This window comes from Bacillus sp. LLTC93 (assembly GCF_002993125.1).
Lineage (GTDB): Bacteria > Bacillota > Bacilli > Bacillales > Bacillaceae > Bacillus > Bacillus zhangzhouensis.
Map to the genome: position 1 here is coordinate 1 of NZ_PVME01000004.1, position 57,671 is coordinate 57,671.

Below are 57,671 nucleotides of genomic sequence, written 5' to 3' on the forward strand. Positions count from 1 at the left end.
ATCAGGTTGATAGGTCTGAGGTGGAAGCGTGGTGACACGTGGAGCTGACAGATACTAATAGATCGAGGACTTAACCTATATTCTAATGTGAAGCATGAACATTGTTATCTAGTTTTGAGAGAACATTCTCTCCATCAGGTTTGGTGGCGATAGCGAAGAGGTCACACCCGTTCCCATACCGAACACGGAAGTTAAGCTCTTCAGCGCCGATGGTAGTTGGGGGTTTCCCCCTGTGAGAGTAGGACGCCGCCAAGCTTTTTGTTTATATCCTTCCAATGGAAGAAGTTACTTTATCATTCCGCAGTAGCTCAGTGGTAGAGCTATCGGCTGTTAACCGATCGGTCGTAGGTTCGAGTCCTACCTGCGGAGCCATGCTTCCATAGCTCAGTAGGTAGAGCACTTCCATGGTAAGGAAGAGGTCAGCGGTTCGAGCCCGCTTGGAAGCTTTCCTCTATATATAATATAATAATGATAAACGTTAAGGTTTCTCAATGATGAGAAGGCTTTTTTTGTTTAGCTTTTTAAAGTTAGGGACGATTTGAGGTCGGAATGATATAACTATTTCTGTGAGAGCATCAGCTTCTGCGGCTGTTTCAATCATGCTGTTAGGGTTAAATGCTGTTGAATCCTCCTCTCTATGAGAAAATGCTAAACTTAGAAGAGGCATTTAGTTGAACTTCCGTAGACTCCGTTATTAATTTTTGAAAAGTAAAGAAAGCGTTTACTTGGGAGGCTGGTTTATGGTATGATCATTTTATAACTTGTATGACATGTTACAAGAGAGGGAATAATTTTGGAATTTGACTCTATAGACAAACAAAACATTGTGAATATGGTATATGAACAGCTTAAAGACAATATCGCAAATGGTAACTGGACTCCTGGAAGTAAACTGCCATCTGAACCGCAGTTACAGAAAATGTTTAATGTGAGCCGGGTAAGTGTTCGAAGTGCTATTCAACGACTAAGGGATCAGGGAATCGTTGTTACTCATCATGGCAAAGGATCCTTTGTGTCAGAGAAGGTTGGTCAATTTGATATTCATGATATTCAAATGATATTGCATTTAAGTGAGAAAGAATTTTTGGATATGATGGATTTTCGGCAGACAATTGAATACAAATGCATTGATTTGGCTGTAAAGCATGCAACAGCTGAGGATTTTGAAAATATGGAGAATGCACTCAATGCGATGTTTCGATATCGTGATGATTATAAGAAATATTCAGAGGCTGATTTTAACTTCCATTTAGCGATTGCTAAGGCTTCGAACAATAAGGTGTTTTATAGTGTCATTCATTCTATACGAGATCTGTACTATCGTTATTTAGAAGAGCTTAATCGGGTGATCGGTGTTACGCTGGAGAGTATTGAAGTTCATTTGCAATTATTTAGGGCCATTCAGAGCAGGGATGCTGAGAAAGCCAAGGAGATATTAAATCAGGCGATGGAAGATAATATAGAAAAAATCAATATGATCAAGGATTAAATCTTACCTCTTCATTAAGAGGTAGTATTTTTTCATAAACTTGTAGGACAACTGACAACATTAACCATATGTTTTCAAAGGGAAGGAGAATTACCGTGATGAATTTAGAAATTCGTGATGTCAAAGTGATTTTAACAGCACCTGGAAATATTGACTTAGTCGTTGTAAAAGTTGAAACAAATGAACCAGGCTTATATGGTTTAGGATGTGCTACTTTTACACAGCGGATATTTGCTGTGAAATCGGCAATTGAGGATTATTTGAAGCCATTTCTTATTGGGAAAGATCCTAGAAGAATTGAAGACATTTGGCAGTCTTCAAATGTAAGCGGTTACTGGAGGAACGGGCCCATCATGAATAATGCCTTATCTGGCATTGATATGGCACTCTGGGATATTAAAGGTAAATTAGCTAACTTGCCTGTGTATGAATTATTAGGAGGAAAATGTCGGGATGGTATTCCTCTTTACCGCCATGCTGATGGTGCAGATGAAAAGGCTGTTGAGGAAAATGTTTTGGCATTAATGGAAGAGGGCTATCAATATGCAAGGTGTCAAATGGGAATGTATGGTGGTAGTGGGACGACGGATACACGTCTAATTGCAACGGTTTATGAGAAATCGAATCGAATTATACCTAAACGTTCCCCTAAAGGTGCTTTACCTGGCTGCTATTTTGATCCTGAAGCTTATGTAAAGAGCGTTGATAAGCTATTTGATTATCTTCGATCTAAGATAGGTTTTAATATGGAGTTCATTCATGATGTTCATGAACGGATTCCACCAATCGAAGCTGTAAGACTAGCCAAAAATTTAGAGCCATATCACTTGTTTTTCTTAGAAGATCCTGTTGCTCCAGAAAATATCGAATGGCTTCAAACGATTAGACAGCAAAGTTCAACACCGATTGGGATAGGAGAGTTATTTACGAACGTAAATGAGTGGAAAAGCTTGATTATCAATCAACAAATAGATTTTATTAGGTGTCATGTCAGTACAATCGGAGGAATTACGCCAGCGAAGAAATTGGCTGTATTCAGTGAATTATTTGGAGTAAGAACAGCTTGGCATGGGCCAGGAGATATTTCTCCAGTCGGTGTGGCTGCTAATCTTCATTTAGACCTATCTTCTCCGAATTTTGGAATTCAAGAATGGACAGTGTTTAATGAGGCTTTACAGGAAGTTTTCCCGGGCTGCCCAAGCGTTGATCAAGGATTCGCTTATGTGAATGACAAACCTGGTTTAGGTGTTGACATTGATGAAGAGAAAGCGAAACAATATCCACCTTTAGGCGGAATTCCTTCATGGACACTTGCTCGTACACCAGACGGGACTGCCGTTCGACCTTAAGAATGAAAAGATGATAAAGTTTATTGCTAAAAAACAAAAATATTCTTGTAGAAGGAGCGGGTTGTATGAAGGCAGGGGTATATCTGTCACCAAAATGTGTAGCAATGACGGAAAAAGAAATTCCAGTACCAAAAATGGATGAAGCTTTAATTAAAGTTTCTTATGCAGGGATATGTGGCACAGATATGATGATTTATCATGGGGTACACCCGAGGGCAGAAGCACCCCTTATTCTTGGACATGAATTTAGTGGAATTGTGATAGAAGCTGATGAAAATCATCATGTTAAAAAGGGAGATAAGGTTGTGATAGAACCGCTTTTACACTGTGGGGTTTGTTCAGCCTGTCAACAAGGACAAGCGCAAGTTTGCAAGGATTTGAGATACATAGGCATTGACCAGCATGGTGGTTTTGCTGAGTATGTTGTCATCCCTGTTCATAGGCTTAGGGTCTTGCCAGAATCCGTTACGGAAAAAGAGGGGGCAATGATTGAACCTCTGGCTGTAGCTGTTCATACCGTTCGACGATCGAAGCTAAAGATTGGTGATACAGTTGTGATTCTTGGGGCAGGTCCTATTGGGCTTTTAATAGGTTTAATAGCAAGACAGGCAGGTGCTGGAAGGATTGTTATTTCTGATGTAAGTTCAATGCGTTTAGAAACGGCTAACGAGATGGGATTTGAAGCAATTGATGCCCGTCATACGGATATTTCACATGTCATTAAAAAATATACAGACGGTGTAGGGGCTGATGTCGTTTTTGAAGTAGCAGGCAATCAGGCGACAGCTAATCAAATGATTGAATGTGTGAAATATCAAGGTGAAGTTGTGGTGGTTAGTGTCTATAAAAAATCTCCAACGATACAACTTGCAGCGATGCATTTTCGAGAAATTTCATTAACAACGACACGTTGTTATCATTCGAGTGATTTTTCAAAAGCGATTGAATTACTTGAACAACAAAAGATTCAACTTGATGTATTGGTGTCTCACACCCTTCCATTAGAAGAAATACAGACTGGCTTTGATTTGATGGAAAATCCCGATCAGGCATTGAAAATTTTATTTGAACTATAGGAGTGGTGTTTATGAATCAGGCATTTAATTTACAAGGTAAAACTGCTGTGATAACTGGGGGAACGCGTGGGATTGGTAAAGCAATTGCTCTAGGTCTAGCTGAATCGGGAGCAGATATTGTTTTACTACAACGATCGGATGATACTTCGGCACAAGAACAGATGAGAGCTTTAGGTGTCCGTTGTGAAATCGTTCGCTGTGATATGGAGAATTTAGATGAAGTAAAACAGGCGATTCCAAAGGCAATCGAGATTATGGGCTCAGTTGAGATTCTAGTGAATAATGCAGGTATTCAAAGAAGGGCGCCAGCTGTTGAGTTTACTGAACAGGATTGGGACGATGTAATCAAAGTGAATTTAAAAGCTGTATGGGTTCTATGTCAGCAAGCGGGAAGACATATGCTTGAAAAAAAGAGTGGAAAGATCATCAATATCGCTTCGATTGCTACATTCCAAGGAGGGTTATATGTTCCTGCATATGCATCTGCAAAGGGGGCAGTCGGTCAGCTGACCAAAGCACTTGCAAATGAATGGTCTTCCGCTGGAATTAATGTAAATGCGATAGTGCCAGGTTATATCGCGACGGAAATGAACACTGCGCTGATTGAAGATCCTGTTCGTAGTAGGCAAATCTTAGAACGAATTCCTGCAGGTCGTTGGGGAAATCCAGAAGACTTTAAAGGTGCGGCAATTTTCTTAGCATCAGATGCTGCCAACTATGTGAATGGTCATTTACTAGCTGTTGATGGTGGCTGGCTTGGACGATGATGAACAGCGATTTAAGGTGTGCCTCCGTGAATGATAAAAAGAGGGGGCACTGAAAATACATCATGATGAGTGGATTCCCTTCATTTTTTGAAAGCGTTTTCGTTATGTGCATCTGACTTACATGTGTAAGAGAAATACAAACAAAGGGGCGAATATGATGAGGGTAGACAGCAATCCAATTCCTGAAAACAAGGCAGTTCCGTTGCAAGTAAAGAAAACGAAAGTTCGTTGGTTCATTGTCAGTTTTTTATTCATTGTGACGACAATTAACTATGCAGATCGTGCCACTATTTCAGTTGCGGCAACGCCTTTACAAAGTGATTTAGGGATCAGTGCGATAACGATGGGGTTTATTTTTTCAGCTTTTAGCTGGTCCTATGCACTTGGTCAAATTCCTGGTGGTTGGTTATTAGATCGATTTGGAACGAAGAGAGTATTGTTTTGGAGTCTTTTTCTTTGGTCATTCTTTACGTTATTACAAGGATTTGTTGGTTTCTTTAATGCTTCTACAGCTATTATTTTGCTTTTTGTTCTTAGATTTATTGTAGGTCTTGCAGAAGCCCCATCGTTCCCAGGGAATAGTCAGGTCGCAGCTTCGTGGTTTCCTGATCATGAGCGTGGAACTGCATCCGCTATTTTTAGTGCGTCCGCCTTTTTAGCGATTATTGTATTTACACCATTTATGTCATGGATTACAGCTTACTTGGGATGGGAACATGTCTTTACTATCATGGGTGCATTGGGGATCGTTATCTCTTTTATCTGGTTAAAGATAATTCATAATCCAAAAGATCATCCTCGTGTGAATCAAGCAGAGTTAGATTATATTGAAGATGGTGGCGGTCTTTTAGATATGATGGATTCAAATGCCAATAAAGGGTCTGCACATAAAAACGGAATGAAATGGTCTTATATTAAGCAAATTTTGAAAAGTCGTATGTTAGTTGGTGTTTATATTGGACAATACTGCATTTCAACACTCACTTATTTTTTTATGACATGGTTTCCTGTCTACTTGATACAAGAACGAGGAATGTCAATACTAGAAGCGGGATTTGTAGCTGTTTTGCCTGGACTTAGTGGTTTTATAGGTGGTGTATTAGGAGGAATCTATTCAGATTATTTGCTGAAAAAGGGGAAATCGCTCACGTTTGCTCGAAAGACACCAATTATTATTGGGATGATTTTGTCAAGCAGTATGATTGCATGTAATTATACAAATGCAGAATGGCTTGTAGTTGGAATTATGGCATTAGCTTTCTTTGGAAAAGGATTTGGGCAATTAGGCTGGGCGGTAATGGCTGATAGTTCTCCAAAAGAAATTGGAGGGTTAAGTGGTGGCTTATTTAATACATTTGGCAATATTTCAGGCATTACAACACCTATCATTATTGGTTTTATCATTAATGCAACTGGTTCATTTCATGGGGCCCTAGTTTTCGTAGGCGTCAATGCGATTGTTGCTATGTTAAGCTACTTGCTGATTGTAGGAGATATTAAACGATTGGAATTGCAGGGGTAAGAGATGAAGAAGAAAAAAAGAGCAGTTCATTCAAGTAGAGTGGGCGGCTTTTTTGTTGTAAAAATTTCCAAGCTGCATATTACATCAAATCATTCTGTCACTAATTTTGTGAATACTTCCCAATAGGTCACGATTGGTTAGTTGCGATTTATTAAAAACGCGCATTAATGAATGACAGAAAAACATCGAGCAACTGGTATACATATTGATGCAGTCCGAAATGAATTTGAAGCTCACACTGCTATGACTATATGAAAAATCCTCTCATTTCATTTTATGAACATTATGTTTTTTTTCTTTAGATTTGATACACTGAGTGAAGTGATTTGTAAGAGAAGAATGGAGGTGGCCGGCATGCTTGTCCGTTTGAATCAAGTGCTCGGCCGGATGATGCCGCTCATTACGCCTATGAGTGTGTTAATTGGTGTATTATTGGCGGCCTATTTAAAGGATTTTACGTTTTTGGTGCCGTGGGTGTTTGCCGTTATGACATTTGCAGGGAGCTTGTCTGCTAGTTTTTCAGCCTTAAAGCATACGGTGATGCATCCATTGCCTTTGATTTTAACGTTTATGATTTTGCATGTGTTGATGCCCCTTTATGCTTGGTCAGCGGGGCATCTGTTATTTACGGGTGATTCCATGACGATTACCGGCTTGACACTTGCGATGGTGATTCCGACAGGTGTTTCTAGTTTAATTTGGGCGGCGATGTATAAAGGGAATGTTGGGTTAACTTTATCCATCATTTTAATTGATACACTGCTTTCGCCATTTATTGTGCCAGCCAGCCTGTCACTCTTCGTCGGTACACAGGTCCATATGGACATTGTGGCCATCATGAAAGGGCTGTTTGGTATGGTGGTGCTTCCATCTATTTTAGGAATGCTCGTTCATCAGTATGCAAAGCCAGCGATGACGAAAACGATCAGTCAGACGCTCTCACCTTTTTCAAAAATAGGCTTGTTTGTTGTGGTCTCGATTAACAGCTCTGTTGTCGCTCCATACTTGCGTAAACTGGATGCCGCTATTTTTAGTAAAGCAGCGATTGTGTTTCTTATTGCGATGAGTGGATATGCCTTTGCGTGGTTGATTGGAAAGGCGATGAAATGTACTCAAGGGGAGATTGTGGCTATTGTGTATACAGGTGGCATGCGAAATATTAGTGCGGGAGCTGTGCTTGCCACTAGTTTTTTCCCGCCTGCTGTCGCTGTCCCTGTTGTGATTGGCATGCTGTTTCAGCAAGTACTTGCTGCCTTGTTCGGCTTTTTACTCAATCGTTTTGAGCTGAAAACACCTGCTATGACTAAATCTTTATCATGAAAAAACCTCCATCTCAAAGGGTGGAGGTTTTTTGCGAGTTAATAGATAAGATATTTTTTCCGTTTCTTTTCGAATGTTTTGAGATCATGATGATAGCGTTTCATGATGTGTTTGACTGAAGTGCCTTTATTGATTTCCTCTTTGATCCAACCATTCCCGATCAGTTTATCAAAGCTGCCTGTTTGAAGGAACTGAAAGTCATTAGGATACAAATCATGTATTGCTTTGATGATGGATAACCCCGTTTTCACAGCTTCAAATGAAGAGCGGTCTGTGACGTATAGCTGCACACCGTGAGATAGAGTCCCGGCATGTTTTGAAAAGGTAGGGGTGAATGAAACGGGTCTAAATTGAACGCCTTTTAGTTTTAGCTTATTTAAGTGATCCGCTAGCTCGTTGCTATTGATATATGGAGCGCCCATGAGCTCGAAAGGTTTTGTCGTTCCTCTGCCTTCAGAGACGTTTGTGCCTTCAATTAATCCTGTGGCTGGATATACAAAGGTACTATCAACTGTCGGCATGTTAGGTGAAGGAAGGACGAACGGCAGCTTTGTGTCATCGAACGTCATGGATCGCTTCCAATTTTTCATTTTGATGACTGTTACATCAGCATTGATATGAAACTCTTTGTTAAACATGTTTGCGAGTTCCCCAGTGGTCATTCCATGTCTCAAAGGTATTGGATAGAGACCCACAAATGAGGCGTGTTCGGGTTCTAATACAGGTCCTTCTACTTTTAGCCCGCCTATGGGATTTGGACGGTCTAGGACAACAAATGGGATATTGTTTTCCTTAGCGGCTTCCATCGCGTAGGCCATCGTGTAAATATAGGTGTAATATCGAGCGCCAACGTCTTGAATATCAAATAGTAGCACATCTACATTTTTGAGCATATCAGGAGTTGGTTTTCTTGTTTTTCCATAGAGAGAGTAAACAGGCAGGCCTGTTTTTTCATCGGTATAGGATTCGACGCCTTCTCCTGCTTGTGCATCGCCGCGCACGCCATGTTCAGGTCCATATAGAGCAGTGAGCTTAATATTTGGATGTTCAAATAGGAGATCGACACTGCTTTTCATGTTTGCATCAATGCCAGTCGGGTTGGTAATGAGTCCTACATTTTTCCCTTTTAGCCATGAGAGATTGCTCGAGAGTAATGTTTCGATACCTGTTTTGACTGCGGCTTTTTTTCCTTTTGTGTCTGTTCGTCCTTGATCTGCGGGGGAGGCGGCGGTCAATGTGCTTATCATGAGAATGCTAGCGAGTATCAAGCTTGCTGTCTTTTTCAAGAGAATCCCTCCTATTTGATCTGTTTCCCCTTCAAATTGAGCCCATAGCCAAAGGGGTAAAGGGTTTGATTCGGATGAGTGACTGATGGGATAGCGACTGGCAATTTCCCTTTAGGTGATGCCGCTCCAAAAATCACTTCTAGACCAGCAGGAATATTTGGTTGGTTGAATTGTCCATTTGAGTAGCCTTTAAAACCGTAAACAGCCAGTAAGGCATCGGCTTCCTCGAAATTGGCAGCATCATAAGGGTTTCTAAGACTCATGATGACCATTTTTTTGTTTTGTGATTTTGCTTCTTTCATGACAGCACGAGGGAAGGCAGTAGCCCATTTCTTCGGGTCCTGTACATTATCATCAATTACGCCATCATTCACAGCTGGGTCATTTTGGACAACGTAAGAGCCGGTAATGACATAGTCAGCATCTTGAATCAGTTTGGCTGTTTCTTTCGAGAAGGTCTTATCTGCAAAAGCGTAAGATTGGATACGCACAGATTTGATCTTTTTTTGTTTGATCAGAGATTCTATGGTGACAGACATTGCTTTTGTTTGATCTTCGTAGGGTGCCATGAGCACGATTTGGTCATTCTTTTTAGGCTGAAAAGGTAAGGTCTTGTCGTTGTTTTTAAGTAGAGTGATTCCTTCACGAGCCATTTTTTGTTCTGCTTTCCGGTGCGACTTTTTACCAACGAGTTGAGTAGCCTTTTTGATTTTTTTCTCAAGGCTTACTGGTTTTTTGGTTGAAATGATGCCGCGTTTGATCTTCAATTGAAGGATTTTTTCGACAGATTGGTTGATCTGAGACATCTGAATTTCGTTTGATAGAACGGCTCGTTTTAAAGCATTAAACACATTTTCTAGGTTTCTCTCTGTTTTTAAGGACGTAACAGGTGCTGGCATGAGAGCAATGTCGACTCCTGCTTTAATGGCCATCACCACGGCTTCTTCCTGTCCGAAATTATCTGCAATCGCTTTCATATTTAGAGCGTCAGTCACAACAACTCCTTGAAAGCCCATCTCTTCTTTTAATAAGTGTGTGATCACTTTTTTAGATAAAGTAGCTGGAACCATGATGTCCTCGCCATCTTTTTTACTTTGGTAGGTCGTATTATCAATAGCAGGAAATTGAACATGAGCGGTCATGACCATATCCGCACCTGCGTTGATTGCTTGTTGAAATGGATACAGCTCAACCTTTTTTAAGCGATCTAGGTCATGTTCTACGAGCGGCAAGCCGTAGTGACTATCGACGGCTGTATCACCATGTCCCGGGAAATGCTTTAGTGTGGAAATGGTCTTTTCCTTTTGAAGGCCTTTCATTGTTTGAAGGCCGAGTCTAGTGACAAGTGCAGGGTCAGAGCTAAAGGAACGTACACCAATGACGGGGTTGTTTGGGTTATTATTCACATCAAGAACAGGAGAGAAGTTTGTATTGATACCTAAGGCGTTTAATTCCTTTCCGATGATTTTTCCTGTGTCGTATGCATTTTTCTTGCTTCTAGAGGCACCAATCGACATATTTCCTGGGAAATGTGTTCCCTTTTGTAGTCTTGTGACGATTCCGCCTTCTTGATCAATTGAAATGAGTAAAGGAATATTTGGCGATGCTTTTTGAAATTCATGAGTGAGTTTGACGGTTTGTTTCGTATCAACAACATTCTCTGCGAATAAGATGACACCGCCTAGATGATATTTCTTTACAAGATGAGAAACTTCTTTATTCATCTTTGTTAAGCCTGTAGGCGTGGATTCATCTTTAGTTTGCCAATTGCGAAAGTCTGGCATGAGCATTTGGCCAATCTTTTCATCCAGGGACATGTTTTGCACCATTTTTTTTGCGGTTGGAAGAGAGGCAGAGCTAACCTTTTCCGTTGGAATGGAAGAGGTTAGCAGGGCCAAAACCAGAGCAACGGGGAAGAGAGATTTTAACATCGAATTCCTCCTTTTACTTAAAAGATTCGTAGATTGCGGTCATGATGCTTCCATAAGTGCCAGTTGGGAAAAGGTCACCTTCAAATTGATTAGGGTTGGTTTCAGGTGAAACGACAGGTGAATGTTTCTTATTCGTCAGCAAAGCGATACCTAGATTGTGTTTTGGATCAATCAACGTCATCGTTCCGGTCCAGCCTGTATGTCCATACGCTTCGTTACTTGCATATTTTCCAAACATCCATTCCATGTCAGTATTGCCGTTTTTCCGCCAGCCTAGCCCGTATGTTGGGTTCGTGTCAGAGGATGTTGTAAAGAGATCAATAGAAGCTTGGTCAAAGATGGTTGTTTTCCCATAGCCTCCTTTGTTGAGCATCAGCTGGAGTAGCACCGCCATATCTGAGGTGTTAGAGAAAAGCCCAGCATGGCCTGAGACACCTGCCATTGAGTAATATGCTTTCTCATCGTGTACTTCACCTAGCAGGGTGTATTGTCGAATGTTTTCAAAGTCGATTACACCATCTCGCGTATTGCCTAAACGTTCGGTTGCTGCAAAATGCTTTGGCCTTAATCCTTTTTGTAGCGGATTGAACATTGTATGCTTGAGACCTAGCGGCCGATAGATTGTAGACTCTACATATTGATCAAGAGGCATCCCTGTTTTTTTCTCGATGATCATGCCTAAAAGCATGTAATCAATATCACTATAAATATGCTGGGTACCTGGCTCGTATTGTAGAGGCACCTTAGGCAGCCATTTCATGGTTGTTTGTCTATCTTGAGAGAAAAAAGAGCCCGCTGATTCTTTGCTATAAAATAAGACACTGGATGGGAGTCCGGCAGAATGGGTGAGAAGATCCTTTATTCGAAGCTGATCTTTGCCGGTTACCTTTGCATCTGGTTCATCCTGAAAGTCTGGCAGGATGGATTGTATTTTTTCATTCACATCTAGTTTTTGTTCATAAACAAGTTTTTGCAGGGCATAGTTGGTGGCATACATTTTTGTATTGGATGCGAGATCGAACAGTGTGTTCTTTTTCATTTTTTTATACGATTTGAGTTCAGTCGTACCGTCGTATTTTTGCCTGTAGCCATAGGCTTTTTGATGGACGATCCTACCATCCTTGATGATGATGAGCGCGGCTCCTGGAAATCCTGCTTTGATATCGTTTTGAATCATTTGATCAACCTTCCTAAGCTGCCTGGAAGAAAAACCTACTTGTTCCGGTCGTTTTGCTTTTTTTAAGACGGGATATTCTTCAGGTGCTGTTTTAGACAAAGACGATACAGGATGGGAGCTAGTTGCAAATGTTTGTACTGGTAGCCCAAGGAGTATGAACAGACATGTCATCAAAAGAAAACATTTCTTCAAGAGCTAGACCTCCTTATTGATTGGTTTCCTCGAATTCAACAGCCATATCATCATGAAAGCCAAATAAGTATGTGAAGATAAATCCAGCGACATATGCAATGAATAGTCCAATTAAGTAAAGAAGCATTTGATGCGTGTGAACGATAAAGGTTAATGGGAGACCTGATACCCCAATGGCTTTAGTGGCGATTTGGAAGTAGGCTTGAAATGCTCCGCCGATTCCAGCACCGAGACAAGCAGTGAGAAATGGTCTTCCTAGTGGTAGTGTGACACCGAAAATGAGTGGTTCACCAATACCAAGCATTCCTGAAGGAAGTCCACCTGCAATGGCTCTTTTGAGTTTTTTCTTTTTTGTTTTCATATAAATGGCAAAGGCAGCGCCTACCTGTCCTGCGCCTCCCATAGCGAGAATTGGCAGAAGCGGGTCATCTCCAATTGAATTGATGAGTTCCATATGAATAGGTGTCAGTCCTTGGTGAAGACCTGTTACAACAAGAGGAAGGAAGGTCGCACCAAGAACAAATCCAGCGAAAATACCGCCAATGTTTAATAGATAAGTGAGTCCTGAGGTGATGGCATCAGATATAAATCCGCCGACTGGCATGAAGACGACGTACGTAAAAATTCCAGTAATGAGTAATGTGATAGTTGGTGTGACGATGATATCGAGTGACTGCGGGACAAAGCGTCTAATTCGGGTTTCAACAAAGGCCATAAAGATGGCGGCAAGAAGAACACCGATGAGTCCGCCTCTGCCTGGTAGAATATTTGTGCCAAATAACATAATATCTGCGGAGGCTGGGTTAATAATGAGGATACCAGCCAATGCGCCTAATGCAGGAGAGCCTCCAAATTCCTTTGCGGCATTTGTTCCGACCAATATCCCAAGATAAGCGAACAAGCCTGAACCAATAACAGTTAAAATGATCGCAGCTTGAGATTTTTCATCGAGCCATCCCGCTTGCACGATCGCTTTTGTAATACCTGTAATGAGACCTGACGCAACCAGTGCCGGAATGATAGGGATAAAAATGCTGGCAATTCGCCGTAAGAACAGCTTGAACGGTGTGCGGTTCTTTTGTGAAATGGCTTGCTTGTTTTTTTGTGCTTCGTTGTTCAAGTCATATGAACCAGAGGCTTTTAGCAGCTGGTCAAACGCACTTGATACTTGGTTGACAACGCCAGTGCCTAAAATGATTTGAAGCGTTTCTGCCTCGACGACGCCAATGACGCCATCAAGTTCTTTGATCGCTGTGATTTGAACTTTTTCATCATCGATCGGTGTAATTCGGAGACGTGTCATACAATGTGTATGGGAAGAGATGTTTTCAGAACCACCACAGAGCGAAAGAATATCTTTCGCTAACTGCTGATATTTCTTTTGATGACTCATGTTGAATCCCCCTTTGGTTTTCGTTTCATGGAGCGGATGGCATGTCTTGTCTTGTCAATATATTGCGCTGTCTCTTCATATTGACGGGAAGCTAAGCTGAGGAACAAGACATCAATTAAGTAGAGCTGTGCCATTCTAGAGGAAGTGGCAGCACTGCGAAAAGGTGCTTCATTGGAACCGGACGTCGATAGGTGAACGTCACATAAAGCAGAAACGCTTGTATGGCCTGGATGCGTTAAGGCAATGGTTTTCACTTGATTTTCTTTTGCGAGCTGAAGGGCTTGAATGATGTCTAACGTTTCTCCAGAAAAGGATATTCCGAAAACAATATCGTTCTTTCCTGCATTTGCGATGACTGTGGATGCGATATGCATGTCAGTGAAGGCTGTGGCTGCATAATTGATTCTGAGAAATTTCTGCTGTGCATCAGCTGCGACGATGCCAGATGCACCAACACCGATAAAATGGATTTGATTTGCATGTAGCAGCAATTGAACGGCCTTTTCTAAAGCCTCTGCATTTAAAATAGAGGCCGTATCCTTAATCGATTGAATTGAGTTTCCTGCTGTTTTTTGAATAATGGATTGAAGTGGTTCATCTTGTTCGATATCTCGGTAGCCTTGTTTATCGTCATGCATTAAGTCTCCAGCGATCCGCATTTTCAAATCGTGATAGCCATCTAGCCCGAGAGATTTACAAAGGCGAATCACTGCAGAGCTGCTTGCACCGGCAGCCTGACTGATTTCATGCACTGTGCTTTTAATGACTTTGTCAGGATGGGCAAGGATATAGTCTGCAATGATTTTTTCAGATTGGGGAAGCTTTGATTTCATCGTGTGTAGTAGGGTGAGTCCACCTGCTGACATGAGCTCTGCCTCCTTTAGGCTTGATGATGTAAGATGGCTTTGTCGATATGGCCATTCGTTTTGTTGAGTAAATCCTGTGCTGTCTTCTTGTCTGTGTTTGTTTGGAGCATGACGATGGCGGTTTTGACTTCTAAATCTGCCGCTTCAAGTGTTTTCACGGCTTGTTCGTAGGAAGCGTTTGTCACATGTTGAATGATGGTGATAGCGCGCTCTTTTAGTTTATGATTGCTTACTTTTACATCAACCATCAGGTTTTCATATACTTTGCCTTGTCTGATCATGGCTGAGGTGGAAAGCATATTTAAAATCATTTTATGAGCGGATGCGGCTTTCATTCGTGTTGACCCGGTGATGGCTTCAGGTCCAACGATGACTTCAATGGCGCAGTCTGCCAGCTCGCTAATTTCTGCTTGTTCGTTACAGCTGAGGGCTACAGTTTTTGCTCCAATGGATCTTGCGTAATTTAAAGCGCCGATGATATAGGGTGTTCGACCGCTAGCGGCAATGCCGACGACAGTATCTTTTGACGTGAGGTGGATGTGTTTTAAATCCTGTTTGCCGGCTTCTTCACTGTCTTCCACATCTTCGGCAGCATGTGAAAAAGCGGAGTCACCACCTGCCATGATACCTACAATGACATCAGGGGAGACGCTATAGGTTGGTGGACATTCAACAGCGTCCATCACGCCAATTCTGCCGCTAGTTCCAGCGCCTAAATAAATGAGTCTGCCTCCATTCGAGATGGATTCATAAGCAAAGTCACTTGCTGTTTTGACATGTGGGAGTACACGATTGACCGCTTGAGCGACTTTCATATCTTCTTCATTGATCATCTGGAGCATTTCGAGCGGATCTGCTTGTGAAATTTCCATTGTGTTAGGGTTTCTTGATTCTGTTGTCAAAGAACGCAGTTGAGATGGCTGCATGTGACATACCTCCTTATTTCTTCATTTTCAGTATATTGAGTATGATATGAAATTTCAATATTATATTTAAATACTGAAATTATATTTCAATCAAAATGTCGTGCTGAAAGGTGATTAATTGTTAGAAAATAAAAAAAATAAAATTCCCCTTTACAAAAGGGGGACAACCTGTATATAATAATTTTTGTCAGCTTCACGGAAACAGCAAACTTGACAAACTGGCCCGTTGGTCAAGCGGTTAAGACACCGCCCTTTCACGGCGGTAACACGGGTTCGAATCCCGTACGGGTCACCATGATGTGGAGGATTAGCTCAGCTGGGAGAGCATCTGCCTTACAAGCAGAGGGTCGGCGGTTCGAGCCCGTCATCCTCCACCATATGCCGGTGTAGCTCAACTGGTAGAGCAACTGACTTGTAATCAGTAGGTTGGGGGTTCAAGTCCTCTTGCCGGCACTGTTTTTTCTTTATCAATTCCATATGTGGAGGGGTAGCGAAGTGGCTAAACGCGGCGGACTGTAAATCCGCTCCCTCCGGGTTCGGCGGTTCGAATCCGCCCCCCTCCACCATTTTTGGGCTATAGCCAAGCGGTAAGGCAACGGACTTTGACTCCGTCATGCGTTGGTTCGAATCCAGCTAGCCCAGTTAAGACACCTTTTTCAAAAAGGTGTCTTTTTTTATGTTGGCAGAGGGAATGTATAACTATTCAAAATGTTGTCGAGTTGAGTCAGAAGGCATCGAGAAAGTAAAATATAAGCATGAACGGAAAGGGGATGTACATATGGGAGATCAAAAGAAGGTCACGATTGTCGGGGTCCCGATGGACTTGGGTCAAACGAGAAGGGGCGTCGATATGGGGCCGAGTGCGATTCGATGTGCTGGCGTAAAAGAAAAAATGGAATCGCTTTCATTTGATGTGGAGGATCTCGGGGATATTCCAGTCGAGCAAAGGGACGATGAGAAAGGTTTATATACAAGTGAAAAGTTAAAAAATCTAACGGAGAATGCTGGTGCCAATCAGCTGCTTGCTGAAAAGGTTGACAGTATTGTGCAGTCAGGTTCGTTTCCGCTGATTTTAGGTGGTGATCACAGCATTGCGATTGGCACACTTGCTGGTGTAGCGAAGCATTATGAAAACTTGGGTGTCATTTGGTATGATGCGCACGGTGATTTAAATACGGAGGAAACCTCTCCTTCTGGAAATATTCATGGCATGCCGCTTGCTGTCAGTCTCGGCCTTGGGCATGCTGATTTAACGAACATAGGTGGTTATTCTCCTAAATTGAAACCTGAAAATGTCATATTAATTGGTGCTCGTTCTTTAGATGAAGGAGAGCGAGCGTTGATTAGAGAAAAAGGCATTAAGGTGTATACGATGCATGAAATTGATCGTTTAGGGATGACAAGGGTGATGGAGGAAGCTATTACGTATTTAAAGGAAAGAACAGATGGAGTCCACCTGTCGCTTGATTTAGATGGGCTAGATCCAGCGGAATGCCCTGGTGTAGGAACTCCAGTGGCAGGCGGCATTAGTTATCGTGAGAGTCACCTTGCAATGGAGCTTTTAGAGGAAGCAGGTATCTTGACTTCAGCCGAATTTGTGGAGGTAAATCCAGTACTAGATGAGAAAAATAAAACAGCAGAAGCGGCTGTTGCTTTAATTGGTTCTTTAATGGGTGAAAAGTTATTGTAGAGCGGGACTTGTTCCCGTTTTTTTTATTTTGGGAAAATTTAAGGATATATTAAGGTTTTTACCGGCTGATAAGCGTAACACGCTGTCAAAAATTTGTTACACTATTTTTTAGAGGAGAATGAAACCTTTTGGAAAGAGGTTCGTATACATAAAGACCGGTGAAGGCAGAGGTTGAATATACTATGGACACAATGATTAAAAAGAGAATTAAGCAAGTGAAAAAAGGCGACCAGAACGCATTTACAGACATCGTAGACCTGTATAAAGACAAAATTTATCAGCTGTGCTACCGTATGCTTGGGAATGCACACGAAGCGGAGGATATCGCACAGGAGGCGTTTATTCGTGCCTATGTGAATATTGAGAGCTTTGATGTGAATCGTAAGTTTTCCACGTGGCTGTACCGCATTGCAACCAACCTGACCATCGACCGTATTCGCAAAAAAAAGCCGGATTATTATTTAGATGCAGAGGTGGCAGGAACAGAAGGACTGAATATGTATTCTCAAATTGCTGCTGATGGCATTTTGCCAGAGGATGAGGTGGTGTCTCTTGAGTTATCGAGTACCATTCAGCAAAAAATTCTAAGATTACCCGATAAATATCGTTCAGTCATCGTATTAAAGTATATTGATGAACTCTCATTAAAAGAAATTAGTGAGATTCTGAATATACCAGTTGGTACAGTGAAAACGAGAATACACAGGGGTAGAGAGGCTCTCCGGAAACAGTTGAGAGACCTTTGAGTGAGGTGATTTTGATGAGCTGTCAGGATAGAATCGTCCAGCTTATGCATCAGTATTTAGACCGGGATATCATGCCCGAAGACGAAAAAGAATTAAAGAGCCATCTGCAATCGTGTGAGGAATGCCGTACTCATTTTCAACAAATTGAGAAATCCATCGCGCTCGTGCAGAGTACATCTCATATAGAAGCACCATCTGATTTCACTGCAAAGGTGATGGCAGGTCTTCCAAAGGAGAAAAAGCGTGTGTCGATTCAAAGATGGATCAAAGCTCACCCGCTGATGGTAGCCGCTGCCCTCTTTCTCATTTTGATGGGAGGCAGTCTGTTTACAAGCTGGAATACCGATCATAATTTCAGTGTGTCAAAGCAGCCGAATCTCGTGGTTGAAAATGATACAGTGACCGTACCTAAAGGGGAAACCGTCAAAGGTGATGTCACTGTCAAAAATGGCAAGCTGATTGTAGAAGGCAAGGTTGATGGAAATGTCACAGTCGTCAATGGGGAACAGCTGACTGCTTCTGCCGGACAAGTCACTGGTCAAATCAATGAAATTAATGAAGTGTTTGATTGGATCTGGTACAAAATGAAATCCACAGCACAAAACGTGATGCGGGTCATTGGACCAGAGGAGCAAAAGTAAATCGAACAGCATGGGAGCAGCCTCTTAGGGGCTGCTCTTTTTCTATATCATTGCTCAGATTCACACATACTAGAACGCCAGCCATATATGGCAACTATTTTCCTTGCTGAAATAAAATGTGGTATAATAGCCACGCTATGTATTTACACATAGGCTTTTTTTATAAAAAAATGCATCACACGAAGAAACTTGAAAATTCTGGAGGACGAGGAAATGGCTTTAGGGGATATTCCTTTTTTGCAGTACCTCGGTAATGCTGTTGATATACTCGTTGTTTGGTATGTGATATATAAATTAATGATGGTCATCCGCGGAACAAAAGCGGTTCAGCTTTTAAAGGGAATTGTGGTCATTGTTCTCGTCAGGATGGGAAGTGCGTATCTCGGTCTTAACACACTTCAATGGCTGATGGATCAAGCGATTACGTGGGGTTTCCTTGCGATCATTATTATTTTTCAGCCAGAGCTAAGGAGAGCGCTTGAACAACTCGGGCGCGGCCGTTTCTTCTCAAGAAGCGGGACACCTGTAGAGGAACAGCAGCAGAAAACGATCGAGGCAATTACAAAAGCAATTAACTATATGGCTAAACGTAGAATAGGAGCGCTGCTGACAATTGAGCGCGATACTGGGATGAATGATTACATAGAGACAGGAATTCCTTTGAATGCAAAAGTGAGTTCTGAGTTGCTGATTAATATTTTCATTCCGAATACACCGCTTCATGACGGTGCTGTGATTATGAAGCGTGATGAGATTGCAGCTGCGGCTTGTTATTTACCGCTGTCAGAAAGTCCTTTTATCTCTAAGGAACTCGGAACCCGTCACCGGGCGGCAGTTGGTATTAGTGAAGTGACGGACAGCTTAACCGTCATCGTTTCTGAGGAGACAGGCGGCATTTCTGTCGCAAGAAATGGTGATCTCCATCGAGAATTGACAGAAGAAGCGCTTGAAGAAATGCTGATTGCTGAATTTAGTAAAAACAGCAAAGATGCTTCCTCGACCAAATGGTATTGGAGGGGCAAGAAAAATGGATAAGATTTTGAATAATCGCTGGGCAGTTAAGTTTCTTGCATTGGTCTTCGCTTTATTGCTGTATGGTACAGTCAATTCAGCGCAAGCGCCCACGCCGAAAAAAATCGGTGAATCCTTTTTCCCAACATCGACGACAGATGAAGCAACCTTAACCGACATTCCTGTTAAAGCGTATTATGATGACGAGAAGTACGTCGTCACTGGTGTACCGCAGACAGTCAATGTCACGATTAAAGGATCAACAAGTGCAGTGAAAACAGCAAGACAAACAAAGAATTTTGAAATTTATGCAGATATGCAAAACTTATCTACAGGTACACATAAAGTGGAGCTGAAGGCAAGAGATGTATCAAAGGGAATCACATTATCGATTAATCCGTCTGTGACGACTGTGACGATACAAGAAAAAACGACAGCTGAATTTCCTGTTGAAACAGAATTTTATAATCAAAATAAAATCAAAGACGGCTATTCACCCGAACAGCCCATTGTGAATCCGAAAAAGGTGACTGTCACTGGCTCAAAGGACGTGATCGACAAAATTTCTGTCATTAAAGCCTTTGTGAACTTAGAGGATGTCGATCAGCAAATCCAGAAGGAAGCGAAGCTCACTGTGTATGATAGCAGCGGGAATGAGTTGCCAGTCGAAGTGAGTCCGTCAGTGGTGGATATTACGGTCCCAATCACGAGTCCGAGCAAGAAGGTCCCGTTTAAAATTGAGCGGACGGGCAGCTTACCGGATGGGATCAGTATCTCAAGCATTGAGACAAGCCCGAGTGAGGTCACAGTTTACGGCTCTCAAAAGGTGCTTGATGCACTTGATTTTATTGATGGCGTTAAGCTGGACCTAAGCAAAATCCAAGATGATACGGAGATCGATGCCGACATTCCTCTGCCAGATGGTGTGAAAAAGGTATCGCCCGAAACTGTTAAGATCAAAGTGAAGGTTGCAACAGCTGAAGAAAAAAAGATCGATAATGTCCCGATTTCTGTCGTGGGTCTGAGCAAGGACCTGAGTTCTGAATTTGTGAGTCCGTCTTCTGGGCGTCTCACGCTAACAGCAAAAGGGTCAAAGAGTGCAATTGATAAACTAAAGGCTTCAGATATTGAAGCCTATATCAATGTGGGGGACTTAAACGAAGGAACACATGAGGTCAAAGTACAAGTGAACGGTCCTCAAAACGTGACGTGGACATTATCGAGATCAAAGGTCAAGGTGAAACTTACCTCTACTGACACAGAAGATCAGCCGGCTTCTACGAATGATCGAAAGGATCAATCGTCTAATGAAGATGATCAGGAAGAGAAGAGTCAAAAGGAATCGACACAAGATAAAGCAAAAAAAGAATCAATTCAAAGACAGCGGGTTAAAGAAGATAAAAAAGAGGACACAGAGTCCTCTTGAATGGTAAAAAAGGAGCGATTGAAACATGGGCAAGTACTTTGGAACTGATGGTGTAAGGGGTGTGGCTAATAGCGAATTAACGCCAGAGCTCGCATTTAAAATTGGGAGATTTGGCGGCTATGTGCTCACAAAGGATAAAGAACGTCCAAAGGTACTCGTTGGGCGAGACACACGTGTATCCGGTCATATGTTAGAAGGAGCCCTCGTGGCAGGCCTACTTTCAATTGGGGCTGAAGTGATGCGTTTAGGTGTCATCTCAACACCTGGCGTGTCCTACTTAACGAAGGCAATGGATGCAGAAGCAGGTGTCATGATTTCTGCTTCTCACAACCCTGTTCAAGACAACGGAATTAAATTCTTCGGCGGTGACGGCTTTAAGCTGTCAGATGAACAGGAGAATGAAATTGAGCAGCTAATGGATCAGCCAGTCGATCAATTACCACGCCCGGTTGGAGCCGATCTTGGAACGGTGAATGACTACTTTGAAGGCGGTCAGAAATACTTACAATTCTTGAAGCAGACAGCGGATGAGGATTTCACAGGCATTCATGTGGCGCTTGACTGCGCTAACGGTGCGACTTCTTCTCTAGCGACACATTTATTTGCTGATTTAGATGCAGATGTGTCCACAATGGGAACATCACCAAACGGATTGAATATCAACGATGGCGTAGGGTCAACTCATCCAGAGGCTCTTTCTGCTTTTGTGAAGGATAAGGGCGCAGATATTGGTCTTGCGTTTGATGGTGACGGCGACCGTTTAATTGCAGTCGATGAAAAAGGTGATATCGTAGACGGCGATCAAATTATGTACATATGTGCACGTTATTTGAAGGGCGAAGGCCGATTAAAGGATGACACCGTCGTGTCAACGGTCATGAGTAACCTAGGTTTCTATAAAGCGCTGGAGAAACAAGGCATTCAGAGTATCCAAACCGCAGTTGGTGATCGCTATGTGGTCGAAGCGATGAAAAAGGACGGCTATAACGTCGGCGGTGAGCAATCAGGCCACTTGATTTTCCTTGATTACAATACGACAGGTGACGGCATGCTTTCTGCCATCATGCTTGTGAATACATTAAAAGCGACAGGGAAAACATTATCAGAGCTTGCGGCTGAAATGGAAAAGTTCCCACAGCTTCTAGTAAATGTGAAAGTGTCTGATAAATATAAAGTCGAAGAAAATGAAAAAGTAAAAGCGGTGATCCAAGAGGTAGAAAAAGAGATGAACGGCGACGGGCGTATCCTTGTTCGTCCATCTGGAACAGAACCGCTTGTACGTGTGATGGCAGAAGCGAAAACAAAAGAGCTGTGTGATGAATATGTGGCTCGAATTACCGCTGTTGTCAAAGAAGAAATGGGTATTGAGTAATCAATCAAAGCAAATCGCAGAGCTGCGGTTTGCTTTTTTTTCGAATAAACGTCATAAGAGGAGGGTTCTTGACGAATCATATAGGCGAGGGCCATTTGCTGATGCCTTCATACATAAGGAGAGCACATCAAAGGTAGAACGTGACAAGCCTCATCGCATATAGTGTATGGAGGTCTCACTTTCTAAAATGAAGGGGATCACCCGCTACATTGTGATTGACGGAGGTCAGACCTTATAGTACAATCATCCTTGTGTTACTGGATTTTTATTCTATCAGGAAAGGCAGGGTAGATGTTCAGGAACTCTCTTATAATTATAGCGCCCGAACTAAGCGATCGGACGACAGATGCTTAGTTGACGAGGATGGAGGTTATCGAATTTTCGGCGGATGCCTCCCGGCTGATCAAATATAGAGATCACAGCCGTAAGTGTTTCTTTAAAGCAAAGAGGTGACTCTTTGTACAAAGGGAATACACATGATCTCCCAAATTAAACATGTAGAGAGGGACGAAGAAATGTCCCTTCTATTTTAGTAGGCTTTCTTTGTCCCTTTCACATGATCGGGAGGAAGAATATTTATGTGTGGAATCGTAGGTTATATTGGTCAGAATGATGCGAAGGAAATCTTATTAAAAGGTTTAGAAAAGCTTGAGTACCGTGGGTATGACTCAGCAGGTATCGCTGTGGCAAACGAAGAAGGCGTGCATGTGTTCAAAGAAAAAGGACGTATCGCTGAGCTTCGTGAGGTCGTTGATGCAAACGTGGCATCTACAGCGGGAATTGGACATACACGCTGGGCAACACACGGTGTACCAAGTCATCTAAATGCGCATCCGCATCAAAGTGCTTCTGGCCGTTTTACGCTTGTTCATAACGGTGTCATCGAGAACTATGTACAATTGACACGCGAATATTTACAAGACATCACACTTAAAAGCGACACAGATACAGAGGTTGTTGTTCAAGTCATCGAACAATTTGTGAACAGAGGTCTTGATACAGAGGAAGCTTTCCGTCAAACGCTTCTTCAATTAAAAGGCTCTTACGCAATTGCCCTTTTCGATAACGAAAACAAAGAAACAATCTATGTGGCGAAAAACAAAAGCCCATTATTGGTTGGTTTCGGCGAAGACTTCAACGTTGTGGCTTCTGACGCAATGGCGATGCTTCAAGTAACAAACGAATATGCGGAATTAATGGATAAAGAAATGGTCATTGTCACAAAAGACGAGGTTATCATCAAAAACCTTGACGGTGATATCATGACACGTCCTTCTTATATCGCTGAGCTAGATGCAAGCGACATCGAGAAAGGCACATATCCTCACTACATGTTAAAAGAAACGGATGAACAGCCGCTTGTGATGCGCAAAATCATCCAAGAATATCAAGACGAAAACGGCAAGCTGTCAGTCGCTGGCGATATCGCAAGCGCAGTAGCAGAAGCAGACCGCATTTACATTGTGGCTTGCGGAACGAGCTACCATGCAGGTCTTGTTGGTAAACAATACATTGAAAACTGGGCAAAAGTACCTGTAGAAGTCCATGTAGCAAGTGAATTCTCTTACAATATGCCGCTTCTATCGAAAAAACCGTTGTTCATCTTCCTTTCTCAATCTGGGGAGACTGCGGACAGCCGTGCTGTACTTGTTCAAGTCAAAGAGCTTGGTCATAAAGCATTAACGATCACAAACGTACCAGGGTCTACGCTTTCTCGTGAAGCGGACTTTACATTGCTTCTTCATGCAGGACCAGAAATCGCAGTGGCTTCAACAAAAGCCTACACAGCACAAATCGCTGTTCTTGCGATCCTTGCATCCGTTGCAGCTGAATTAAATGGTCAATCTCTTGATTTTGATCTTGTGAAAGAGCTTGGTATTGTGGCAAACGCAATGGAAGCCCTTGTGGATCAAAAGGATGAAATGGAACAAATCGCTCGTGATTTCTTCACAGTGACACGTAACGCATTCTTTATCGGAAGAGGACTTGACTACTATGTGTGCCTTGAAGGTTCACTAAAACTAAAAGAGATCTCTTACATCCAAGCAGAAGGTTTTGCTGGCGGAGAACTCAAACACGGCACCATTGCTTTAATTGAAGAAGGCACACCGGTCATTGCCCTTGCAACGCAAGAGCACGTGAACTTAAGCATTCGCGGTAACGTCAAAGAAGTTGTTGCACGCGGCGCAAACCCATGTGTCATCTCACTGAAAGGTCTAGAAGACGAAGGCGACCGTTTCGTCCTTCCAGCTGTACACCCAGCACTTGCACCACTTGCATCTGTTGTTCCATTACAGCTGATCGCTTACTACGCAGCCCTTCACCGCGGGTGTGATGTGGATAAACCACGTAACCTTGCGAAGAGTGTGACGGTGGAGTAGGGATTAGATAAAATCAGATTTTTGATACCCCTTTAGATATCATTTTCTAAAGGGGTGTTTTTGTGTCAAAAGAACTAAGTAATTTAAAGTTAAAAATAGATTCGATAAGGTCGTACATTCAATATCAATTTCAAGGGGGAGATGTTATTTTTATTCGATACTTAAAAAAGGAAAAATGGGGAATTGCTTTTTTCTTGATTGGTTATGTCGCATTGTTTATTAGCTCTTATTTGTTGATTGGCGGTCCTGCCTCAAGTGGAGGGCCGATTGGTGTATTTCTTGGATTTTGTATTGTTCAATTTTTAAAATATAGAGCTTTCAAAAAAGATGAAAAGAATAAAAAGGGAAATGGTCAAGGTTTATATTATCGTTTATAAGTTATATTTACATCCATAATTTCACATGGGTGATAATGCGCTAATTATATAAAAATAGAATACCAAACGCACCTTGCGCTGGTAATACAGGTTAAATATTTAACAAAGAAAGAGAGAAGAACACATGCTCAAACCTAAAATCTACACAATGAGTTTTGCAAAAGTCTATCCTCTCTATATCGCAAAAGCAGAGAGAAAAGGACGAACGAAGGCTGAAGTTGATAGGATCATTTGTTGGTTGACAGGGTACAGTCAAGAAGAGTTGCAGGAACAGGTGGATAAACAGGCAGATGTTGAAACCTTTTTCGTTGAGGCTCCTGAGCTTCACCCTTCCCGCAGCTTAATCAAAGGAGTCATCTGTGGTGTTCGGGTAGAGGACATTGAGGAAGAAATCATGAAAAACATTCGGTATATGGATAAGCTGATTGATGAGTTAGCGAAAGGAAAGGCGATGGAAAAGATTTTGCGAGGTTCATCATGAAAATAACTAGTAAGCCCAGTGAACGCACCTTCACTGGGCTTTTTTATATCATTTACACCCTCTTATAGATCATTCGACCAATAAAAATAAAACTCATTTGAACGAATCCATTCTTGATGTCGTCAAAAGAAGTGATATCAAAAAAATTGGTGTATGAAAAAGGAGTGGCGTGGATGGATATGAAGATGATTTTACCTCTCATTTTGCTGCAAGCTATTTTAATGGTGATTGGTTTGTTTGATTTGCTGAAAAGAGATCCATCGAGAATCAGAGGAGAAGTGAAGTGGGTTTGGGCTTTGGTGATTGTGTTTGTGGCGAGTGCCGGTCCTATTGCGTATTTCATTTTTGGTCGTAAACAATCTTAATAGGGGGAATTCGCTTGAATATGCTGGAGTGTCATGGGCTGACGAAATCATATGGTCGGCATGAGATTTTAAAAAATGTATCGTTTTCCGTTGGAGAAGTCGGGTGTGTAGGCTTTTTAGGAGCCAATGGAGCAGGAAAGACGACAACAATTCGTATTTTGACGGGGCTTGCTCGTCCTACGTCTGGCGTCGTGAAGGTGGCGGGTTTGGATGTGACAAAGGATATGAATCAAATCAGTCATGTGATCGGGTATTGTCCGCAGCAACCTGCATTTTATCAGGATATGACGGGGCAGGAGTGGATGCATTGGGTTGGCGGGTTATTTCATTTAGAGAAAAAATTGATTCACTCTAAAACGGAGGAACTGTTGAAGCTTTGCCGCATTGATGAGGCGAAGGATCGTTCCATAGGCAGCTATAGCGGAGGAATGAAGCAGAGGCTCGCCATTGCGCAGGCACTCATCAACAGCCCGAAGGTTCTCATCCTAGATGAACCTATGTCCGCACTTGATCCCATGGGAAGAAAAGACGTTCTAACATTGATTGAGCGTCTAAAACAAGAGATGTTGATCTTTATGTCGACCCATATTTTAGATGACATTGAAAGAGTGGCGGATCATATTATCATGATCAACAGCGGGAAAATTGAGATGTCCTCTTCCATGAAACAGATCAAAGAAGACTATATCCAGCCCGTCATCGAATTCCAATTAGAAAAACAGAATGCGGAACTAGTGGCTTTGTTAAAAGAGCGGGTTTGGGTGGAAGAATGCATTGATACGGGGGAGGGTTATCAGGTGCGAGTCAACGATCAACGAACGGCATTGAAGGAACTGCCTGGTCTCATCACTGAAACGGGCGGCGTACTACTCAATTATCGACTATCTAAGCTGACGCTTGAAGATATTTTCATGAAGGTTGTGAATTCATGATGATGTTCAAAAAGGAATTTAGGGAGTTATTCACTAGTTATAAAATCTTATTTGTTCCCATCATTTTTACGATTTTAATGATCACGCAGCCTATTACGTTGAAAATGCTGCCAGATCTTCTATCGAAATCAGCTAATTTACCTGAAGGATCAACATTTTATATACCAGAGCCAAGTGCTGGAGAGGCGTTAGCAAGTGCATTGAGCAAATTCGATTCGCTCGGCGTTTTTATCTTGATTATGATTGTGATGGGGACGATCGCGGGAGAGCGTGCCTCTGGGGTGGCTTCGATGATTATGGTAAAACCAGTCAGTCGAACGAGTTATTATGTATCAAAAATATGCGCCTATGCCTGTCTGACCTTTTTTAGTTTGGTGGTGGCGGTGCTGGCCTCCGTATATTATGTAGACATTCAATTTGGGCATCTGGACTGGATCAACGTGTTAAAAGGCGTACTTCTTTATTACCCAAACTTACTGCTGATTGTGGTGTCGACCATTTGTGCCTCGGCTTTCTTTCAGCGTTCGGTGACGGCTGGCGGTGTTTCGCTTTTGATCAATCTCATTCTTTTTACAGTCCCTCCATTTTATGAGGACACACTGGGGAAGTATGCACCTAAAGGCATGACAAGTGCGGCAGAGGAAATGATACACCAAGGAACCTATTCAGATCATGCTCTTACAAGTTTTTTAGGTGTATCGATGTTGATTGTCCTCTTTTTTCTCATTGGATGGTTTCTTTTTAGAAAACAAGAATTATAGCATGTTGTACCCTTTGGATATGGTGATCTAAAGGGTTTTTTTAGCCTGTTCCGTATCATTCTACCAAGGGTGATTTCCATTTTAATTGGAGCTGTGCATGGAAAATCGGCTTTCAACAGATTGAGCATCGGAGCGGGGCATCATTTGAAAGGCTTTTTTGATTGGGCTTCATTCTTGAGCATAACATCTATATGAAAAAGAAAGTTTGGTATGATAGGTATAAATTGATTGTATTTTCAGAAAAGGGGTCATTGATAGATGAGAACTTCACGTAATCCTGAGACGATTCACCCGCCAGTTGCACCATATACCCATCAAATAGAGACAACAGGACCACAGCGGTGGTTAACCTTATCAGGTCAAGTGGGGATGGAAGTAGATGGAACCATCCCAGCGAGTCCGATGGAGCAACTCGAGCTAGCGTTAGAGAATGTGAAACGCAATGTAGAAGCAGCAGATATGAAAGTGGAAGATATCACGAAGCTTGTGTTTTATTTGGTAGGAGAGTTTGATGCTGAGAGCAGAAAACGAATCATGGGTCAGTTCTTAGGTGACCATCTGCCTTGTATGACGATGATTTATGTGGTTGCCTTGGCATCTCCTGCTTTAAAGGTAGAGGTGGATGCGTGGGCGTGTAAGGATATGGTTTCCGTTGATGAGTCGGTTTGATGGAATAGCTATTTCATAGATAAAAGGTTGGGATATTGAGGCCCAATCTTTTTTATTTTGTATTAATTCCGTTTTCAGTATGTTTATAGAATATATTACCTCTATTCTCTTACCTTGTTATTCTCTATATGGTAATATCAGGGTAAATGGTTATTGGGTCTAATTACATTCACTTTTATCTTATAAAGCACCATAGATAAGCATACATCACTCTAATGCAAGGGAGAGATTTCATGCCATTCATGGAGGTTCAGAATGTAAGCAAACGATATAGCAATGGTGATGGGATAAAGGATATGTCGTTTTCCATCGAAGCAGGAGAGGTTGTGGCGCTGCTTGGGCCTAATGGTGCGGGGAAAACGACAACCATTCGATGTTTAACGGGTCTATATCAACCAGATCAAGGGGAGATTCTCATAGAGGGTTTTCCTCCTGATCATTCCCATGTCAAAAAGCAAGTAGCTCTTATCCCTGATCAGCCATATTTGTATCCAAAATTAACGGTTGCTGAACATGTTCAATTCCGTGCAAGGGGCTATCATAAAGGCTTAAAACAGATCAAAGAAAAGGTATATGATGCGTTGAAAGAAGTACATATGGAAATGAAGATGAACGAACTGTGTGGAAGGCTTTCAAGAGGCCAAAAACAGCGTGTCGTTTTAGCAGGGGCCATTGTGCAAGATGCCTCCCTTTTTATTTTAGATGAACCGACTGTAGGGTTGGATATCCCTTCAACACAATGGCTGTCGGATTGGCTGATACAAAAAAGCCGTCAAGGTGGTGCTGTCCTTGTATCTACTCATAGCCTAGAGTTTGTTCTTGATACGGCTAGCAGGGTGATATTGATTCGAGACGGTGACATCATGAAAAGTATTGATGTTCCTCAATTGAAGGAAGAACAGATCAAGTGGCGGGCAGAAGTCATTCAACTTCTGGGGGAGTGGTCTAGTGAATAACACACTCTCACTTTTATGGATGAAATCCCAAAGGCGTTTGATCAGTAAAAATCAAGAAAAGAAAATGCCTTTTCTGATCTTGCTGATTTTCATTGCTGCGATTGGTTTTCAGCTGAGCGCAGTCTCAAGTATGGGGGATTGGAATGCTCAGGTAGCAGGATGGATCATTGTCTTTTTATTTGTTCTTTATACTGGTTTTGGCTTGTTTTCAAATCGGATGCCTAGTCAGATGAACGATATCATTTGGTTATATGGAAATGGTGCTTCCTTATGGACGGTTGTGATGAGTGTATGTGTGTATCACATTTTTTGGCGAGGGGCTCTCCTTATGATCTCTGCCGTGTCTGCAGATATCCTCCTTTTTTGTTTGACGCAGCAGTATCCTTTTCTACTCGGGAAATCGCTTATCCTGACAGGGCTTTTATGTATGACCGAAACGTGGATGCTTGCGGTGTCTTGTGCTAGAACCATTCAAGTATATAAGCGAATGCTCTTACTCGGTTTTGTACTGATTTTTTGCTGTTTTGCACTGCTTGTTTTGAATCAATTGATGATGAAACAGTCCTCAATGATGAACATCGCTGATTCTTTTATGTTTCAAGTTGGACGTATGATCGAAGAGTTTTCTTTCCTTTCTTTATTGATATTTCTTGGAGTGATGACGTTATCTTTAACGATGATGTACAGGGCCAGTCATCGTTTAGAGATGAAGGAGACGTTAGTCAAGGAGGCAGCATTTTGGGAGGAATTTGAGGGGAAACAGATTCATTCAAATCCAATGGATGCAAAGAAAGGCAAGACGTGGTGGGGACTTCCTACATTAACGGGAAGCTTGGCTTTTCTTTGGCTAGAATTATTGTTGATGAAAAAATATGTGACCTTCCATCTGTTATCTACCATGCTGCTGATAGGTACTTACTATGTCGTCATTTCTTATTTTTCAGATTGGCTGAATCTATTATTGATAGTCATTGGTGCATCCGTCCTTCTCAGTTCATATTACGCTGGGATTGTAAGGCATGCGCAAACAGGGGTGCTGTATCTTTTTCCAGGCGCTTTATATCAAAAAATTCTTCTATTAGAAGTGTTTCAAACCTTTTGGTTGTATGCTGTCTACTTTATTTCTCTTTTATTGTTTGAGATTCAAGATGTATTGTATTGGGCCCTATTTGGTGGAGGGGTTTATATATGGTTTTTGGCCGTACGGCTCTTTACCTTTATGCAGCCGCTGAGACGAGAAGCGAGTCTTTCTTTGGGCATCTATTATCGATCATTGCTTATCGCAACTGCAATAAGTGCAATGATCATCATTGGCATTCATATGTTCACTAATGGCTGGTTTACAACGATTACATGTTTATTTACTGGATTTGTATTTTATGTGATTTGTTATCGATGGCGTAGGACTCATTAAAAAGAGGAGTTGATTGTGATGAAACCAGAAGATAAGCTATCTCAAACGGTTCAACGTTTGGTCAATACGAATGAAGTAACGATCGTTCGAGCAATGGGGGAATTAAGAAAATCCGGAAAAGATGCAGTGCCAGTCCTTGTTGAAGCCTTAAAAGAAAAGGGTTCTTTGCGGAATATTGCAGCAGCAGTACTTGGTGAATTTGGAGCAGATGCGGGGGACGCAGCTGAGTCCCTTGCCAAGCTATTAGAAAGTGAAGAAGAGGAGACAAGAATGGCGGCTGCGATATCACTCATGAGGATTGGTCAGCCTAGTTTGCCATTCCTTCTTCCATTGGCTAAACGTTATGAGGGACCTACTTGTTTCTGGGCATCCTGGTGTATCTCTTGGATTGACCCATCAAAAATCGAAAAAAACATGTATGAGTGCCTAAAACAGGAACAAGAACATCCATCAGGGAACGTGGTCCCTTTTGCCGCAGAAGAGGCACTAGGAAAAATCATCGCTTTTCAATTAAAAGAAAAGGGGGATGAGTAGTGGGAACGCAAATACTTAAATGGCCTGAGCACCTTCCTTGGATTCATTCTACATAGTGTGGATCAGTTGAGTATCCATTTAACCTGTGTCCATGTTCCATATACGGAAGAAGAAAAATCGATAGAGGTTGTTTCGAAATATGCGGAGGAAAAGAATCTCATTGCTCCCATTGTGTTGGATCAAGATTATGAGATTGTCACAAAATATAAAATTCAAGGATTGCCAAGTTTTTGCCTCATAGATAAAGAGGGACAATTAATTGATAGGAAAATGGGAGATACCGGCTGGGAAAAAATATTAAAAAAACTAGAAAAACGATCATAATTAGAGTTATGGAGGAGAGCGTTTTGTTTCAATCAAACCAAGAATTGAAAAAAACGGTGGTCTTTTATGCAGGTGTGGGAGCTGTTTTGCTGATTCTCATGATGTTTAAATGGCTGCCGATTTCTGCAGACTGGGAGTTGCCGTTGATTTTGTTTGGATTGGGAATTTTGCTTTATTTGAAGCGTGTGCTATGGAAGGAAGAAAAAAGTCATCATTCATAAGTATGATACCTAAAATATAAATTCTAGGTTATTTTATTAAATTTACCTTAAAACACGGTTTTTCACATGGGGATCAGATCCAATTTTTAAAAAGTGTGGTAGGATATATATGCTTTATTTTTATATTTTCCGAAGGAGCTGTCGTGTTGAAGGGATCTAGGGTTGAGTTTATTGATAGTTTACGTGGTTTTAGTTTATTAGGTATTTTGATCGTGAATATGCTTAATTTTCAATATGATTATGATTTTGAGAAGATGTTTGATTCGAGCATGTGGGGACAGGAATTCGGGGTATATGTGACGGAGATTTTGTTCCAGGGGTCGTTTTATCCGATTTTTTCATTTTTGTTTGGCTATTCTTTTATCAAGCTCATTGAATCCACAAAGGCTCAGGGGCTGAATACGAATGCCATCGTCATTCGACGGGGCTTTGGTCTGATTGTGCTTGGTATGCTTCATTACATATTTATTTGGAATGGTGATATTCTTCTTTATTATGGAGCTTGTACGTTTTTCTTGATGATGTTTATGGGCAGCCGGGTGAAAACAACGCTTATATGGTCGGGTGTATTAGGGGCTTTGTCATTAGTGGTTGTGCCGTACATGATGAACTTTGTTTATGGAAATGATGATTTATTAACCGATGTGTATGCGAAGGGTGCGTATGGGGATATTTTGCTCAGCCGGATTACGATTGAAGACGATATGGTGATTGTCACCATTATTATGGCGATCGTGACCATTACGCTTATGCCGATACTAGGGTTTCTTTTCGGTACGATGATGGTGGGTCCGTTTGCATTGCTAGGTATGGTGATTGGTAAACGAGGACATCTCACGGAAGAAGATCGAGGGGTGGCTTATCGCAAAGGCTGGGTCTGGGTCATTGTCGTCGGGCTTGCGCTAAAATGTGCGACGTTCATTGATTCGCCTTGGAGTGAATTCGTTATGATTCTCGGTGGCTATGTACTGGCGATCGGGTATATTCAAGCTTTTATTGTTTTCTACTATTCGAAGGTAGCCGAAGGCCTCAAACGTTTGCTTGCAGGGCTTGGCCGTTTGTCCCTATCAAACTATTTGGCGCAGTCGATCATTTGTACAACGATTTTCTATTCTTATGGACTTGGTCTATTTGGGCAGATGGGGTCAATGTTGGGGCTGCTGCTTGCTGTCGGACTGTACACAGCACAGCTGTTCATCAGCTATCTCTATTTGAAAAAATGGAGAAGAGGTCCGGTGGAGTGGATGATGGGAAAATGGGTGTATTGGAGATAAATTTTGGGGAAGGCCGCATAGCTGAAGAGCTGTGCGGTTTTTTTAGTTGAGTTGCAATCAAAAAATGGTTGATTATTCTTCCAGTGTGTATATAATGTATATATACAATATTTCGTTCCGAACACCAGTACAGAAAAAAAGAGGTTTTTATATGCAAATTACGATTTCAAACCACTCTAAGGAGCCCATCTATGAGCAAATTACGAATCAAATTAAATCGATGATTTTAACGGGTGAGCTGGCGGAAGGCGCGGCACTACCGTCTATTCGAAAGCTGGCGAAGGATTTACAAATCAGCGTCATCACAACAAAGCGAGCATATGAAGAGTTAGAGAAGGCAGGATTTATTTATTCGATTGTCGGTAAGGGATCATTTGTTGCCGAGCAAAACCTAGAGGTCATGAGAGAGAAGAAATTGAAGGTGATTGAGGAACAGCTTGGAGCGGTTGTCACAAACGGCAAGGAATTAGGCTTATCTTTTGATGAATTGCAGCAGTTATTAAAGTTCTTGTATGAGGAGTGAGATGAGTGGAGCACGTGATTGAATTCAAAGGAGTATCAAAACGATTCAAGGACTTTTCTGTTCAGAATCTTGATTTACAGGTCAAAAAAGGCTTTGTTACAGGGTTTATTGGAGAAAATGGTGCTGGTAAGTCGACAACTATTAAAATGATCATGAATTTGTTAAAGCCAGATTCGGGTGAGGTTAAAATCTTCGGATTAGATTATCGCACCCATGAAAAAGAGATTAAGGAACGAATCGGCTTTGTTTACGATGCTAACGTTTTTTTCCCAGGATTGAATTTAAAAGACATCAAACGAATTGTGGCACCTGCCTATAAACGCTGGGATGACCAGCTTTTTTATCAATATATTGAACAGTTTGGTCTGCCGCTGAATAAAGCGATCAAAACATTTTCAAAAGGGATGCAGATGAAGGCGTCACTTGCGATTGCGCTGTCGCATCATGCAGAGCTGATTATCATGGATGAACCAACTGCTGGGTTGGATCCGGTCTTTAGAAGAGAGCTGCTCGGCACGTTACAAGAATTGATGATTGATGGAAATCGAACGATCTTTTTCTCGACGCATATGACGACTGATTTAGATCGCATCGCGGATTATATTGCGTTTATACAAAATGGAAGATTGGTCTTTCAACAGTCGATTCACGAGGTAGCGGAGAATTATGCGCTTGTGAAGGGGAGTCTGGATTTGTTGGATCGAGACACAGAAAAGGCGTTTATCCATATTCAGCGTACGGCAGCCGGATTTGAAGCATTAACAGATCGGATTGATGAAGTGAAACTTATTTTTGGGGATGCTGTTGTGATTGAACCGGCGTCGCTTGAGGATATCATGTTTTATTTGAAAGGCGGGGTGAAGCATGTTTCATTTAATTAAGCGTGATGTGATTTTGCAAAAGAAGCAGTTACTTATTTTTATTCCGTTTATCTTATTTTTTATTTTCATGGATGTCCATCCAGTATTGACGTTTCTCGTCGCTAGTGTCTTCATTCCATTTAACACATATGCGTACGATGAGAAGGCAGAAACGAATATCCTATTAAATTCTTTGCCTTATACACGGAATGAAATTATTGCATCTCGTTATCTTGGTGCCGTTTTTTATATGGTCATTGCGATCGGGCTGACAAGTGCTGCTTTATTTAGTTTTGGGAAGCTGTTTTCGATGATGGATATTGCTCTTGGCAGCGGGTTGTTTTTATTGTTCGCGGCGTGCACGTTTCCATTGTTTTATATCTTAAAGCCTGGTTATATCACAACGGCAGTGATCATTGGCTTTATCCTATTATCTGCTATGGGACCGCCAGTTGTTCTCTATTTAGCAGAGCAATTCAGTGGGATCACTGATTTTATGATGAATTTATCGATCCCTATTTTATATACGGGATCAACTGTGTTGATTATGCTCATCTACTTGCTGTCTTGGGGACTTTCTACTGCGATTTACCAGAGGAAAGTGTTCTAATTCAGATGATCACATCATTTTTAGAGAATCATTCATTTTGAGGTAGGACTTTCAAAATGGATGATTCTTATTTTTTTGCATCCGGTGAAATTGACATACAGAAGAAAAGAGGTTATTGTTAATTAACATAATGTTAATTATTTTTAACATATTGTTAAATAAATCTTCCTTTAAGAAAGGAATTTGAAATGGAGATTAAAAATCGAATTAAGGTCTTACGGGCAGAAAGAGACTGGACACAAAAGGATTTGGCAGAGAAGTTAGGTGTGACTCGTCAAACGGTGGCATCTATTGAAAATGGTAAATATTCTTTGTCTTTAAAACTAGCATTTCAAATTGCTAGGACATTTGAAGTTGACTTGTATGACGTATTTCAAGAAGTCGACAAGGAGGAGCAACGATGATAACGACTATCATACTTTATTCTCTAATTATCCTTTCCATTTTAAGCACAGTTTTTCAATTTAAGAAGAACCGTGAATATAAACATGATGAACGAGGACAATTTATTTTAGCGAAAGCAGGAAGCTTTTCTATTGTAGGTGTTGCTTTAGCTTATCTATTAGTTGTTATCATTCAATCTTTAGTCCATCAATTTTCATCTCCAACAGAATGGTTTTATATAGCCATAACATTTATGTATGTATCAAGTGTTTGCGCAAATACAATCGGTATCATCTATTGTGAAAAAAAATATTAGCTTTTGTTATCTATGGATGTAAGCTGGAGTTCTTCATGAAAGGAAGAGAAAAACAATGAAAAAATTATTGAGGATGATGCTTATATTCATCATCACCATCATCACTGTACTGGTTGTTTTTCTAGCAAGTGTTTACTTTGTCAATCTATTTAGTAAGGAAAGGGAGAAGGAGAAAATAGAATCTTACGGGCAAATGGTCCCGGTTGATGGTAAAAAGATGAACGTGTTGATTCAAGGCAGTGGAAAAGAAACGGTTGTGCTTCTTCCAGGTTATGGGACCGCTTCACCAGTGCTTGATTTTATGCCGCTTGTAAATGAATTATCGCCATATTACAGAGTCGTAGTGATTGAACCATTTGGTTATGGTTTAAGTGACGATACTGATAAAGTACGGACAAGTCAAAACATTGTGGATGAGATTCACGAATGTTTGCAGAAGCTCAATATTAAAAAATATACGATGATGGGTCATTCGATTTCTGGGATATATGGATTGGAATATGTTAATCAGTATGAAAAAGAAGTCACAGCATTTGTTGGAATTGATAGCAGTGTTCCTAAGCAGGATACAGATGAATTGCCAGTCTCTAGCTTACAGCTGCTCGATCAATCAGGTTTTTACAGGTTATTAGTGAAAGTGAACCCAGAGCAACTGATTACGCCTAAAGTGGATGACAAAACGAAAGAGCAGATCAAAATGCTGACATTTAAGAACTTCTTGAATGAAAGCCAAGCTAGTGAGGCAGAAAATTTCACGAATAATTTTAAAAGCGCCGAGCGCTTACAATATCCTAAGGAACTTCCTGTTATTTTCTACCTAGCCGATCAAACGGAGGCAGAAACACCTAGCTGGAAGCCAATGCATGAGGATTTGCTGAAAAACTCAAACCATGGAAAAGTAGTTACTTTTAAAGGTGGCCATTATTTGCATCATACGAAATCAAAGGAAATCGCAGATGATTTTAGAGATTTTATGTCTAAAATGAAAAGAGAACATTAAGTTGTTTTCGATCTATAGGTGATAAAGATGACTCATACCACCCATGAACTTTTTATATTCACTGGGTGGTTTGTTCCCTTGTATAAAGCCATTACTGATGTTTTGTTGATTCCAAATTGACATAAAGCAATTTCGATCAAAACGTACTTGGCAATTTGTTTTATGATCAAGAAGAGGTGAGGGAGATGATGTATAGTCGGGTTACGCAAGAGGTGATTTCCTATTTGGAGTCGCATTTGATGGATGAGCTCTCGCTGAGGCAGGTGCCTGAGAAAGTGGGGTATTCTCATTTTCATTTGCTGCGTGTGTTTAAAAAAGAAACAGGGCTGTCGATGGGGGAATATGTGCGGAAACGAAGGTTAGCTACGGCTGCACAGCTTCTTTTGTATACAGATCAGGGGATATTAGATATCGCTTTTTCGTTACAGTTCCAATCGCAGGAAGCCTTTACGCGTGCTTTTAAGCATCTCTATTCTTTACCTCCTGGAATGTACCGGACATTGATGAGAGATATGCAAATGAAAAAGGAGGAAGTTTCTATGACATTACATGAAGTGGTGCCTGGCTGGGGATTGAGTGGTTCACATCCGAATATGTATGAGATGGGTGTTGATACAGCAGTGTTTCATACTGGGAAGCAAGCAGGTGTTTTATCTTCTAAAGAAGGCGTTCAGGATGGACAGTTTGCAACGATGATGCAAGGGTTCCAAGCAAAAGAATATGTGGGGAAACGGCTCAAGCTCTCTGCTTTCTTAAAATCGGAGGATGCGTCATCTGCAGGGGTTTGGATGCGTGTAGATGATGGAAAAGGAGATATAGTACAGTTTGATAATATGCAGAATCGACCTGTGACAGGCTCTACGGAATGGAATCAATATTCGATTGTATTAGATATTCCTTCTCACAGTGAATCCATTCATTTTGGGGTGCTGCTCGGCGGGCAGGGAAGAGTATGGGCAGACGGTTTTCGATTTGAGGAAGTGGATGAGAAGACACCTACAACCAATATGGTGGAAGCCTCAGCACTGCCAGATACCCCTGTGAATTTACAATTTGAGCTTGAGAAGACCGTGTAAGCGGTCTTTTTTTGTTCTATACAAACCTGTATTGACAGTTTATAATAAAGCTTATAATATACATACCAACGGTCGGTATGTAAAAGGAGGCGTTTCATTTGGCTAGAAATAAATATCCAGAAAAGACAATCCAGCAGATTTTGGACGTGTCGACGAAGTTGTTTCAGGAAAAAGGATTCGAAAAGACGAGTTTGCAGGATATTATCCATGAATTGAATATGTCTAAGGGTGCTATTTATCATCATTTTAAATCGAAGGAAGAAATATTACGTGCCGTGATGGATCGGCAATTTCGTTATGCGACGCAGAAGCTTGAGGAGCTGATCGAGCATACGGAGGCAGCTCATGCAAAAGAGAAGCTACAGCTGATTCTAGAGCAGCTTGTGGCAGACCCGCAGTCTCATTCAATTGATGGGATCTTGGTTGACCAGATCAAAAATCCACAATTTGTGGTTGAAGGGATGAAGGTAGGAGTCAATCATGATGCGCTCAAAATCAAACGGCTAATTCTTGAAGGGATTGAAGATGGGTCAATGACGACTGCTTTTCCTGGTGAAGTGGCAGAGGTGTTTATGCTTCTTGTGAATATATGGTTGAATCCAACGCTATTTGCTCGTGATCAACAAGAAACTGTTCAGCGCTTGCTGTTTTTACAACAGATGATGAAAGGACTTGGAGTAGATGTGGTGAGTGATCTATTTATTCAAAAGGTCACAGCGCATTATGCTGGTATTGGAGGGTATGATCAGCCTGAAACATAAGTGGTCAGACAGAGAAGTACTTTTGTTGTTGAAATGCCAAAGACATTCCATATTATAGGAGGGTTCATCATGCTTCATTTAATGAAACTTGAGTTAAGAAAAAGTCATATCAAACAATACATTCGAGCTAGTATGATAGCGAGTATCGTGCTGCTGGTATTGATCTATTTTGTCGCGTTTGTTGCACAGGTAGAACAGGAGACGGGTTTTCAGCAATACATGAATATTTACTTATTAACGAGCGCAATATGTATGATCTTTTTTTCTATACTAACAGCTAAGATGTATTGGCTAGTTGTGGTCACTGCATGTCGGGAACATCAATCCAGCTCCAATGCAGCCAACCTGAAACCATTACTCTTTTCTAAAATGGTCTTGATGATGTGCTTATCGACGGTGGCTATGTTGTTTAGTATCATTCCCTCATTTGTTGTGTTTGGTTTCACGGAAGCCATCTTACCAATTGTTCATGATACGATGACTGCTGAGTTCTTTTTTACTTTCTTAAAAACCTTCCTTGTGTTTACTTGTTGTGTCAATGGGATTGGTATGATAGCGATGAGAATAGGTTTTATGAAGAAATCTGTTTTCACCACCATCATAACTGCAATCTTATTATGTGCCGTTTTAGGAAACGTGTCGATAGCAAGCTATGGAAATGATCAACTGAATCTCGTTCTATTGGGAGCGATGACCGTGTCTGTCTTCATCGTGATCCTTGAAATGATGAGTAAGGTTGGCCGGCTGAAAACGATATGAGTCGTGATGAAAAAAGGAGGGAGACATGTGGAGCATACGGTTCAAATTGAAGAAGCAGTCGTTGAGCTATCGCTAGATTGGTTGATAGGGAAAGTTCGTATTCATCAGCATGATCATTCTTATATATTGATTCATCAAATCACAAATAATGCCTTTCCTCGCCGGCATTTACTGCATTATCAAGTAAGGGAAGGAAGGCTGGTGATTCAGGATAGAAGAAAAAGAAAGTTCAGTTTAGGTCTTCACCTACACAAAACGGATTTGGAGATTTATCTCCCTCAAAAACAAATACAGTCCATGTCTATTCATTGTAAAGGAGCAAATCTTCACTTAGACGGGCTAAGGATGGAGGAAATCAAGTGTCAATTGACTTCTGGAAAGGCGATGTTCATGGGAAATATCAAGCATCTGCGTTTACAGACTGTTGGTGGACTTATTTCTAGTCAACAGCTCATCACACAAACATTGGAATTGCGCACCACATCGTCAAAAGTGGAGATGGTAGGTGCTTTTTCAGATATTGATCTGCATGCAACAGGTAGAAAGATACAGATTGATTCTATAACTATGCTGCATTCACTCAAATCGACTACAACTGGTGCAGATGTCAAATTGGCAATTCCAGAGAATGATGGATTTTCATGTTACGTAAAGAAAAGATCAGGTGTCTTTCAGAATGACTTCCCTTGTGTTGGCGAGAAGGAGAACAAGGTGCATAAAAATGGACAGAAGACCTTCGAAATCGATATAAGAGGTGGTCAGTTTAGATTAAGTGAAACGCATTGAAGTTATTTTACCCTCTTATTCAATATATCAATATAAAACAATTTGAATCTCTTTTTATGTCAGAATATTTAGTTAATAATGTTTTCCTCAAAAAAACAATTGTTTTTTAAGGGTAGATTTATTATGATAATATACATCAATAGGTTGATGTTTCATAATCAGAATGAAAATTCTGATTTTTTACTTTTTATGCTGTTTGTTGATGAGGGGGAAGAAAAGTGGCTCAAAAGGAATTAAAGAGAGGGTTAAGTGCCCGTCATATTCAAATGATTGCACTTGGCGGAACAATTGGTGTTGGCTTATTTATGGGGTCAGCCAAAGCCATTCAATGGACAGGTCCATCGGTTCTTCTTGCGTATGCAGTGTGTGGCATCTTTATCTTTTTTATTATGCGTGCTATGGGAGAAATGTTATATCTTGAACCGAGTACTGGATCGTTTGCTACATTCGGACATCAATATATTCATCCGCTTGCGGGGTATATGACGGCTTGGAGTAACTGGTTCCAATGGGTCATTGTTGGGATGTCTGAAATTATTGCAGTAGGCGCTTATATGAAATATTGGTTTCCAGAATTACCGGCGTGGATTCCAGGATTAATTGCGATGATCATTTTAGGCGCGGCCAACTTGATTTCGGTTAAGTCGTTCGGTGAGTTTGAATTTTGGTTTGCGATGATCAAGATTGTGACGATTATCTTGATGATTATTGCGGGTCTAGGCATTATTTTCTTTGGATTTGGAAATGGCGGAACAGCAATTGGTTTGTCTAATCTTTGGGCGCATGGAGGGTTCTTTACAGGTGGATTTAGTGGATTCTTGTTTGCGTTGTCTCTTGTCATTGCTGCCTATCAAGGCGTAGAGCTCATTGGGATTACAGCAGGTGAGGCGCAAAATCCGCAAAAGACACTGACAAATGCGATCAAAAGTATCATCTGGCGTATTTTGATTTTCTATATCGGTGCGATCTTTGTCATTGTGACTGTGTATCCTTGGGATCAGCTCAATACCCTTGGCAGTCCATTTGTGGCGACGTTTGCGAAAATTGGAATTACAGCGGCAGCTGGTATTATTAACTTCGTTGTGATTACAGCAGCTATGTCTGGCTGTAACAGTGGTATTTTCAGTGCGGGACGTATGCTTTATACATTAGGTGTGAATGGACAGGCGCCAGCTTTCTTTACAAAAATCTCAAAGAACGGTGTACCGTATTTTGGGACATTCGCTGTACTGATCGGTCTAGCGGTAGGAGTTGTCCTGAATTATGTTGCTCCGCCAAATATTTTCGTCTATGTGTATAGTGCGAGCGTTCTCCCTGGTATGGTGCCTTGGTTTGTGATTTTAATTAGTCATATTGGCTTTAGAAAGGCGAAGGGGGCAGCGCTTGATCAGCATCCATTCAAGATGCCGCTAGCACCAGTTTCTAATTATCTTACTATTGGCTTCTTATTGATGGTTCTTGTGTTTATGCTCATTAATCAGGATACGCGTATTTCTCTTATTGTGGGAATTGTATTCTTGATTGTAGTGGCGCTTAGCTTTTTTGTATTTGGGATTGGAAAACGAAAACCGATTGAAACAGCTTCAACTGATCAAACGGTGAAATAATAGAAAGCCTTGCGGAATGAACGAACCGCAAGGCTTTTTTGTTGTTTACAGCGAGGCTTTTACACGCTGAAAGACATCTGGAAAGTTGGTGAAAAGGCCGGTGACGCCGTATTGCAGAAGACGGGTCATGTCTGCTTCGCTGTTTACTGTATATGGATGAAGAAGAAGCCCGTGGCTTCTGACCTGCTGCACATTCTCAAGAGTTAATGCTCTAAAATTAGGTCCGATACCCACTGCGTAAGTTTTGATGAAGTCGAGCTGATCGTCTGTGATGGACGTCATTTGGGCTCTATCTAATAGCTGTACTTTTGGAAGGCGTGGAGCTAGTTTCTGTAGTTTTAGCAGGCTGTCTAGACTAAAGGATTGGATGATGACTTGCCCTTTTCTAGTATGTTTTCCGAGAAGGTGATGTTTCTTTAAGGTGGCCAATAGCTTTTCTTCCATTTGTGGATAAAGGTCCGGTTTTTTTGTTTCAATATAATAATTCTCTCGTTTGCCGAAATAGCGCAACACCTCATCTAATGTGAGTACTTGCTGTCCAATATAATTGGCATTTTGTTTGTCGGGGTTGGCTTCGTTAAACCATGCGCCGGCATCGAGCTGTTTGATTTCGGCAAGTGTGAGGTCTTTGACCCAGCCTGTTCCGTTTGTGGTCCGGTCAACAGTTTCATCGTGCATGACGATGAGATGTCCATCCTTTGTCATTTGGAGGTCGAGTTCGAGGTAATCCGCATTCATCTTTGTGGCAAGCTGGTAGGAAGCCAGGGTATGCTCTGGTGCATACCCTGATGCTCCGCGATGTGCAACGGTTAAAATGCGATCTGGAGATAAAAGATGTTCATGTGCCGATACAGTAGTCGGCACCCACGCAAAAGACAGTAAAGCAAAAGAGAGCAACACGAAAGCAAGTAATCTACTTTTCTTCATATTTTATCCTCCTTCTACGGTAACTGCCTTCATCATAAGAAATAGATGTAAAGAGCATGTTGGGGGGATATGAATCTTTTATGTGATTTTCATTAAGCCTGCTCTACGCGCTTCCCTGTATTCCATGTCATCGCCAGGAAGACAATCGCAAGCACACAAGAACCAACCAGTAAAATAAAGCCTCCTGTCCAGTCATAGTGATCCACGACTACGCCCATCATGGCATTGGCAAAGGCAGAGCCGCCAATATAGCCGAAGAAGCCTGTGAGCCCGGCAGCAGTGCCAGCGGCTTTTTTAGGGGCGAGATCAATGGCTTGAAGTCCAATGAGCATGACAGGCCCGTAAATCAAAAAGCCGATGCTGATGAGGGCAATGTTATCGACCATTGGATTGCCAGCAGGATTTAACCAGTACACGAGAACAGCAATTAAAACCCCAACCATAAAGAGGACGCCTGCTGGTGCACGGCGGCTTCTAAAGAAGCGGTCACTGATCCAGCCGCACAATAATGTACCGGGAATGCCTGCATATTCATAAAGAAAATAAGACCAGCGTGAATGCTCTGGTGAAAAGCCCTTTGCTTCCGTTAAATAGGTCGGCGCCCAGTCAACGACACCGTAACGGACGAAGTACACAAAGACGTTGGCAATGGCGATATACCAAAGGAATTTATTGTTGAGTACATATTTAAATAAAATCTCTTTCACTGTTAATTCTTTTTCTTGATCCTCATATTTCTGTGCCGGATAATCATTTCGATATTCCTCGATTGGCGGAAGCCCAGCGGATTGCGGGGTGTCCCTTACGAGAAGAATGATCACGAAAGAAACGATAATGGCAATGATGGCAGGGAAGAAAAAGATACTTTTCCAAGTCGCAAACAGCACAATTCCTAATGTAATGAGCGGTGCAAGAATACCCCCACCGATATTGTGAGCGACGTTCCAAATGGACATTTTCGTGCCTCGCTCACTGATTGAAAACCAATGGGCCATCGTACGTCCGCATGGAGGCCACCCCATTCCTTGGAACCAACCGTTTAAAAACATGAATAAAAACATGATCCATACACTTGAAGTCACCCATGGAAACGAGACAAATAGGATATTAATAATGGCTGATAGAAAGAGTCCGGTGGCTAAAAAATATCGTGGGTTACAGCGGTCCGAGATCATGCCCATGATGAATTTACTAAAGCCATAAGCGATGGAGACAGCCGCTAGCACAAAGCCTAATTCACTTTTCGTGAACCCTTCTTCCTGTAAATAAGGGATGGCAAAGGCGAAATTTTTGCGCAGCAAATAGTAGCCTGCATACCCGATAAAGATCCCTAAAAAGACTTGCAGCCGCAGCCGTTTATAGGTCTCGTCTGTTTTGGCATCATCAAGCCTGTCGATATGCGGAGCTGGTTTAAACCATTTGAACATAAAGATCCTCCTTTTGTGGATATCCGATTGACTGAAGCAAAAGTACGAGATATGCCTTCGATCTTGTACTTTTTCAGAGACAAAAGAATTGATAACGCTTTCTTTTGTACTCCCATCATATCGGATGAAGGAGATGTTTATGATGAGGCTTTTGTCATTATTTTGGAAAAATGTTCATCCAGTCATGAAAAAAATCCGCACAATGGCGGATTTTTTCATATCGGTTAAATGGACACATGAACTTTCGCAGATTTCTTTAGTTTTTCAATTTCTTTTTGTACTTCTTTCTGCTTTTCTTGAGATTCTAACTGTTTTTTAATTTGTGATTTGATTTCTTTGTATTCTGGTGCTTTTTGCTTTTGTTTTTTCATTTGTTCTGCGTATTGGTCATAGTACGCTTTAACGTCTTTTTCAGAGACAGAGGCTGATTTGATTTCTTTGTCGACATATTGGCTGTATTTGATGCTGTCGGCAATGTCACTTTTTAACTGATCTATTGTGAGTCCGCTCTTTTTGAGTGCTTCTTCGAATTGAGCATTGTCTTTAAATTGTTTCTTTTCTTCTTTTAGCTGCTTATCTACTTCTTTGTCAGAGGCTTTGAAGCCCTTCTTCTCAGCATCTTGCAGGATGAGCTCTTGACCTACGAGCGCATCAATGGTTTGTTTCTTGACTTCTTTTGCACCTTCTTTAGATGTTGGGTCTTGCCCTGCTTGCTGAAGCTGCCCTTGAATGGTCGATAAGGCGCTATTGTATTCACTGCCTGTGATTTTGTCTTGGTTGACGGTCGCAACGACCTTTTTGTCATCGATTTTTTGTGCATCTAATTTCTTTTGCATGTCTTCCATTTGCTTTTGCTGCTCTTTTTGATCAGCCTGTGTTGTTTCCTTGTTTTTGGCTGAGTCATTCTGCTTATCCTGTTTTGCATCGTTTGATGAGCAAGCTGCAAGCCCAACAGATAGCAGACAAGCGATGAGTGCATATGATACCTTTTTCATCATTTTCTCTCCCTTCGGTATGAGAACATCTAGTGCGCATTCTAACCGTTTTAGAGGAAAAATAAAACCGTATACACGAATTGTTAGCGGATTGACATTTTTTTCATCTGTTTGTCCTCATTTTGACTTCTCGCAGTCATCATATGACAGCTCAAAATTGGAATAATTGTTCCATTGCCTCGTCGATATTCGTGATAGGCTGGCGGCAGCTGTAGTTTTCACAAATATACACGGTCGTCTTGCCGTCGATCGTTTTGTAATCTTTTGCAAATGGTGCGAGCTGTGCTAGGTCCTGCCCTGTTTCAGCGGTTAATATGATATCAAATGGCATGAATCGTTTCTGAAGTGCCTGTAAAAGCCGCTCTTTTTGCGGGTCGCCCTTTTTTCCGAGAATGATGATTTCTCGTTTGGCGGCATATTGACTCAAGACCCCTTGTAGGAACGCTGTGTGTCCGCTTGGGTAGGAAGAGACATCGACATAAAAGATTTTGAACATCTGCTCTAATTTTTCCAGCCAGTCTTGCCGTCCGATCATTCTACTCAACGTGAGAAGCTGTTTGAGTGCGGTGCTGTTACCAGAAGGCATGGCACCGTCGTACACTTCTTTTTCGCGAACGATGAGTGCTTCCGCATCTGACCCCGAGAAGAAAAAGCCCCCTTTTTCATTGTCCCAAAACAGCTCAAACATGTTCTCGGCAACAGTCTTCGCTTTTTCAAGAAAGTCTTGTTCAAAGGTCGCTTCGTATAAAGACAAATAGGCTGAAAGCATGTGTGCATAATCCTCGATAAAGCCTAGGTGCTTCACGTCCCCTTCTCTGTAGCGGACCATGAGTCGTTCATTTTGGACGAGGTGTGTTTCTAGAAAAGACATCGCCTGCTTCGCCATGCTGATGGCTTCCTCTGCATCAAATACCCTTCCTGTTTTGGCAAGTGCAGAGATCATCAGTGCATTCCAGGATGTGAGCACCTTGTCATCGACAAGCGGTGCGGGACGCTGCTGTCTCACGGATTGTAAGATGTGCTGAGCGGATTGCAGCTTGGACTGAAGGGTTTTGTCGTCTATCGAAAACGATGCTTTGATGTCATCAAATGAGGTTGAAATCGTATGAGGAATGTTCCACCCTTCAAAGTTCCCCTCTTCTGTGATGTGATAGACCGCGCAGAATAAAGCGCCAAGGTCCTCGCCTAAATGGGTCATGATCTCATCTTTAGACCAGACGTAAAATTGCCCTTCTTTCCCTTCAGAATCTGCATCTATCGCTGAATAAAAGGAGCCGCCGGGATTCATCATATCTCGTTTCATAAATTGGATAAGGTGGTGGACAAGCTTTTCATACTCAGGTTGTTGAGTGAGCTGATAGGCTTCTGTATATGCTTCCATCAGCAAGGCGTTATCATACAGCATCTTTTCGAAATGCGGCACAAGCCATTTTTCATCCGTCGAATAACGAGAAAAGCCTGAACCAATATGGTCATATATACCGCCATTTGCCATACCATCTAACGTTTTCGTGACCGCATATAACGCATTCTCCTGCCCAGTCCATTCATAATAGCGCATAAGGAACGAGAGCATATGAGGTGCAGGAAATTTTGGCGCAGAGCCGAATCCGCCATACAGCGTATCAAAGCTGCTCATGAGCTGGTAATAGGCTTTGTGGATGGATTCTTGAGACAGCGTGTTTTCTGTCTGACCTGCTGCTTTGATCCGCAGGTTATTCGTCGCCTTCTCTGCCAATGATTCAATATGATCTCGGTCGTTGTGATACGCATCCAGCAATTGCGTCAATGCTTCAATGAAGCCCGGACGGCCGTAAGCACTTCTTTTCGGAAAATAAGTCCCCGCATAAAAAGGCTTTTGATCAGGCGTGACAAACACGTTGAGCGGCCAGCCGCCTTGCCCCGTCATCATCTGGCAAACGGACATATACATGGAATCAATATCGGGACGCTCCTCACGATCGACTTTAATCGAAATGAAATGCTCATTTAGGATATCGGCGACTTCTTGGTCTTCGAAGCTTTCATGGGCCATGACGTGGCACCAGTGACAAGTGGCATAGCCGATGCTGACAAGCACAGGTTTATTTTCACGTTTGGCTTTGTCGAAGGCTTCTTGCCCCCACGGGTACCAGTGAACTGGGTTATGGGCATGTTGAAGGAGATATGGTGATTTTTCAGTGATGAGTGGGTTGGGTGTTTGATTGTTTGGCATGGGTCACCTTCTTTATAAATGTTTTTAAGTATTCTCTTTTCTCCATTTAATATATCAGATTGCTGAGGCCCGTCATAATTTGTCTGTGAGGTATTCCCATAATGAAAAAACAAGGGCTATAAACCCTTGCTTTTTCATTATTTCACCTTTTAACTACTTCAATCGTAATGCTTCAACAAGATTGCTGAATTATGTCCTCCAAAACCAAAAGAATTTGATAACCCATATTTCAATGGAAGGTGTCTCGCTTCTGTTACAATATCTAAGTTACAATCTGGATCTTGCTTCTCTACATTAATAGTTGGCGGAATCATTCCTCGTCTCAAACTTTCTACTAAAGCAATTGCTTCTACTCCTCCAGCAGCACCAAACATGTGCCCTGTCATTGACTTGTTCGCCGTTGTTGGAATTTCACCTGAGCGATCACCAAATAATTTCTTAATAGCTAGAACTTCTGAACGATCACCTACTTGTGTACTTGTTGCATGAGCACTAATAACATCGATTTCACCTGTTGATATATTTGCACTTCTCAATGCTTTTTTCATGGCTAAGTAGGCACCTTTACCTTCTGGGTGTGATGCTACCATATGATGAGCATCTGAACTAGCTCCGTATCCCACTACTTCACATAATATCGGCGCATCTCTAAGAATAGCGTTTTCTAAAGATTCTAATACTAAGATACCAGCGCCTTCACTCATAACAAAGCCATCTCTATCTGTATCGAATGGGCGGCTGGCTCGACTTGGGTCTTGGTTTCTAGTAGATAGTGCATGTGCGTTTCCAAAACTAGCCAAAGATATCTGTGTGATGGTAGCTTCTGCTCCACCGGCAAATATAATATCTGCTTCATCATTTCGGATCGCATTGAAAGCTTCACCAATAGAGGTGTTCCCAATAGAACAAGCTGTGACTGGTGACAATGATGGTCCTTGTGCTCCTAATTTTATGCTTATTTGGGCCGCAGCTGCATTTGAAATCATCATGGGTACAAGGCTGGGGCTTACTCTCGAGGGACCTCGTTTATCTAATACATTCACATTATCAACAAGTGATTGTATACCCCCGATTCCTGAACCAACATATACTCCTAAACGTTCGAGATCAACATTGTCTAACTGTAATTGTGAATTTTCTAATGCTTGTTCGGCTGCTGCTAAGGCAAACTGGCTAAAACGATCTAATCGTTTTGCTTCTTTTCTCCCCAATATTTCATCTGCATCGAAATCACGAACGATTCCAGCTATTTTTGTTTTATAATCAGTAGTATCAAAAGAATCAATTAGAGATATTCCCGAGTGTCCTTTAATAAGTTGATTCCAAAAGCTATTTACATCATTCCCTAGTGGAGAAATAACTCCCATTCCAGTAACGACAACTCTTTTCATGATCATTCCCTCCTTGTTTTTATTAACTTTAGCCATTGTGTTATCCTATTACAAGTTGTTGTTTATCCTAGTATAATTAATAATATTTTAAAGGGAGATCTTAATGAAACCTGAAACAAGACTTCAAGCATTATCAGAATTTCTAAAGAACCAACGTTCGAAAATTACTCCCCAAATGGTTGGTTTACCTGTAGGAACCCGCAGAAGAACACAAGGACTCAGAAGAGAAGAAGTGGCTCTACTAGCCGGTGTAAGTCTTACTTGGTATACATGGTTAGAACAAGGCAGAGATATAAAAGTATCTACTTCGGTATTAGATGCTATTTCTCGAGCATTACAATTAAATAACGATGAAAGGAGATATTTGTACGCTTTAGCGTTAGAGGAAGGAGTGAAACAATCCTTTATCAATGAGAATGAGAAGGAAATCAGTCCGGCTCTAGTAAAAATTTTGCAGGAACTTCGTTATTGCCCAACGATTATATCAGATAGAAGAAGTCAGATTGTTGGATGGAATCAAGCAGCAGCTAATGTATTTTTGGACTTTGAACAAATCATCCCGGCAGAAAGGAATATCATACGCTTACTATTCGCAAGAAAGGAATTTAAAAGTTTAGCCGTGAATTGGGAGCATTTTGTTAGAGGATATATCGCAATATTTAGAACGTATTATGGACAGTATGTGGCTGATGACTGGTATGAGCAATTTATAGAAGAAATGGAGGAGGCATATCCTGAGTTTCGTAAAATATGGAATGAAAATGAGATAAGCTATGCTCCTGAAGTATTAATTGAATTTCGTCATGCTAAGGTAGGTAAAATGTTGTTTAATCTCACTTCATTACAAGTGTATGGGGATATCGATTTAAGATGCAGTGTCTATACTCCAGTTGAGGATACTGAAACTGAGCTTAAGTTAAAACGTTTAATCGAAGGCTAGCTATTGTTTGGAGAGTGGAATTGATTTGAGGAATACTCTTTTAGCTTTCTGTAGACTTAAAAAACAACTAGTATAGTTCCAATTCGTTCTTTGTATTTGGATGAAGTTATTGTTGTGCATCTAATATAAAATTGATTCTATCCCATCAATGGCAAGTTCCTTTGGTTATCCATACTCAATCGATATGAAAACTGCTTTGTTTTCGCGTTTCGCTTTCTTGAATGCTTCGTCTGACCATGTGTACCAGTTGACCGGATTATAGGCTTGTTGGAGAAAATATGGCGACTTTCAGTGATTAATCGGTTGAGCATTTTTTGTTTGTCATGAGTTCACATGCTTTCATATATTAATTTCCTGCGTACTTTAATTTTAGTGAGACTTCGTCTTTTTAAATAAAAAAATCCTCTAAAAATAGAAGAGGACAATAGGATGTATTTCTTTTGATATGAATATTATTTGTTACTTGAAGTAATCAATTTCCACAATGAATTTCTCAACTGATATTCCATCGCTCCCAATCATATGGAGTTTAGGAGTTTTTAAATTTTCCTCACCATTATTTCCAAATGTAAAGGTGACTGTACCATTTAAATATTGATGAGGATTTATATCTTTAATTCTTTTCCCCGTCTTATTATTAATAAAGTCTATGGTCTGGGTTTCTTCCTCTCCCCTCATCATTCTATAAAATTCAGGATGTAGGGGGAGTTTATCGTTTGTTTTATTTTTTAATGTAAATGGTATGCGGTATTCAGTTATTTTATTTCTCATTTCATCAATGGTATTAATTTTCTTAGCTTTTTTAAACGTATGACTTATTTTTAGAAATTCAAATGTTTCATTTGTCGTAAGGTTTTTTTCTGTTACTTTATAGTTGGAGTATTCACTATTCACTTGTTGATAGCGGAACATGCTGATTAAGATAAAAATTATAGTCATCACTGAAATTACTATTACTTTTTTTCTCATTTTTCTTTATCCCTATCAATAATCGTTTCTTTTATAATTTCACCAGATTCAATATCATAAATCGTATCTGAAACCTTTTGAAGAGTTTCTTTATCATGGCTAGCAATTAAAATTGTTTTACCTTCATTTTTTAATGTTACGAGTAATTGATGTACTATTTCGACTGCTTTCTCATCTAAAGCATTAGTAGGTTCATCTAAAATGAGCAAATCTGGTTTTTCCATAATTGCTTGAGCTATTCCCAAACGTTGTTTCATTCCAAGTGAATACTTTTTAAACTTTCTTTTGTCATTTGGATCAAGCCCTACACGAGAAATCACAGCAGAAATTTCGTTATCGTTAATTTTATTCTGAATCATAGAGAGTAATTTTAGGTTAGCAAAACCAGTATATTCTGGTATAAAACCAGGATACTCTATTAATATTCCAACATTTTCGGGAAATGAGATGTCTCTGTGTAAGTGTTTCCCACCTACAGTTACTTTTCCATCACTTGGTTTTACTAATCCGGATAATACACGAAATAACATTGTTTTTCCGGATCCATTAGGTCCACGAAAACCATAAATACTCCCCTTTTTTAATGATAAGTTAATATTCTTAAGGACGTGGTTTTTTTTTATAAATTTGTTTAATGCCTCAATTTTAATATATTCTTCTGACATGAGTTTCACCTCGATTAACATTCTTTTTCATGATCAATACCGTATTCATTTAAAAAATCTTGTTTGATAAAAATTTTATATGCAAGAAAAGTAAAAAGTAATCCAAAACCACTAAATAAATAAATCATTCTAGAAAATAAACCTGGTATAAGCCAAGATGTCATTTCTAATGACAGAGAGTCATTAATGAAAGAAAAACCAAAATAAATATTAAGCATTTTATCAAGAATGACAGTAGATGAAATGATAATAAAGCTGTATATATAATTTTTACTTAACAAATAGCAAACCACAACAAATAGTCCGATCAGATAGAATACCAATAAACTTGTAATCAGATATCTAATTAACATGATATTAGATGAAAAGTATTCATCTAAAGGTAGTTGATCGCCATATATTAAGTACGGAGCTCCTTTTGTAGACAGCCAAACGTTGTCCCACCTTCCTGACAGGAAGCCACCCAGAAGGAAACCACCGATTAGGTATATGAGAGTGAATATTAGACAGATCCAAAAGACACGTAATAATAACGATAAAAATACTTTTTCTCTTTTTTGATAACGAACAAAACGAGAAGAGTCAAAAAAAGGTACGATTCCAAATGAAAAAAACATTAGAAAAAGGGGTAATACGGGAAAAATAAATGTATAGGAAGAGAAAAATAAATTTAAAGATTGTGGTATTCCCATTATTCCATGTTGCGGTAAACTTTCTTTGACTAAATATAAAATACAGAGCAAATAACAAAAAAACCAAATGAATAATCGCACTTTATAACGGTATATGTCGAGTAAAACGATATGTAGTTCTTTAATGAATAACATTCTTTTTAACCCCTAGAATGTATAATGAAAAACTTAACATAAATCCGATAAACAAGTGTAAAACAAGACTTGCTAGACTCACACCATCTGTAGCCTGTTGTTGCAAGAAGCTTGTTGATATCATTTCCTGATGCCCTAGTGTTGAAAGTACCATGTTTATGACATATAAACTTGCAAAAGGTGTAATTAGAACAACAAATGATTTTTTAATAAACATTCCAAATCCCAAAGCTATACTTGCGAACATACCAGAGAAAATACCAATCAATATTACATATAAAAGCATATGAACAAAGGGATGTGTATAATATAGATCTGGTAAGAAAGTATTATCAGAGTCTAAAGGCATCTCATTGTTAATCGCTCTATCAGGTTTTATATTTGGAAGTCTCATGAAAGACAAATAAATATTTAATAATAGAGGAAAGACAGCTGTGAGCATACCTGCTAAAAAGTTTATAAGAAACAAACTAAAGAAATATTGTTTTTGTTTTCCTCTAATAATTAAAAAGCGAATAAAACCAGTTGATCGATCTCTTGAGTACAGATCTGAAAATGGAAGTGTTGCTAAAATTGGTAATAAGAACATGTAAAGTGCTGGATAATCTGATATTCCACCAATCCCCATCCATTTTGTATAAGGGGTAAAAGAAATTCCTCCAGTAAGTTCTAAATGTTCTTTTAGTGGCATTTCTTCTGTCCAAAAATATGCAATTGCTAGAATTGCACCAATGGCTAATGATATGTAAAAAGATGGGCGTTTTATTAATCGTAATATAAGCAAATAAAACATGTATCTCTCCATTTCGTTTATTTAAAAATAAATGTAGAAGCGACTCAGTTAATTCTGAGTCGCTGTGTCATATAGTTCTCTTTTGAATTTAAAGAGCCTAATAGAATCAAGGGCTATTTGGATCGTAATCGGGACTCCATACGCCATTAGCATAACCAGCTGCATTCTTTTTAGCACCTATCGTAACAGGCGGATATCCTATTCCCAAGAATGTTTTTTCAACTGCCAAATTGTATAGGAGTTGTACTCCTTTATAATTTTTCTTAATTGTATAATAGTGGCCATCTGAAACATCTTTTCCTTTAGATCTGGCCCAGGCTACATAAGAAGTATTATTCTTTTCACTGTTCATATAATACCAGGATTTAGTATATTTTGTTCTAGATGTTGTCTCATCATATGGATTTCCTTTTAGAAATCTAAAATTATAATTAGTATCTTTATAGTTGCCAGTTGGTTCTCCTGCATAGACATGCACAATTCCTATAGTAGAAAAGGTTACTCCTAGAATTAAAGTTAGGGTAATGATTATTTTATTTTTCAACGGTCTTCTCCTCACTGTTTACTTACAACAAAATATTTATCTGCGACACCTATGCAATCATTATCTTTATTTAGCCAAATCATTCTTAATGCTATTTCTGCTTTCTGACCTTTGAATGTTGGTAAATTGATTAAAAAATCGTGATCAGCATCTGGGATATCATAAGATTGCTCCCATTGATGAGTCACTCCCCTATCATCTTTCAATTTTCCTAAGATTTTTGTTGGGGGAGGTTCTTTTTGACTAAAGGTCATCGCTAATTCATAATTTTTAGGAAGTGGTCCAACTTCGAGGTCCTCTCCTTTGAAAACATTCTCAATTGCGACATCATTATTCTTAATCTGACCTTGATAATAACGATCCTCTTTCAGGTTTTCCCAAAATATAACTTTGAAAAGACTTTGCTTTTGTTCAGTATCAAAATAGAATAGTTTTGGTTCATCTTTTGTACTATTATCCAAATCTTTTATACTTATAGAGGGATCTGGAGCTTTGTCTTTTATTGTGTTATTGAACTTACTAGTTTGACAAGCGCTAATTAAAGATATCATTATTAAAATTAAAAAAAATGTAAATAACTTTTTCACTATTTTCCCCACTAAAACCATAATTTGTACCGGTACATAAAAATTATACAATAAAATAAAGAAAAATACACCTTTTTTTGCATTTTTTTAACTTAAAAGTTATGTTATGCTATGTTCTAGTTAGTTGATAAGAGAGGATTCTATACATGATTGGTTTATTATTACTTTTTAAAAGAGATATGATTCTTGGGTCCCATAGAACTGTAAAGATCTTTATCGTTATATTTATTCTAGGCTTATTTAATTTTCTATACTACCTTTACTTTCTACATATTAGTTTATCCAAAAGTACTGTTGCGTTTTGGGATGTTATTGGGAAAACCTTTGCGGGTGTTCCCTTTGAACTTGTCGAACAACAAATAATTGAATTTCCTTTTGGATGGATTATATTTCTATTAAGTGGTGCAATATTGGTCAATACTTTTATAAAAGAAGATCTATTTGCCCATAGTGCGTTTATTAGAGTTAGAACCAAGTCAATATTTAAATTGTGGATAAGTAAATTATTATTTTGTTCCACCGCAATATTGATCTTTTACATATTAATATTGTCCTTAACTTGGTTTGTATGGAAGTTGAGTGGGGGTACAGTAAATAATTTGACAGATTACGGCGAAAGTATTTTAAGATATTCATCATTCCAATTCTCTTATAGTCAAATTATTGTTTATTCAATTCTCTTAAATATAGCTGGGACATTTCTTTTCACTTTTATCTTTGCTTTATTATCATTAATTTTTAAAACAATTTATAGTTTCATAGTTTGTATCTGTATATTATTTCTTTCCATTTTCTCAGACAACCCAATGCTACTTGGAAATGCATTTATGCTGATTAGGCATCCTATGTTTGGTTTATCTCCAGTTGTCTCTATTAGTATTACACTGATAATAGTACCTATTCTTTGTACTATTATCTTGATAGTTGGAGGAATATATCTATCTAAGTATGATTTAATAAGTAATATGGAAACGGAATGATTTTGTAAATGTGTATATTATCCTATAGGTTTGAAATCTACACATTTATCCGCTCTAAGAAAGGAAACAAGTTTAAAAATGAGAAGCTGCTGTGACATTTCATCTCAGCAGTTTTTCTTTTTTAGTGAATCATCATGATTGACTAAATACCTCTAAGGGTATACTATCGTTCGTAGGAATCCAATAGAAAGGAGTGCTTGTGCATGGAATATAATCAGCAGATGAAGAATCGTCTTCGCCGGATTGAAGGGCAGATTAAAGGTGTTCTGGCGATGATGGAGCAGGGAAAGGATTGCCGCGAGGTGGTGACGCAGCTGTCTGCCTCACGTAATGCCATTGATCGGGCGATGGGTGTCATTGTGAGTACAAACCTTGAGCAATGTGTCCGGGAAAGTCTTGAACAAGGCAAGGATACGGAGGGTCTTGTGAAAGAAGCGGTTGAGCTATTGGTGAAAAGCCGATAAGAAATTCTTCAGCCTTTGGAGGTTGACGAATTTTTTTACTTGTTATAATATACCCTTACCGGTATGTGTATATATTTTTTAGATTTTATATACCCCCACGGGTAATTAAAAGGAGGAGCAGGATGGAAGAACAGAAGAAACGGACGACGATTATTTTATTTAGTGGAGATTATGATAAAGCGATGGCCGCTTACATTATTGCAAATGGCGCAGCAGCCTATGATCATGAGGTGACGATTTTTCATACCTTTTGGGGACTGAATGCCTTGCGTCAGGATGACATGGTGCCAATGAAGAAAGGCTTTTTAGAAAAAATGTTTGGCAAGATGATGCCGCGCGGCGCTGATCGAATGGGCATTTCAAAGATGAATTTTGCTGGAATGGGCCCAAAGATGATTAAGCACGTGATCAAAAAGCACAATGCCATGACTTTGCCGCAGCTTATTGATATGGCGAAGGAACAGGAGATTAACCTCGTGGCATGTACAATGACGATGGACCTTTTAGGATTGCAGGAGAAAGAATTATTAGATGATATTCAATATGCTGGTGTGGCGGCGTATTTAGCTGAGGCTGAAATTGGGAATGTGAATTTATTTATCTAGTGAGGTGTTAACACATGATTCAAACACTTTTGATCATCATCGTCATTGGTTTGCTGGTGAGCCGTTTCCTTCCTGTAAAGGGTGTAAAACAAATTGATGCAGCAGATATGAAACCTCAATTGCGTAGGCAGCATCAACAACTGATTGACGTTCGGTCTCCTGTAGAATTTCAAACAAACCATATTAAAGGATTTCGCAACATCCCCTTACCTCAGCTAAAAGAACGAGCAAATCAGCTTGCGAAAGACAAAGAGGTCTATGTGATATGCCAAAGCGGAATGAGAAGTATGCAGGCAGCTAAAATATTGAAGAAGCAAGGATTTACACAAATTACGAATATCAAGGGTGGCATGAATGCTTGGCATTAAGTATGTATAAAATATACCCCCACCCCTATATAAAGGAGGACATCACGTGCATCAACCAACTGTCATTTTAGATGCAAAAGGATTGGCATGTCCGATGCCGATTGTGAAAACAAAAAAACAAATGAATGAGCTATTACCAGGAGACGTGCTTGAGGTGCAAGCAACCGATAAAGGGTCAGCAGCGGATCTAGCGGCTTGGTCAAAAAGCGCTGGTCACGAATTTTTAGGAACAAAAGTAGAAGGACAGGTGCTCCATCATTTGATCCGAAAGGGCGGAGCGAAAGAGAAAGAAGGGGAGTCAATGATTTCGGAAATGTCTTTGGAGATTTTTCAACAGAAGGTAAAAGAAGAATCATCTTTGTTTATTTTAGATGTACGAGAGCTGGATGAATACGAGGCGGGTCATATTCCAGGAGCTGTCCACATCCCTCTTGGTGAGGTTGAACAACGTACGGAAGAATTGAGCCGGGATACGGTCATTCACCTCATCTGTCATTCAGGTAGAAGAAGTGAATTAGCTGCGCAAAAGTTAAAAGAAAAAGGATTTCATCAATTGATGAATATCGTGCCAGGCATGAATAGCTGGACAGGAGCGATTGAAAAATAGGAGCTGAATGAGACATGACTGTAAAGGCAATGACGACAGAGCAGTTAACGAAAAAGGTCATCAACAAAGAGCCTCTCTTTTTGTTAGATGTACGAAATGAGGCAGATGCTCAGGACTGGAAGATTGAAGGGGAAGCGATTGAATATGTCAATGTGCCTTACTTTGATCTGTTTGAGGGCATAGAGGATATTTTACACAAAATACCGAGTGACCGAGAAGTGCTGGTTGTTTGTGCGAAAGAGGGCTCATCTATCATGGTGGCGGAAATGCTGTCAGAAACGGGCAGGCCTGCCCATTATTTACAGGGCGGCATGAAGGCGTGGAGTGAGCATCTAGAGCCAGTGAAGATAGGGGATTTAAGCGGCGGTGGAGAGTTGTATCAATTTGTGCGGATGGGCAAAGGCTGCCTGTCCTATATGATCATGTCAAATGGAGAAGCCGCAATTGTAGATGCAGCTAGAATGACGGATGTCTATATCCATTTTGCTAAAAAGCACGATGTCACTGTGACGCATGTGCTCGATACTCATCTTCATGCAGATCATATTTCTGGTGGGAAAAAACTGGCTGAACAGACTGGTGCCAACTACTGGCTGCCACCAAAAGATGCAGAAGAGGTGACCTTTGAATATAAACGGCTTGAAGATGGACAGCGGATGACAATTGGAGCGGCTTCCATTGACATTCATCCCCTTTACTCGCCGGGGCATACGATTGGTTCAACATCTTTTATCGTGGATAATCAATATCTTCTTTCAGGTGATATTTTGTTCGTTGATTCTATTGGAAGACCTGATCTCGCTGGAATGGCGGAGG

Annotated in this window: 60 protein-coding genes, 7 tRNA genes, 1 rRNA gene and 2 pseudogenes (1 of these 70 running past the window's edge); 51 read left to right on the top strand and 19 right to left on the bottom strand. The window is 40.6% G+C overall.

The window, feature by feature from the left end:
* Positions 1 to 139 precede the first annotated feature (139 nt).
* From rrf to C6W18_RS13825, 9 genes are all read left to right on the top strand, one after another.
* Positions 140 to 255: ribosomal RNA gene (gene rrf, locus C6W18_RS13785) — 5S ribosomal RNA — on the top strand.
* Positions 256 to 297: 42 nt separating this feature from the next.
* Positions 298 to 372 (top strand) — tRNA-Asn (locus C6W18_RS13790).
* A gap of 1 nt (position 373) precedes the next feature.
* Positions 374 to 446: transfer RNA gene (locus tag C6W18_RS13795), tRNA-Thr, on the top strand.
* Positions 447 to 793: 347 nt separating this feature from the next.
* A complete protein-coding gene (locus tag C6W18_RS13800) occupies positions 794 to 1,489 on the top strand; it encodes a FadR/GntR family transcriptional regulator (protein ID WP_034325108.1) in 696 nt (231 codons plus the stop codon).
* 98 nt (positions 1,490 to 1,587) lie between these two features.
* A complete protein-coding gene (locus tag C6W18_RS13805) occupies positions 1,588 to 2,838 on the top strand; it encodes an enolase C-terminal domain-like protein (protein WP_223251713.1) in 1,251 nt (416 codons plus the stop codon).
* A gap of 65 nt (positions 2,839 to 2,903) precedes the next feature.
* A complete protein-coding gene (locus C6W18_RS13810; RefSeq protein WP_105927913.1) occupies positions 2,904 to 3,914 on the top strand; it encodes a zinc-dependent alcohol dehydrogenase in 1,011 nt (336 codons plus the stop codon).
* A gap of 11 nt (positions 3,915 to 3,925) precedes the next feature.
* Entirely contained in the window at positions 3,926 to 4,681 is a 756-nt protein-coding gene (locus tag C6W18_RS13815) for a glucose 1-dehydrogenase (RefSeq protein WP_105927914.1), read from the top strand.
* 157 nt (positions 4,682 to 4,838) lie between these two features.
* Positions 4,839 to 6,203, top strand: coding sequence for an MFS transporter (locus C6W18_RS13820; RefSeq protein WP_078061766.1), 1,365 nt, complete (start codon positions 4,839 to 4,841; stop codon positions 6,201 to 6,203).
* 354 nt (positions 6,204 to 6,557) lie between these two features.
* Positions 6,558 to 7,523, top strand: coding sequence for a bile acid:sodium symporter family protein (locus C6W18_RS13825; protein WP_223251714.1), 966 nt, complete (start codon positions 6,558 to 6,560; stop codon positions 7,521 to 7,523).
* Positions 7,524 to 7,561: 38 nt separating this feature from the next.
* Here the strand turns inward: C6W18_RS13825 and C6W18_RS13830 are convergent, their stop codons facing one another.
* The 6 genes from C6W18_RS13830 to murQ are packed head-to-tail and all read right to left on the bottom strand — an operon-like array spanning position 7,562 to position 15,294.
* Complete coding sequence (locus tag C6W18_RS13830; protein WP_411266077.1) at positions 7,562 to 8,770, bottom strand: exo-beta-N-acetylmuramidase NamZ family protein; 1,209 nt, start codon at positions 8,768 to 8,770, stop codon at positions 7,562 to 7,564.
* 50 nt (positions 8,771 to 8,820) lie between these two features.
* Complete coding sequence (locus tag C6W18_RS13835; protein ID WP_105927917.1) at positions 8,821 to 10,740, bottom strand: glycoside hydrolase family 3 protein; 1,920 nt, start codon at positions 10,738 to 10,740, stop codon at positions 8,821 to 8,823.
* Between the two features lie 13 nt (positions 10,741 to 10,753).
* Positions 10,754 to 12,109: a penicillin binding protein PBP4B gene (pbp4b, locus tag C6W18_RS13840; RefSeq protein WP_105927918.1), complete on the bottom strand. Its 1,356-nt coding sequence runs from the start codon at positions 12,107 to 12,109 to the stop codon at positions 10,754 to 10,756.
* A 13-nt stretch (positions 12,110 to 12,122) separates the two neighbouring features.
* Positions 12,123 to 13,502 carry a PTS transporter subunit EIIC gene (locus C6W18_RS13845; RefSeq protein ID WP_105927919.1) on the bottom strand — a complete coding sequence of 460 codons (1,380 nt, stop codon included), beginning with the start codon at positions 13,500 to 13,502 and terminating at the stop codon, positions 12,123 to 12,125.
* Entirely contained in the window at positions 13,499 to 14,368 is an 870-nt protein-coding gene (locus C6W18_RS13850) for a MurR/RpiR family transcriptional regulator (RefSeq protein WP_105927920.1), read from the bottom strand. Before C6W18_RS13850 ends, C6W18_RS13845 begins: the two co-directional genes overlap by 4 nt.
* Before the next feature lie 14 nt (positions 14,369 to 14,382).
* Positions 14,383 to 15,294 (bottom strand): N-acetylmuramic acid 6-phosphate etherase, encoded by a 912-nt coding sequence (murQ, locus tag C6W18_RS13855; protein ID WP_105927921.1) that lies wholly within the window; start codon positions 15,292 to 15,294, stop codon positions 14,383 to 14,385.
* Between the two features lie 220 nt (positions 15,295 to 15,514).
* Here murQ and C6W18_RS13860 point away from each other — a divergent pair.
* From C6W18_RS13860 to C6W18_RS14030, 35 genes are all read left to right on the top strand, one after another.
* A tRNA-Glu gene (locus C6W18_RS13860) sits at positions 15,515 to 15,589 on the top strand.
* A 6-nt stretch (positions 15,590 to 15,595) separates the two neighbouring features.
* Positions 15,596 to 15,671: transfer RNA gene (locus C6W18_RS13865), tRNA-Val, on the top strand.
* A 3-nt stretch (positions 15,672 to 15,674) separates the two neighbouring features.
* Positions 15,675 to 15,747: transfer RNA gene (locus tag C6W18_RS13870), tRNA-Thr, on the top strand.
* Between the two features lie 28 nt (positions 15,748 to 15,775).
* Positions 15,776 to 15,860, top strand: a tRNA-Tyr gene (locus C6W18_RS13875).
* Positions 15,861 to 15,864: 4 nt separating this feature from the next.
* Positions 15,865 to 15,936: transfer RNA gene (locus tag C6W18_RS13880), tRNA-Gln, on the top strand.
* A gap of 136 nt (positions 15,937 to 16,072) precedes the next feature.
* Positions 16,073 to 16,984, top strand: coding sequence for an arginase (gene rocF / locus C6W18_RS13885; protein ID WP_105928112.1), 912 nt, complete (start codon positions 16,073 to 16,075; stop codon positions 16,982 to 16,984).
* A gap of 182 nt (positions 16,985 to 17,166) precedes the next feature.
* A complete protein-coding gene (sigW, locus tag C6W18_RS13890; RefSeq protein WP_034324045.1) occupies positions 17,167 to 17,730 on the top strand; it encodes an RNA polymerase sigma factor SigW in 564 nt (187 codons plus the stop codon).
* Positions 17,731 to 17,744: 14 nt separating this feature from the next.
* Positions 17,745 to 18,371: an anti-sigma-W factor RsiW gene (rsiW, locus tag C6W18_RS13895; RefSeq protein ID WP_034324048.1), complete on the top strand. Its 627-nt coding sequence runs from the start codon at positions 17,745 to 17,747 to the stop codon at positions 18,369 to 18,371.
* Between the two features lie 213 nt (positions 18,372 to 18,584).
* Positions 18,585 to 19,406 (top strand): diadenylate cyclase CdaA, encoded by an 822-nt coding sequence (gene cdaA / locus C6W18_RS13900; RefSeq protein WP_008344027.1) that lies wholly within the window; start codon positions 18,585 to 18,587, stop codon positions 19,404 to 19,406.
* The gene (locus C6W18_RS13905; RefSeq protein WP_105927922.1) at positions 19,399 to 20,808 is read left to right on the top strand and encodes a CdaR family protein; all 1,410 of its coding nucleotides are present in this window, start codon (positions 19,399 to 19,401) and stop codon (positions 20,806 to 20,808) included. Before cdaA ends, C6W18_RS13905 begins: the two co-directional genes overlap by 8 nt.
* 25 nt (positions 20,809 to 20,833) lie before the next feature.
* A complete protein-coding gene (gene glmM / locus C6W18_RS13910; RefSeq protein WP_105927923.1) occupies positions 20,834 to 22,180 on the top strand; it encodes a phosphoglucosamine mutase in 1,347 nt (448 codons plus the stop codon).
* A 578-nt stretch (positions 22,181 to 22,758) separates the two neighbouring features.
* Complete coding sequence (glmS, locus tag C6W18_RS13915; RefSeq protein ID WP_105927924.1) at positions 22,759 to 24,561, top strand: glutamine--fructose-6-phosphate transaminase (isomerizing); 1,803 nt, start codon at positions 22,759 to 22,761, stop codon at positions 24,559 to 24,561.
* A 62-nt stretch (positions 24,562 to 24,623) separates the two neighbouring features.
* The gene (locus C6W18_RS13920) at positions 24,624 to 24,938 is read left to right on the top strand and encodes a hypothetical protein (RefSeq protein ID WP_105927925.1); all 315 of its coding nucleotides are present in this window, start codon (positions 24,624 to 24,626) and stop codon (positions 24,936 to 24,938) included.
* Between the two features lie 124 nt (positions 24,939 to 25,062).
* The gene (locus tag C6W18_RS13925; protein ID WP_105927926.1) at positions 25,063 to 25,419 is read left to right on the top strand and encodes a DUF2200 domain-containing protein; all 357 of its coding nucleotides are present in this window, start codon (positions 25,063 to 25,065) and stop codon (positions 25,417 to 25,419) included.
* Between the two features lie 173 nt (positions 25,420 to 25,592).
* Complete coding sequence (locus C6W18_RS13930) at positions 25,593 to 25,784, top strand: PLD nuclease N-terminal domain-containing protein (RefSeq protein ID WP_003217265.1); 192 nt, start codon at positions 25,593 to 25,595, stop codon at positions 25,782 to 25,784.
* A gap of 14 nt (positions 25,785 to 25,798) precedes the next feature.
* Positions 25,799 to 26,716 carry an ABC transporter ATP-binding protein gene (locus C6W18_RS13935; RefSeq protein WP_105927927.1) on the top strand — a complete coding sequence of 306 codons (918 nt, stop codon included), beginning with the start codon at positions 25,799 to 25,801 and terminating at the stop codon, positions 26,714 to 26,716.
* Entirely contained in the window at positions 26,713 to 27,477 is a 765-nt protein-coding gene (locus tag C6W18_RS13940) for an ABC transporter permease (RefSeq protein WP_105927928.1), read from the top strand. Before C6W18_RS13935 ends, C6W18_RS13940 begins: the two co-directional genes overlap by 4 nt.
* Positions 27,478 to 27,735: 258 nt before the next feature.
* A complete protein-coding gene (locus tag C6W18_RS13945; protein WP_105927929.1) occupies positions 27,736 to 28,146 on the top strand; it encodes a RidA family protein in 411 nt (136 codons plus the stop codon).
* Positions 28,147 to 28,379: 233 nt separating this feature from the next.
* Positions 28,380 to 29,102 (top strand): ABC transporter ATP-binding protein, encoded by a 723-nt coding sequence (locus C6W18_RS13950; RefSeq protein ID WP_105927930.1) that lies wholly within the window; start codon positions 28,380 to 28,382, stop codon positions 29,100 to 29,102.
* Positions 29,095 to 30,516, top strand: a complete 1,422-nt coding sequence (gene skfF, locus C6W18_RS13955) for a sporulation killing factor system integral membrane protein (protein ID WP_105927931.1) — start codon at positions 29,095 to 29,097, stop codon at positions 30,514 to 30,516. The genes C6W18_RS13950 and skfF overlap by 8 nt, the downstream gene beginning before the upstream one ends.
* 18 nt (positions 30,517 to 30,534) lie before the next feature.
* Positions 30,535 to 31,050 carry a HEAT repeat domain-containing protein gene (locus C6W18_RS13960; RefSeq protein WP_105927932.1) on the top strand — a complete coding sequence of 172 codons (516 nt, stop codon included), beginning with the start codon at positions 30,535 to 30,537 and terminating at the stop codon, positions 31,048 to 31,050.
* A 66-nt stretch (positions 31,051 to 31,116) separates the two neighbouring features.
* Entirely contained in the window at positions 31,117 to 31,374 is a 258-nt protein-coding gene (locus C6W18_RS13965; protein ID WP_223251715.1) for a TlpA family protein disulfide reductase, read from the top strand.
* Positions 31,375 to 31,397: 23 nt separating this feature from the next.
* Positions 31,398 to 31,595, top strand: a complete 198-nt coding sequence (locus tag C6W18_RS13970) for a hypothetical protein (protein ID WP_105927933.1) — start codon at positions 31,398 to 31,400, stop codon at positions 31,593 to 31,595.
* A gap of 146 nt (positions 31,596 to 31,741) precedes the next feature.
* A complete protein-coding gene (locus C6W18_RS13975; RefSeq protein ID WP_105927934.1) occupies positions 31,742 to 32,869 on the top strand; it encodes a DUF418 domain-containing protein in 1,128 nt (375 codons plus the stop codon).
* A gap of 151 nt (positions 32,870 to 33,020) precedes the next feature.
* Positions 33,021 to 33,392: a GntR family transcriptional regulator gene (locus tag C6W18_RS13980; RefSeq protein ID WP_003217079.1), complete on the top strand. Its 372-nt coding sequence runs from the start codon at positions 33,021 to 33,023 to the stop codon at positions 33,390 to 33,392.
* 5 nt (positions 33,393 to 33,397) lie between these two features.
* Complete coding sequence (locus C6W18_RS13985; protein ID WP_105927935.1) at positions 33,398 to 34,273, top strand: ABC transporter ATP-binding protein; 876 nt, start codon at positions 33,398 to 33,400, stop codon at positions 34,271 to 34,273.
* Positions 34,257 to 34,862 carry an ABC-2 transporter permease gene (locus C6W18_RS13990; RefSeq protein ID WP_105927936.1) on the top strand — a complete coding sequence of 202 codons (606 nt, stop codon included), beginning with the start codon at positions 34,257 to 34,259 and terminating at the stop codon, positions 34,860 to 34,862. Before C6W18_RS13985 ends, C6W18_RS13990 begins: the two co-directional genes overlap by 17 nt.
* 188 nt (positions 34,863 to 35,050) lie before the next feature.
* Entirely contained in the window at positions 35,051 to 35,266 is a 216-nt protein-coding gene (locus C6W18_RS13995) for a helix-turn-helix transcriptional regulator (protein WP_105927937.1), read from the top strand.
* Positions 35,263 to 35,562, top strand: a complete 300-nt coding sequence (locus C6W18_RS14000; RefSeq protein WP_105927938.1) for a hypothetical protein — start codon at positions 35,263 to 35,265, stop codon at positions 35,560 to 35,562. Before C6W18_RS13995 ends, C6W18_RS14000 begins: the two co-directional genes overlap by 4 nt.
* Positions 35,563 to 35,617: 55 nt before the next feature.
* Positions 35,618 to 36,562 (top strand): alpha/beta hydrolase, encoded by a 945-nt coding sequence (locus tag C6W18_RS14005; protein WP_105927939.1) that lies wholly within the window; start codon positions 35,618 to 35,620, stop codon positions 36,560 to 36,562.
* A gap of 185 nt (positions 36,563 to 36,747) precedes the next feature.
* A complete protein-coding gene (locus tag C6W18_RS14010; protein WP_105927940.1) occupies positions 36,748 to 37,638 on the top strand; it encodes a helix-turn-helix domain-containing protein in 891 nt (296 codons plus the stop codon).
* Between the two features lie 128 nt (positions 37,639 to 37,766).
* Entirely contained in the window at positions 37,767 to 38,399 is a 633-nt protein-coding gene (locus C6W18_RS14015) for a TetR/AcrR family transcriptional regulator (protein WP_105928113.1), read from the top strand.
* A gap of 69 nt (positions 38,400 to 38,468) precedes the next feature.
* Positions 38,469 to 39,158, top strand: a complete 690-nt coding sequence (locus C6W18_RS14020; RefSeq protein WP_105927941.1) for a bacitracin ABC transporter permease — start codon at positions 38,469 to 38,471, stop codon at positions 39,156 to 39,158.
* Between the two features lie 27 nt (positions 39,159 to 39,185).
* A complete protein-coding gene (locus C6W18_RS14025; RefSeq protein ID WP_105927942.1) occupies positions 39,186 to 39,944 on the top strand; it encodes a DUF4097 family beta strand repeat-containing protein in 759 nt (252 codons plus the stop codon).
* A gap of 218 nt (positions 39,945 to 40,162) precedes the next feature.
* Entirely contained in the window at positions 40,163 to 41,551 is a 1,389-nt protein-coding gene (locus C6W18_RS14030) for an amino acid permease (protein ID WP_105927943.1), read from the top strand.
* 45 nt (positions 41,552 to 41,596) lie between these two features.
* Here the strand turns inward: C6W18_RS14030 and C6W18_RS14035 are convergent, their stop codons facing one another.
* From C6W18_RS14035 to fabF, 6 genes and pseudogenes are all read right to left on the bottom strand, one after another.
* A complete protein-coding gene (locus tag C6W18_RS14035) occupies positions 41,597 to 42,478 on the bottom strand; it encodes a glycerophosphodiester phosphodiesterase (RefSeq protein ID WP_105927944.1) in 882 nt (293 codons plus the stop codon).
* Positions 42,479 to 42,570: 92 nt separating this feature from the next.
* Positions 42,571 to 43,905 carry a glycerol-3-phosphate transporter gene (gene glpT / locus C6W18_RS14040; RefSeq protein ID WP_034324110.1) on the bottom strand — a complete coding sequence of 445 codons (1,335 nt, stop codon included), beginning with the start codon at positions 43,903 to 43,905 and terminating at the stop codon, positions 42,571 to 42,573.
* 224 nt (positions 43,906 to 44,129) lie between these two features.
* Positions 44,130 to 44,900 (bottom strand): SurA N-terminal domain-containing protein, encoded by a 771-nt coding sequence (locus C6W18_RS14050; protein ID WP_105927946.1) that lies wholly within the window; start codon positions 44,898 to 44,900, stop codon positions 44,130 to 44,132.
* Between the two features lie 151 nt (positions 44,901 to 45,051).
* Positions 45,052 to 46,539 carry a thioredoxin domain-containing protein gene (locus tag C6W18_RS20535; RefSeq protein WP_317615002.1) on the bottom strand — a complete coding sequence of 496 codons (1,488 nt, stop codon included), beginning with the start codon at positions 46,537 to 46,539 and terminating at the stop codon, positions 45,052 to 45,054.
* An 84-nt stretch (positions 46,540 to 46,623) separates the two neighbouring features.
* Positions 46,624 to 47,115 (bottom strand): annotated as a pseudogene (locus C6W18_RS20345) (thioredoxin domain-containing protein); the annotation flags it as partial.
* Positions 47,116 to 47,273: 158 nt separating this feature from the next.
* Positions 47,274 to 48,506 (bottom strand): beta-ketoacyl-ACP synthase II, encoded by a 1,233-nt coding sequence (gene fabF, locus C6W18_RS14060; protein ID WP_105927948.1) that lies wholly within the window; start codon positions 48,504 to 48,506, stop codon positions 47,274 to 47,276.
* A 103-nt stretch (positions 48,507 to 48,609) separates the two neighbouring features.
* Between fabF and C6W18_RS14065 the strand changes: the two genes are divergently transcribed.
* Positions 48,610 to 49,446 (top strand): helix-turn-helix transcriptional regulator, encoded by an 837-nt coding sequence (locus tag C6W18_RS14065; protein WP_105927949.1) that lies wholly within the window; start codon positions 48,610 to 48,612, stop codon positions 49,444 to 49,446.
* Positions 49,447 to 49,611: 165 nt separating this feature from the next.
* On the opposite strand, the pseudogene C6W18_RS14070 reads toward C6W18_RS14065, so the two are convergent.
* The 7 genes and pseudogenes from C6W18_RS14070 to C6W18_RS14100 all read right to left on the bottom strand — a co-directional run.
* A pseudogene (locus tag C6W18_RS14070) lies at positions 49,612 to 49,722 on the bottom strand (DUF255 domain-containing protein); the annotation flags it as partial.
* Between the two features lie 183 nt (positions 49,723 to 49,905).
* Complete coding sequence (locus tag C6W18_RS14075) at positions 49,906 to 50,415, bottom strand: hypothetical protein (RefSeq protein ID WP_105927950.1); 510 nt, start codon at positions 50,413 to 50,415, stop codon at positions 49,906 to 49,908.
* The gene (locus C6W18_RS14080) at positions 50,412 to 51,080 is read right to left on the bottom strand and encodes an ATP-binding cassette domain-containing protein (RefSeq protein WP_105927951.1); all 669 of its coding nucleotides are present in this window, start codon (positions 51,078 to 51,080) and stop codon (positions 50,412 to 50,414) included. Before C6W18_RS14080 ends, C6W18_RS14075 begins: the two co-directional genes overlap by 4 nt.
* Before the next feature lie 14 nt (positions 51,081 to 51,094).
* The gene (locus tag C6W18_RS14085; RefSeq protein WP_105927952.1) at positions 51,095 to 51,907 is read right to left on the bottom strand and encodes a hypothetical protein; all 813 of its coding nucleotides are present in this window, start codon (positions 51,905 to 51,907) and stop codon (positions 51,095 to 51,097) included.
* Positions 51,894 to 52,700 (bottom strand): hypothetical protein, encoded by an 807-nt coding sequence (locus C6W18_RS14090; protein ID WP_105927953.1) that lies wholly within the window; start codon positions 52,698 to 52,700, stop codon positions 51,894 to 51,896. The genes C6W18_RS14085 and C6W18_RS14090 overlap by 14 nt, the downstream gene beginning before the upstream one ends.
* Positions 52,701 to 52,806: 106 nt before the next feature.
* Positions 52,807 to 53,244: a hypothetical protein gene (locus C6W18_RS14095; RefSeq protein WP_105927954.1), complete on the bottom strand. Its 438-nt coding sequence runs from the start codon at positions 53,242 to 53,244 to the stop codon at positions 52,807 to 52,809.
* Positions 53,245 to 53,255: 11 nt separating this feature from the next.
* The gene (locus C6W18_RS14100) at positions 53,256 to 53,831 is read right to left on the bottom strand and encodes a hypothetical protein (RefSeq protein WP_105928114.1); all 576 of its coding nucleotides are present in this window, start codon (positions 53,829 to 53,831) and stop codon (positions 53,256 to 53,258) included.
* Positions 53,832 to 53,977: 146 nt separating this feature from the next.
* Between C6W18_RS14100 and C6W18_RS14105 the strand changes: the two genes are divergently transcribed.
* The 6 genes from C6W18_RS14105 to C6W18_RS14130 form a co-directional block, all read left to right on the top strand.
* Entirely contained in the window at positions 53,978 to 54,811 is an 834-nt protein-coding gene (locus C6W18_RS14105) for a hypothetical protein (RefSeq protein WP_105927955.1), read from the top strand.
* A gap of 203 nt (positions 54,812 to 55,014) precedes the next feature.
* A complete protein-coding gene (locus C6W18_RS14110; protein ID WP_003217059.1) occupies positions 55,015 to 55,275 on the top strand; it encodes a metal-sensitive transcriptional regulator in 261 nt (86 codons plus the stop codon).
* Positions 55,276 to 55,397: 122 nt separating this feature from the next.
* Complete coding sequence (locus tag C6W18_RS14115; RefSeq protein ID WP_105927956.1) at positions 55,398 to 55,880, top strand: DsrE/DsrF/DrsH-like family protein; 483 nt, start codon at positions 55,398 to 55,400, stop codon at positions 55,878 to 55,880.
* A 14-nt stretch (positions 55,881 to 55,894) separates the two neighbouring features.
* Positions 55,895 to 56,248, top strand: coding sequence for a rhodanese-like domain-containing protein (locus tag C6W18_RS14120; RefSeq protein ID WP_041088804.1), 354 nt, complete (start codon positions 55,895 to 55,897; stop codon positions 56,246 to 56,248).
* 46 nt (positions 56,249 to 56,294) lie between these two features.
* Positions 56,295 to 56,855 carry a sulfurtransferase TusA family protein gene (locus C6W18_RS14125; RefSeq protein ID WP_105927957.1) on the top strand — a complete coding sequence of 187 codons (561 nt, stop codon included), beginning with the start codon at positions 56,295 to 56,297 and terminating at the stop codon, positions 56,853 to 56,855.
* 14 nt (positions 56,856 to 56,869) lie between these two features.
* A protein-coding gene (locus C6W18_RS14130) for an MBL fold metallo-hydrolase (RefSeq protein ID WP_105927958.1) crosses the window boundary here: on the top strand, positions 56,870 to 57,671 show its 5' portion. Its footprint extends 326 nt past the window's final position; only the first 802 of its 1,128 coding nucleotides appear in the window; its start codon is at positions 56,870 to 56,872; the stop codon falls past the right edge of the window.

Excerpts from the sequence above, each read along its gene's own strand:
- C6W18_RS13805 (WP_223251713.1), top strand. The coding sequence starts at position 1,588 with ATGAATTTAGAAATTCGTGATGTCAAAGTGATTTTAACAGCACCTGGA.
- C6W18_RS13810 (WP_105927913.1), top strand. The coding sequence starts at position 2,904 with ATGAAGGCAGGGGTATATCTGTCACCAAAATGTGTAGCAATGACGGAA.
- C6W18_RS13815 (WP_105927914.1), top strand. The coding sequence starts at position 3,926 with ATGAATCAGGCATTTAATTTACAAGGTAAAACTGCTGTGATAACTGGG.
- C6W18_RS13820 (WP_078061766.1), top strand. The coding sequence starts at position 4,839 with ATGAGGGTAGACAGCAATCCAATTCCTGAAAACAAGGCAGTTCCGTTG.
- C6W18_RS13825 (WP_223251714.1), top strand. The coding sequence starts at position 6,558 with ATGCTTGTCCGTTTGAATCAAGTGCTCGGCCGGATGATGCCGCTCATT.
- C6W18_RS13830 (WP_411266077.1), bottom strand. The coding sequence starts at position 8,770 with ATGATAAGCACATTGACCGCCGCCTCCCCCGCAGATCAAGGACGAACA.
- C6W18_RS13835 (WP_105927917.1), bottom strand. The coding sequence starts at position 10,740 with ATGTTAAAATCTCTCTTCCCCGTTGCTCTGGTTTTGGCCCTGCTAACC.
- C6W18_RS13845 (WP_105927919.1), bottom strand. The coding sequence starts at position 13,502 with ATGAGTCATCAAAAGAAATATCAGCAGTTAGCGAAAGATATTCTTTCG.
- C6W18_RS13850 (WP_105927920.1), bottom strand. The coding sequence starts at position 14,368 with ATGTCAGCAGGTGGACTCACCCTACTACACACGATGAAATCAAAGCTT.
- murQ (WP_105927921.1), bottom strand. The coding sequence starts at position 15,294 with ATGCAGCCATCTCAACTGCGTTCTTTGACAACAGAATCAAGAAACCCT.
- rocF (WP_105928112.1), top strand. The coding sequence starts at position 16,073 with ATGGGAGATCAAAAGAAGGTCACGATTGTCGGGGTCCCGATGGACTTG.
- sigW (WP_034324045.1), top strand. The coding sequence starts at position 17,167 with ATGGACACAATGATTAAAAAGAGAATTAAGCAAGTGAAAAAAGGCGAC.
- rsiW (WP_034324048.1), top strand. The coding sequence starts at position 17,745 with ATGAGCTGTCAGGATAGAATCGTCCAGCTTATGCATCAGTATTTAGAC.
- cdaA (WP_008344027.1), top strand. The coding sequence starts at position 18,585 with ATGGCTTTAGGGGATATTCCTTTTTTGCAGTACCTCGGTAATGCTGTT.
- C6W18_RS13905 (WP_105927922.1), top strand. The coding sequence starts at position 19,399 with ATGGATAAGATTTTGAATAATCGCTGGGCAGTTAAGTTTCTTGCATTG.
- glmM (WP_105927923.1), top strand. The coding sequence starts at position 20,834 with ATGGGCAAGTACTTTGGAACTGATGGTGTAAGGGGTGTGGCTAATAGC.
- glmS (WP_105927924.1), top strand. The coding sequence starts at position 22,759 with ATGTGTGGAATCGTAGGTTATATTGGTCAGAATGATGCGAAGGAAATC.
- C6W18_RS13925 (WP_105927926.1), top strand. The coding sequence starts at position 25,063 with ATGCTCAAACCTAAAATCTACACAATGAGTTTTGCAAAAGTCTATCCT.
- C6W18_RS13930 (WP_003217265.1), top strand. The coding sequence starts at position 25,593 with ATGGATATGAAGATGATTTTACCTCTCATTTTGCTGCAAGCTATTTTA.
- C6W18_RS13940 (WP_105927928.1), top strand. The coding sequence starts at position 26,713 with ATGATGATGTTCAAAAAGGAATTTAGGGAGTTATTCACTAGTTATAAA.
- C6W18_RS13945 (WP_105927929.1), top strand. The coding sequence starts at position 27,736 with ATGAGAACTTCACGTAATCCTGAGACGATTCACCCGCCAGTTGCACCA.
- C6W18_RS13950 (WP_105927930.1), top strand. The coding sequence starts at position 28,380 with ATGCCATTCATGGAGGTTCAGAATGTAAGCAAACGATATAGCAATGGT.
- C6W18_RS13960 (WP_105927932.1), top strand. The coding sequence starts at position 30,535 with ATGAAACCAGAAGATAAGCTATCTCAAACGGTTCAACGTTTGGTCAAT.
- C6W18_RS13980 (WP_003217079.1), top strand. The coding sequence starts at position 33,021 with ATGCAAATTACGATTTCAAACCACTCTAAGGAGCCCATCTATGAGCAA.
- C6W18_RS13990 (WP_105927936.1), top strand. The coding sequence starts at position 34,257 with ATGTTTCATTTAATTAAGCGTGATGTGATTTTGCAAAAGAAGCAGTTA.
- C6W18_RS13995 (WP_105927937.1), top strand. The coding sequence starts at position 35,051 with ATGGAGATTAAAAATCGAATTAAGGTCTTACGGGCAGAAAGAGACTGG.
- C6W18_RS14000 (WP_105927938.1), top strand. The coding sequence starts at position 35,263 with ATGATAACGACTATCATACTTTATTCTCTAATTATCCTTTCCATTTTA.
- C6W18_RS14005 (WP_105927939.1), top strand. The coding sequence starts at position 35,618 with ATGAAAAAATTATTGAGGATGATGCTTATATTCATCATCACCATCATC.
- C6W18_RS14010 (WP_105927940.1), top strand. The coding sequence starts at position 36,748 with ATGATGTATAGTCGGGTTACGCAAGAGGTGATTTCCTATTTGGAGTCG.
- C6W18_RS14020 (WP_105927941.1), top strand. The coding sequence starts at position 38,469 with ATGCTTCATTTAATGAAACTTGAGTTAAGAAAAAGTCATATCAAACAA.
- C6W18_RS14035 (WP_105927944.1), bottom strand. The coding sequence starts at position 42,478 with ATGAAGAAAAGTAGATTACTTGCTTTCGTGTTGCTCTCTTTTGCTTTA.
- glpT (WP_034324110.1), bottom strand. The coding sequence starts at position 43,905 with ATGTTCAAATGGTTTAAACCAGCTCCGCATATCGACAGGCTTGATGAT.
- C6W18_RS14050 (WP_105927946.1), bottom strand. The coding sequence starts at position 44,900 with ATGAAAAAGGTATCATATGCACTCATCGCTTGTCTGCTATCTGTTGGG.
- C6W18_RS20535 (WP_317615002.1), bottom strand. The coding sequence starts at position 46,539 with ATGAGCAGCTTTGATACGCTGTATGGCGGATTCGGCTCTGCGCCAAAA.
- fabF (WP_105927948.1), bottom strand. The coding sequence starts at position 48,506 with ATGAAAAGAGTTGTCGTTACTGGAATGGGAGTTATTTCTCCACTAGGG.
- C6W18_RS14065 (WP_105927949.1), top strand. The coding sequence starts at position 48,610 with ATGAAACCTGAAACAAGACTTCAAGCATTATCAGAATTTCTAAAGAAC.
- C6W18_RS14075 (WP_105927950.1), bottom strand. The coding sequence starts at position 50,415 with ATGAGAAAAAAAGTAATAGTAATTTCAGTGATGACTATAATTTTTATC.
- C6W18_RS14080 (WP_105927951.1), bottom strand. The coding sequence starts at position 51,080 with ATGTCAGAAGAATATATTAAAATTGAGGCATTAAACAAATTTATAAAA.
- C6W18_RS14085 (WP_105927952.1), bottom strand. The coding sequence starts at position 51,907 with ATGTTATTCATTAAAGAACTACATATCGTTTTACTCGACATATACCGT.
- C6W18_RS14090 (WP_105927953.1), bottom strand. The coding sequence starts at position 52,700 with ATGTTTTATTTGCTTATATTACGATTAATAAAACGCCCATCTTTTTAC.
- C6W18_RS14105 (WP_105927955.1), top strand. The coding sequence starts at position 53,978 with ATGATTGGTTTATTATTACTTTTTAAAAGAGATATGATTCTTGGGTCC.
- C6W18_RS14110 (WP_003217059.1), top strand. The coding sequence starts at position 55,015 with ATGGAATATAATCAGCAGATGAAGAATCGTCTTCGCCGGATTGAAGGG.
- C6W18_RS14115 (WP_105927956.1), top strand. The coding sequence starts at position 55,398 with ATGGAAGAACAGAAGAAACGGACGACGATTATTTTATTTAGTGGAGAT.
- C6W18_RS14120 (WP_041088804.1), top strand. The coding sequence starts at position 55,895 with ATGATTCAAACACTTTTGATCATCATCGTCATTGGTTTGCTGGTGAGC.